The 56975-nt window shown below is 59.8% G+C and carries 52 protein-coding genes (1 of these 52 only partly in view); 25 read left to right on the top strand and 27 right to left on the bottom strand.

What is annotated here, in order from left to right:
- From BXA01_RS13410 to rpsU, 4 genes are all read right to left on the bottom strand, one after another.
- A protein-coding gene (locus tag BXA01_RS13410; RefSeq protein ID WP_076564353.1) for a bifunctional diguanylate cyclase/phosphodiesterase crosses the window boundary here: on the bottom strand, positions 1–484 show its beginning. The gene continues 3263 nt to the left of window position 1, outside the view; 484 of the gene's 3747 nt are visible here — the first part of the coding sequence; it begins with the start codon at positions 482–484; its stop codon lies beyond the left edge, outside the window.
- Positions 485–609: 125 nt separating this feature from the next.
- Positions 610–2457: an RNA polymerase sigma factor RpoD gene (rpoD, locus tag BXA01_RS13405; RefSeq protein WP_024014550.1), complete on the bottom strand. Its 1848-nt coding sequence runs from the start codon at positions 2455–2457 to the stop codon at positions 610–612.
- Between the two features lie 67 nt (positions 2458–2524).
- Complete coding sequence (dnaG, locus tag BXA01_RS13400; protein WP_076564352.1) at positions 2525–4489, bottom strand: DNA primase; 1965 nt, start codon at positions 4487–4489, stop codon at positions 2525–2527.
- 486 nt (positions 4490–4975) lie between these two features.
- A complete protein-coding gene (gene rpsU, locus BXA01_RS13395; RefSeq protein WP_002551877.1) occupies positions 4976–5191 on the bottom strand; it encodes a 30S ribosomal protein S21 in 216 nt (71 codons plus the stop codon).
- 199 nt (positions 5192–5390) lie between these two features.
- Between rpsU and tsaD the strand changes: the two genes are divergently transcribed.
- Positions 5391–6416 carry a tRNA (adenosine(37)-N6)-threonylcarbamoyltransferase complex transferase subunit TsaD gene (tsaD, locus tag BXA01_RS13390; protein WP_039757706.1) on the top strand — a complete coding sequence of 342 codons (1026 nt, stop codon included), beginning with the start codon at positions 5391–5393 and terminating at the stop codon, positions 6414–6416.
- A gap of 23 nt (positions 6417–6439) precedes the next feature.
- Here tsaD and plsY read toward each other — a convergent pair whose 3' ends face one another.
- A complete protein-coding gene (plsY, locus tag BXA01_RS13385) occupies positions 6440–7009 on the bottom strand; it encodes a glycerol-3-phosphate 1-O-acyltransferase PlsY (RefSeq protein ID WP_024014548.1) in 570 nt (189 codons plus the stop codon).
- A 74-nt stretch (positions 7010–7083) separates the two neighbouring features.
- Here plsY and folB point away from each other — a divergent pair, with 74 nt between their 5' ends.
- Positions 7084–7440 (top strand): dihydroneopterin aldolase, encoded by a 357-nt coding sequence (gene folB, locus BXA01_RS13380; RefSeq protein ID WP_016772885.1) that lies wholly within the window; start codon positions 7084–7086, stop codon positions 7438–7440.
- Positions 7431–7949: a 2-amino-4-hydroxy-6-hydroxymethyldihydropteridine diphosphokinase gene (folK, locus tag BXA01_RS13375; protein ID WP_076564351.1), complete on the top strand. Its 519-nt coding sequence runs from the start codon at positions 7431–7433 to the stop codon at positions 7947–7949. Before folB ends, folK begins: the two co-directional genes overlap by 10 nt.
- A gap of 85 nt (positions 7950–8034) precedes the next feature.
- On the opposite strand, the gene BXA01_RS13370 is transcribed toward folK, so the two are convergent.
- The 11 genes from BXA01_RS13370 to BXA01_RS13320 all read right to left on the bottom strand — a co-directional run bounded on the left by BXA01_RS13370 (position 8035) and on the right by BXA01_RS13320 (position 22135).
- Positions 8035–9264 (bottom strand): multifunctional CCA addition/repair protein, encoded by a 1230-nt coding sequence (locus BXA01_RS13370; RefSeq protein ID WP_076564350.1) that lies wholly within the window; start codon positions 9262–9264, stop codon positions 8035–8037.
- 63 nt (positions 9265–9327) lie between these two features.
- Positions 9328–10890 carry a SpoVR family protein gene (locus BXA01_RS13365; protein ID WP_024014545.1) on the bottom strand — a complete coding sequence of 521 codons (1563 nt, stop codon included), beginning with the start codon at positions 10888–10890 and terminating at the stop codon, positions 9328–9330.
- Positions 10887–12158: a YeaH/YhbH family protein gene (locus tag BXA01_RS13360; RefSeq protein WP_056786661.1), complete on the bottom strand. Its 1272-nt coding sequence runs from the start codon at positions 12156–12158 to the stop codon at positions 10887–10889. Before BXA01_RS13360 ends, BXA01_RS13365 begins: the two co-directional genes overlap by 4 nt.
- A gap of 119 nt (positions 12159–12277) precedes the next feature.
- Positions 12278–14200, bottom strand: coding sequence for a PrkA family serine protein kinase (locus BXA01_RS13355; RefSeq protein WP_016772892.1), 1923 nt, complete (start codon positions 14198–14200; stop codon positions 12278–12280).
- Positions 14201–14496: 296 nt separating this feature from the next.
- A complete protein-coding gene (gene glpE, locus BXA01_RS13350; protein WP_076564349.1) occupies positions 14497–14826 on the bottom strand; it encodes a thiosulfate sulfurtransferase GlpE in 330 nt (109 codons plus the stop codon).
- Positions 14827–14860: 34 nt separating this feature from the next.
- Positions 14861–15742 carry a symmetrical bis(5'-nucleosyl)-tetraphosphatase gene (locus BXA01_RS13345; RefSeq protein WP_056786666.1) on the bottom strand — a complete coding sequence of 294 codons (882 nt, stop codon included), beginning with the start codon at positions 15740–15742 and terminating at the stop codon, positions 14861–14863.
- Positions 15742–16122: a Co2+/Mg2+ efflux protein ApaG gene (gene apaG, locus BXA01_RS13340; RefSeq protein ID WP_041476700.1), complete on the bottom strand. Its 381-nt coding sequence runs from the start codon at positions 16120–16122 to the stop codon at positions 15742–15744. Before apaG ends, BXA01_RS13345 begins: the two co-directional genes overlap by 1 nt.
- Before the next feature lie 113 nt (positions 16123–16235).
- On the bottom strand, positions 16236–17054 hold the full coding sequence (gene rsmA / locus BXA01_RS13335; protein WP_076564348.1) for a 16S rRNA (adenine(1518)-N(6)/adenine(1519)-N(6))-dimethyltransferase RsmA: 819 nt from the start codon (positions 17052–17054) through the stop codon (positions 16236–16238).
- The gene (gene pdxA, locus BXA01_RS13330) at positions 17051–18040 is read right to left on the bottom strand and encodes a 4-hydroxythreonine-4-phosphate dehydrogenase PdxA (protein ID WP_076564347.1); all 990 of its coding nucleotides are present in this window, start codon (positions 18038–18040) and stop codon (positions 17051–17053) included. The genes rsmA and pdxA overlap by 4 nt, the downstream gene beginning before the upstream one ends.
- Entirely contained in the window at positions 18037–19359 is a 1323-nt protein-coding gene (surA, locus tag BXA01_RS13325) for a peptidylprolyl isomerase SurA (protein WP_172834007.1), read from the bottom strand. Before surA ends, pdxA begins: the two co-directional genes overlap by 4 nt.
- Positions 19334–22135, bottom strand: a complete 2802-nt coding sequence (locus tag BXA01_RS13320; RefSeq protein ID WP_076564345.1) for an LPS-assembly protein LptD — start codon at positions 22133–22135, stop codon at positions 19334–19336. Before BXA01_RS13320 ends, surA begins: the two co-directional genes overlap by 26 nt.
- Positions 22136–22265: 130 nt before the next feature.
- Between BXA01_RS13320 and BXA01_RS13315 the strand changes: the two genes are divergently transcribed.
- The 3 genes from BXA01_RS13315 to BXA01_RS13305 are packed head-to-tail and all read left to right on the top strand — an operon-like array spanning position 22266 to position 24722.
- Positions 22266–23285, top strand: a complete 1020-nt coding sequence (locus BXA01_RS13315) for an aminoglycoside phosphotransferase family protein (RefSeq protein WP_076564344.1) — start codon at positions 22266–22268, stop codon at positions 23283–23285.
- Positions 23282–23953 (top strand): N-acetylmuramate alpha-1-phosphate uridylyltransferase MurU, encoded by a 672-nt coding sequence (murU, locus tag BXA01_RS13310; RefSeq protein WP_076564343.1) that lies wholly within the window; start codon positions 23282–23284, stop codon positions 23951–23953. Before BXA01_RS13315 ends, murU begins: the two co-directional genes overlap by 4 nt.
- A 1-nt stretch (position 23954) precedes the next feature.
- Positions 23955–24722: a TerB family tellurite resistance protein gene (locus tag BXA01_RS13305; RefSeq protein WP_076564342.1), complete on the top strand. Its 768-nt coding sequence runs from the start codon at positions 23955–23957 to the stop codon at positions 24720–24722.
- A 122-nt stretch (positions 24723–24844) separates the two neighbouring features.
- Here BXA01_RS13305 and BXA01_RS13300 read toward each other — a convergent pair whose 3' ends face one another.
- A complete protein-coding gene (locus BXA01_RS13300; protein WP_076564341.1) occupies positions 24845–25831 on the bottom strand; it encodes an alpha/beta hydrolase family protein in 987 nt (328 codons plus the stop codon).
- Positions 25832–25905: 74 nt separating this feature from the next.
- Here BXA01_RS13300 and BXA01_RS13295 point away from each other — a divergent pair, with 74 nt between their 5' ends.
- The 10 genes from BXA01_RS13295 to trpE all read left to right on the top strand — a co-directional run bounded on the left by BXA01_RS13295 (position 25906) and on the right by trpE (position 38305).
- Positions 25906–28302, top strand: a complete 2397-nt coding sequence (locus BXA01_RS13295; protein WP_076564340.1) for a PAS domain-containing sensor histidine kinase — start codon at positions 25906–25908, stop codon at positions 28300–28302.
- 84 nt (positions 28303–28386) lie between these two features.
- Positions 28387–29004, top strand: a complete 618-nt coding sequence (locus BXA01_RS13290; protein ID WP_076564339.1) for a response regulator — start codon at positions 28387–28389, stop codon at positions 29002–29004.
- Between the two features lie 203 nt (positions 29005–29207).
- Positions 29208–30332 carry an ABC transporter ATP-binding protein gene (locus BXA01_RS13285; RefSeq protein WP_041476689.1) on the top strand — a complete coding sequence of 375 codons (1125 nt, stop codon included), beginning with the start codon at positions 29208–29210 and terminating at the stop codon, positions 30330–30332.
- 48 nt (positions 30333–30380) lie between these two features.
- A complete protein-coding gene (locus tag BXA01_RS13280) occupies positions 30381–31424 on the top strand; it encodes an ABC transporter substrate-binding protein (protein WP_076564338.1) in 1044 nt (347 codons plus the stop codon).
- A gap of 275 nt (positions 31425–31699) precedes the next feature.
- Positions 31700–32947: an ABC transporter permease gene (locus BXA01_RS13275; protein ID WP_076564337.1), complete on the top strand. Its 1248-nt coding sequence runs from the start codon at positions 31700–31702 to the stop codon at positions 32945–32947.
- A 12-nt stretch (positions 32948–32959) separates the two neighbouring features.
- Positions 32960–33784 carry an ABC transporter permease gene (locus BXA01_RS13270; protein WP_016772909.1) on the top strand — a complete coding sequence of 275 codons (825 nt, stop codon included), beginning with the start codon at positions 32960–32962 and terminating at the stop codon, positions 33782–33784.
- 216 nt (positions 33785–34000) lie between these two features.
- On the top strand, positions 34001–35149 hold the full coding sequence (locus tag BXA01_RS13265; RefSeq protein WP_076564336.1) for an iron-containing alcohol dehydrogenase: 1149 nt from the start codon (positions 34001–34003) through the stop codon (positions 35147–35149).
- Between the two features lie 114 nt (positions 35150–35263).
- Positions 35264–35938: a ribulose-phosphate 3-epimerase gene (rpe, locus tag BXA01_RS13260; protein ID WP_007918813.1), complete on the top strand. Its 675-nt coding sequence runs from the start codon at positions 35264–35266 to the stop codon at positions 35936–35938.
- Positions 35935–36753: a phosphoglycolate phosphatase gene (locus BXA01_RS13255; protein WP_024014534.1), complete on the top strand. Its 819-nt coding sequence runs from the start codon at positions 35935–35937 to the stop codon at positions 36751–36753. The genes rpe and BXA01_RS13255 overlap by 4 nt, the downstream gene beginning before the upstream one ends.
- 70 nt (positions 36754–36823) lie before the next feature.
- Positions 36824–38305, top strand: a complete 1482-nt coding sequence (trpE, locus tag BXA01_RS13250) for an anthranilate synthase component I (protein ID WP_076564335.1) — start codon at positions 36824–36826, stop codon at positions 38303–38305.
- A 173-nt stretch (positions 38306–38478) separates the two neighbouring features.
- Here trpE and estP read toward each other — a convergent pair whose 3' ends face one another.
- A complete protein-coding gene (gene estP, locus BXA01_RS13245) occupies positions 38479–40386 on the bottom strand; it encodes an esterase EstP (protein WP_076564334.1) in 1908 nt (635 codons plus the stop codon).
- 407 nt (positions 40387–40793) lie between these two features.
- On the opposite strand from estP, the gene BXA01_RS13240 reads away from it, so the two are divergent.
- The 4 genes from BXA01_RS13240 to BXA01_RS13225 all read left to right on the top strand — a co-directional run bounded on the left by BXA01_RS13240 (position 40794) and on the right by BXA01_RS13225 (position 44108).
- Entirely contained in the window at positions 40794–41387 is a 594-nt protein-coding gene (locus BXA01_RS13240; protein WP_041476683.1) for an aminodeoxychorismate/anthranilate synthase component II, read from the top strand.
- Positions 41388–41396: 9 nt separating this feature from the next.
- Positions 41397–42446 (top strand): anthranilate phosphoribosyltransferase, encoded by a 1050-nt coding sequence (gene trpD, locus BXA01_RS13235; RefSeq protein ID WP_041476682.1) that lies wholly within the window; start codon positions 41397–41399, stop codon positions 42444–42446.
- Positions 42443–43282 carry an indole-3-glycerol phosphate synthase TrpC gene (trpC, locus tag BXA01_RS13230; RefSeq protein WP_073476588.1) on the top strand — a complete coding sequence of 280 codons (840 nt, stop codon included), beginning with the start codon at positions 42443–42445 and terminating at the stop codon, positions 43280–43282. Before trpD ends, trpC begins: the two co-directional genes overlap by 4 nt.
- A gap of 127 nt (positions 43283–43409) precedes the next feature.
- A complete protein-coding gene (locus BXA01_RS13225; RefSeq protein WP_076564333.1) occupies positions 43410–44108 on the top strand; it encodes a lipoate--protein ligase family protein in 699 nt (232 codons plus the stop codon).
- On the opposite strand, the gene crp is transcribed toward BXA01_RS13225, so the two are convergent.
- Entirely contained in the window at positions 44105–44749 is a 645-nt protein-coding gene (gene crp, locus BXA01_RS13220) for a cAMP-activated global transcriptional regulator CRP (RefSeq protein WP_041476679.1), read from the bottom strand. The two genes, BXA01_RS13225 and crp, sit on opposite strands and share 4 nt — an antisense overlap.
- A 235-nt stretch (positions 44750–44984) precedes the next feature.
- Here crp and BXA01_RS13215 point away from each other — a divergent pair, with 235 nt between their 5' ends.
- Positions 44985–45407, top strand: coding sequence for an OsmC family protein (locus tag BXA01_RS13215; RefSeq protein WP_016772921.1), 423 nt, complete (start codon positions 44985–44987; stop codon positions 45405–45407).
- 237 nt (positions 45408–45644) lie between these two features.
- Positions 45645–46439 carry an adenosylmethionine decarboxylase gene (gene speD / locus BXA01_RS13210; RefSeq protein ID WP_024014530.1) on the top strand — a complete coding sequence of 265 codons (795 nt, stop codon included), beginning with the start codon at positions 45645–45647 and terminating at the stop codon, positions 46437–46439.
- Between the two features lie 111 nt (positions 46440–46550).
- Here speD and coq7 read toward each other — a convergent pair whose 3' ends face one another.
- The 6 genes from coq7 to hemJ all read right to left on the bottom strand — a co-directional run bounded on the left by coq7 (position 46551) and on the right by hemJ (position 51083).
- Positions 46551–47198 carry a 2-polyprenyl-3-methyl-6-methoxy-1,4-benzoquinone monooxygenase gene (gene coq7, locus BXA01_RS13205; RefSeq protein ID WP_041476678.1) on the bottom strand — a complete coding sequence of 216 codons (648 nt, stop codon included), beginning with the start codon at positions 47196–47198 and terminating at the stop codon, positions 46551–46553.
- A gap of 195 nt (positions 47199–47393) precedes the next feature.
- Complete coding sequence (locus BXA01_RS13200; protein ID WP_076564332.1) at positions 47394–47732, bottom strand: histidine triad nucleotide-binding protein; 339 nt, start codon at positions 47730–47732, stop codon at positions 47394–47396.
- Between the two features lie 56 nt (positions 47733–47788).
- Positions 47789–48577: an SDR family NAD(P)-dependent oxidoreductase gene (locus tag BXA01_RS13195; protein WP_076564331.1), complete on the bottom strand. Its 789-nt coding sequence runs from the start codon at positions 48575–48577 to the stop codon at positions 47789–47791.
- A gap of 61 nt (positions 48578–48638) precedes the next feature.
- Complete coding sequence (locus BXA01_RS13190; RefSeq protein ID WP_076567726.1) at positions 48639–49586, bottom strand: DUF805 domain-containing protein; 948 nt, start codon at positions 49584–49586, stop codon at positions 48639–48641.
- A gap of 66 nt (positions 49587–49652) precedes the next feature.
- On the bottom strand, positions 49653–50621 hold the full coding sequence (locus tag BXA01_RS13185; protein ID WP_076564330.1) for an NAD(P)H-dependent flavin oxidoreductase: 969 nt from the start codon (positions 50619–50621) through the stop codon (positions 49653–49655).
- Positions 50622–50654: 33 nt separating this feature from the next.
- Positions 50655–51083 carry a protoporphyrinogen oxidase HemJ gene (gene hemJ / locus BXA01_RS13180; protein ID WP_071173754.1) on the bottom strand — a complete coding sequence of 143 codons (429 nt, stop codon included), beginning with the start codon at positions 51081–51083 and terminating at the stop codon, positions 50655–50657.
- 134 nt (positions 51084–51217) lie between these two features.
- Here hemJ and argC point away from each other — a divergent pair, with 134 nt between their 5' ends.
- Positions 51218–52252: an N-acetyl-gamma-glutamyl-phosphate reductase gene (gene argC / locus BXA01_RS13175; RefSeq protein WP_042610443.1), complete on the top strand. Its 1035-nt coding sequence runs from the start codon at positions 51218–51220 to the stop codon at positions 52250–52252.
- 168 nt (positions 52253–52420) lie between these two features.
- Complete coding sequence (erpA, locus tag BXA01_RS13170) at positions 52421–52771, top strand: iron-sulfur cluster insertion protein ErpA (protein WP_007918905.1); 351 nt, start codon at positions 52421–52423, stop codon at positions 52769–52771.
- Between the two features lie 69 nt (positions 52772–52840).
- Here the strand turns inward: erpA and BXA01_RS13165 are convergent, their stop codons facing one another.
- Both BXA01_RS13165 and BXA01_RS13160 read right to left on the bottom strand, forming a co-directional pair.
- Entirely contained in the window at positions 52841–53932 is a 1092-nt protein-coding gene (locus BXA01_RS13165; protein WP_076564329.1) for an anhydro-N-acetylmuramic acid kinase, read from the bottom strand.
- A gap of 3 nt (positions 53933–53935) precedes the next feature.
- Positions 53936–55360, bottom strand: a complete 1425-nt coding sequence (locus BXA01_RS13160) for a peptidoglycan DD-metalloendopeptidase family protein (RefSeq protein ID WP_076564328.1) — start codon at positions 55358–55360, stop codon at positions 53936–53938.
- Between the two features lie 212 nt (positions 55361–55572).
- Between BXA01_RS13160 and tyrS the strand changes: the two genes are divergently transcribed.
- Positions 55573–56772 (top strand): tyrosine--tRNA ligase, encoded by a 1200-nt coding sequence (tyrS, locus tag BXA01_RS13155; protein ID WP_076564327.1) that lies wholly within the window; start codon positions 55573–55575, stop codon positions 56770–56772.
- Positions 56773–56975 lie beyond the last annotated feature (203 nt).

Raw genomic sequence — 56975 nt, 5'->3', positions numbered from 1 at the left:
GAGTGCGCAGCAGTTCGTGGGGGGCATAGTTTTCCACTACGGCGATTTTCAGACCGTACAGGTCGTCAAGTTTGCGCGGCTGGGCGCCGCCGACATGGGCGAGGATGACGATCGGGAAGTCCAGGTACGGCCGGGTAAACGACAGATAGTTCTGGCGCTCCGGCGTGGACATGATTCCCGGCAGCAAATCGATTTTGCCTTTTTTGACCTGCTCCAGCACCACTGTCCAGCTTGCGGGCTCGATGGGCGTCAGCTTGATTGCCAGACGTTCACGGATCACCTCGATATAGTCGGCAGCCAGGCCCTGATAGCGGTTCTGATCGTCACGGAACTCGAAGGGCGGCCACGATGCATCAACACCCAGGCGCAAGTCAGGGTGAGCCGCCAGCCAGCTGCGTTCTTCATCGGTGAGAGTCAGCGCGTCAGCCGTGGCGGTGCAGATCATCAATGACAGCAGAAAAAGCACGGGCGCCAGTCTGGGCATAACGCTCTCGTCAGGGCTTGGGATGATTGTTTCGAGTGTAGACGGGGTACGAGGCGGGGAGGGCGGAGCGGGGAATTTAATCTGCCATAAAACAAAACCCCCGGCCTGGGCCGGGGGTTCTGGTATCACTCGTCGAGGAAGGAGCGCAGATGCTCGCTTCGCGTCGGGTGGCGCAGCTTGCGCAGCGCCTTGGCTTCGATCTGACGGATCCGCTCACGCGTTACGTCAAACTGTTTGCCCACCTCTTCGAGCGTGTGGTCGGTGTTCATGTCGATACCGAAACGCATGCGTAGTACCTTGGCTTCACGGGCAGTGAGGCCGGACAGCACTTCGCGAGTCGCTTCCTTCAGGCTTTCCACTGTGGCGACATCGATTGGCGACTGCATGGTCGAGTCTTCGATGAAGTCGCCCAGATGGGAGTCTTCGTCATCACCGATCGGGGTTTCCATGGAGATCGGCTCTTTGGCGATCTTCAGTACCTTGCGGATCTTGTCCTCAGGCATTTCCATGCGTTCGCCCAGCTCTTCCGGAGTCGGTTCGCGACCCATTTCCTGCAACATCTGCCGGGAAATACGGTTGAGCTTGTTGATCGTCTCGATCATGTGCACCGGAATACGGATGGTGCGCGCCTGGTCGGCGATCGAGCGAGTGATCGCCTGACGGATCCACCAGGTGGCATAAGTCGAGAACTTGTAGCCACGACGGTATTCGAACTTGTCCACCGCCTTCATCAGACCGATGTTGCCTTCCTGGATCAGATCGAGGAATTGCAGGCCGCGGTTGGTGTACTTCTTGGCGATCGAGATCACCAGACGCAGGTTGGCTTCAACCATCTCTTTCTTCGCGCGGCGGGCCTTGGCCTCACCGATCGACATGCGACGGTTGATGTCCTTGATTTCAGCAATGGTCAGGCCGGTCTCGGTTTCCAGCGCAATCAGCTTCTGCTGGCAACGGATGATGTCCGGCTGCACGCGACCGATGGCTTCGGCGTACTTGCTCTTGCCTTTGGCCAGGGCGTCGGACCAGCTTTCGTCGACTTCGTTGCCCGGGAACTGACGCAGGAAATCGGCGCGTGGCATACGTGCATCACGTACGCACAGCTGCATGATCGCGCGCTCTTGCTGACGCAGACGATCCAGGGCACTGCGAACACGCTCGACCAGGGCTTCGAATTGCTTCGGCACCAGTTTGATCGGCATGAACAGCTCGGCCAGGGCCAGCAACTCGGCAACCGCTGCCTTGTTGTGACGACCGTGCTTTTTCAGGGCCTTGCGGGTGATCTCCATCTGGTCCGCCACGGCGCCGAAGCGCTGTGCAGCGATGACCGGGTCCGGACCGCTTTCGGCTTCTTCTTCGTCATCGGAAGATTCGGCATCATCGTCATCGGTATCGTCGTCGGCCTTGACGGCTTTCGGGTCAACCGGCGGCGGCACTTCTGCCGCAGGCGGCGCAATGCCATCGTCCGGGTCGATATAACCGCTCAGGACGTCGGACAGGCGACCACCTTCGGTGGTGACGCGGGTGTACTCGGAGAGAATGTGGTCAACCGTGCCAGGGAAGTGCGCAATTGCGCTCATCACTTCACGAATGCCCTCTTCGATCCGCTTGGCGATTTCGATTTCGCCTTCACGGGTCAGAAGCTCGACCGTACCCATTTCACGCATGTACATGCGCACCGGGTCAGTGGTGCGACCGATATCGGTCTCCACCGCCGCCAACGCAGCGGCTGCTTCTTCCGCAGCGGCCTCGTCGGTATCGGCGTCGGCCAACATAAGGGCGTCCGCATCCGGAGCACTCTCGTGTACGGGGATCCCCATGTCGTTAATCATGCGGATGATGTCTTCCACCTGCTCCGGATCTGAAATATCCTCGGGCAGGTGGTCGTTGACCTCGGCGTAAGTCAGATACTTCTGCTCACGACCCAGTTTGATCAACTCAATAATACGAGACTGCTGTTGCGCTTTTCCGGACATAACACCCTATCCACTGAAGGTCTTGGCGGGCAAAAAACAAGCCGAGGATTATACCTGAGCTATGACCTCACGCGCCAGTTGAGGTCGGGTTTGATGCGGAAACATTGCGACTTAAAAGGTCGCGCAGTTGATTTTTCTCTTCGACGCTCAGTTCGCTTTGCCGCGCTTTCCTGAGTAACTGTTCGAGATTTCGCTCGCGTTGGCGGGCGGACAAGCTAGTAATGGTGTCGAAAAACTGTTGTTCAAGGTTATCTCCGTCAATCAGCCATTCCTTTTCTGCCAGCGCCTTGAGCAAGCGACCCTGTTCAGTGCCGTGCCATCGCGCGATCAGCTGAAATGAGTTTAGCTTGGGATTCTTCTGTACGGCTTCGAGCAGCGCCACAAGCAGCTGGGCGTTGGTCTGATTTTCATCGGCAATGTGCCCGGCGTCTTCGACGCGCTTGGCCAGTTGCGGATGATGGAGCAATGTTCGCAGTGCCGTCAGGGTTGGCGATTCAACGCCAATCGGCGTACGCGGGCGCTGCTGTTCGCGATCGCCACCACGCTTGCCGTTCTTGTCCCATGGTTTCTTGTCCCACTTCTTGCCGCCGGCGCCGGGTTTCTTCGGCGTCCATTCCTGCTGCGGCGCGTACATGTCCTGTGCCTGCGGCTGATGGTAGTCGCTGTAGTCCGGCATGGCGTCATAATCGAAGCCCGGATCGTAGGCGGGCGGTGCTTCCTGCGGTGCGCTCTGAACCAATTGGCTGACGGTCTCGCTGCTCAGGCCGGTAATCTCGGTCAGGCGCTGACGCATGAGGATGCGCAGGTTCGCGCCCGGCACCTTGTCGATCAATGGTGCGGCGAGGGTGGCCATGTGCGCCTTGCCCTCAAGAGAGCGCGGGTCGGCTTCTTCGGTCAGTTGCTGGAAAAAATAATCGGCCAGCGGCTGCGCGTGCTGATTGATGCGCGCCTTGAAAGCATCGGTGCCTTCGGCGCGAACCAGGGTGTCCGGATCTTCGCCTTCGGGCAAAAACAGGAACCGCGCGCGACGACCGTCTTGCAGACACGGCAGGGTCGCTTCCAGTGCGCGCCACGCGGCGTTGCGGCCCGCCTGGTCGCCGTCGAAGCAGAACAAAACGTTCGGCACGACCCGAAACAGGCGTTTCAAATGTTCTTCGCTGGTCGCGGTACCCAGCGTGGCGACGGCATTGCGCAAGCCTTGCTGGGCGAGGGCGATGACGTCCATATAACCCTCGACGACGATGATTTCGTCGAGGTTGCGATTGTTCTTGCGTGCTTCATAAAGGCCGTAGAGTTCCTGGCCTTTATGGAATACCGGGGTTTCCGGTGAGTTCAGGTACTTGGGCTTGTCATCGCCCAGTACGCGACCGCCGAAGGCGATGATCCGTCCGCGGGTGTCGCGGATCGGGAACATCACGCGATCGCGGAAGCGATCATAGCGCTTGCCGGTTTCGGCGTTCTCGATCAGCAGGCCGGCTTCGATCATGGCTTTCTGTTGCAGGGTGTCGCTGCTCAGATGCTTGAGCAGGTTGTCCCAGCCCGGCGGCGCAAAACCGAGGCCGAAATCCCGAGCGATCTCGCCCGTCAGACCCCGCCCCTTGAGGTAATCCACCGCAGCCTTGCGCGACGGATGACTCTTGAGTGCCTGCCGGTAGAAATCAGCAGCGGCGGTCAGCAGCGGGTACAGCGGCGAATCGGTCGGCTGGCGCGGCTTGCGCTCGCGGCCGCTTTCTTCGCGGGGGATTTCCATGCCGGCGGCTTTGGCCAGATCTTCGACAGCCTGGGGGAAATCCAGATTGTCGTGATCCATGAGAAAGCCGAGGGCGTTGCCGCCGGCGCCGCAACCGAAGCAGTAATAGAACTGTTTGTCGGGGCTGACGCTGAATGACGGGGTTTTCTCTTTATGGAACGGGCAGCAGGCGGTGTAGTTCTTGCCGGCCTTCTTCAATTGCACGCGCGAGCTGACCACGTCGACGATGTCGGTGCGGTTCAGCAGGTCGTCAATGAAGCTCTGGGGAATCAGCCCGGCCATGGCGTTCTCGTCGTCTGCGCTGCAATAAATCCGTTGCGACAGGCCGTCGGACGCGGGCCATTGCTGGAAACGCACAAAAAGTGCGGCTCGACCGGTGTCGTCTGCGTAATCGCTGTCGGGAAGTGTATCTGCCGAAAATCCACTGACGTTAGTACCTATCAGTCTTCGACTATGTGAAAGTGTTGCGCTGAATCCGCTGACGGCCGGTTGTCGACCTCGGATAGCTCAATAAAGCGGGCACGCATGCAGGTGCCTTGGGCTGATCGTCGTAAGAGGAATCAGTGGGTGTGCTCGTCAGTAGCCTTGAAAGGCTCGTCAGAAAAGACGTGCACCGCTGGCAAAAGAGCCAGGCCTGACGCGGTGAAGCAGATTTGTCTCGGTCGCATCGGCGGCGTCGACGGTGAAGCATCAAGCGTTTTACGCAAATGCCATTAGCCCGGCTGAGGGCCGGGCTTAGGCAAGAAGCTTGCTACGAACGTCTGTGGATTAGTACAGACGAACGGCGCGGCGCTGTTCGCGCTGAACTTTCTTGGCGTGACGCTTAACAGCGGCTGCTGCTTTGCGCTTACGCTCAGAAGTTGGCTTCTCGTAAAATTCGCGGCTACGAACTTCAGCCAGTACACCGGCTTTTTCGCAGGAGCGCTTGAAACGACGCAGAGCTACGTCGAAGGGTTCGTTCTCTTTTACTTTGACGGCTGGCATCCAGAGCTACCTTCATTCATTACCGGGGTCAACATCCTCGCGGCAAAAGAGCACTTGAAGACGTCGGTTTTTAAGGGTTGCGGATGTTAACCCCTCATCGCTCGGAATGCAAAGCCTCTGATCGAAAACCGCTGGTCGGGGCATCACGTGGCGACTATTATGCGCGCCTTCGAATTCAGCCTAAACAAGGCGCAAACCCATGCTAGTACTGGGATTAGAAACCTCCTGCGACGAAACCGGCGTCGCATTGTATGACAGTGAACGCGGTCTGCTGGCCGACGCGCTGTTCAGTCAGATCGACCTGCACCGCGTCTATGGCGGTGTGGTGCCGGAGCTGGCCTCGCGTGACCACGTCAAACGCATGCTGCCCTTGATCCGTCAGGTGTTGGCCGAGGCCGACTGCGTGCCGACCGAGATCGACGCAATCGCCTACACCGCAGGTCCTGGCCTGGTCGGCGCGCTGCTGGTCGGTGCTTCCTGCGCACAGGCGCTGGCGTTTGCCTGGGGCATTCCGGCGCTTGGCGTGCACCACATGGAAGGCCACTTGCTGGCGCCGATGCTGGAGCCGAAACCGCCGGAATTCCCGTTCGTCGCTTTGTTGGTGTCCGGTGGTCATACACAGCTGGTTCAGGTCGATGGCATTGGCCAGTACAGCCTGCTCGGCGAGACGCTCGACGATGCGGCCGGTGAAGCCTTCGACAAAACCGCAAAAATGATGGGCCTCAATTACCCCGGCGGGCCGGAAATCGCCAAGCTGGCCGAGAAGGGCGTCGCAGGACGCTTCACCTTTCCGCGTCCGATGTGCGATCGCCCGGGTCTGGACTTCAGCTTCAGCGGCCTGAAAACCTTCGCCCTCAATACCTGGCAGCAATGCGTCAGCGCCGGGGACGACGGCGAGCAAGCCCGTTGCGACATCGCGCTGGCGTTCCAGCAGGCCGTGGTGGAGACTTTGACCATCAAGTGCAAGCGCGCCCTCAAACAGGCAGGCATGAAGCGACTGGTGATTGCCGGCGGCGTCAGCGCCAACAAGGCGTTGCGGGTTTCGCTGGAAAAGATGCTCGGCGATATGAAGGGTGATGTGTTCTATGCGCGCCCGGAGTTCTGCACCGACAATGGCGCGATGATCGCGTTTGCCGGTTGCCAGCGCCTGAAGGCCGGTCAGCAGGAAAGTCTGGCAATCACCGTGCAGGCACGCTGGCCGATGGAGCAGTTGTCGGCGCTGTAATGAGCGACGCTCATGGACGGCAGTCAGAAATGCCGTTCGCGCCCGGCGAACAGGTCGCGTAGATTGCCGCGATGGCGCCAGACAATCAGCAAGGTCAGCGCGCTCATTGGCAGTAAGGCTTCCGGCTCCTGCCAGGCCAGCAATGGCAGGGTCAGTGGCGTGGCAATCAGCGCCGCCAGCGAGCTGGTGCGGGTCAGGTAGAACGTCAGTAGCCAGGCACATACGGCCAGCAGCGCGGCGGGTGGATACAGGCCGAGCAGCATGCCGGCGGCAGTGGCAACGCCTTTGCCGCCGCGAAAGCGAAAGTACAAAGGGAACAGGTGACCGATCACGGCGCACACGCCAATCCAGGCCTGATCCTGCAGTGAGAGGCCCGCGCTCGAGGCGATCAGCACCGGCAGCAGGCCTTTGCACAGATCACCGAGCAGGGTCAGGATCGCCAGTTTGCGACCGGCCAGGCGCAGCATGTTGGTGGCGCCGGCATTACCCGAGCCACTCATTCGCGGATCCGGATTTCCGGTCAGGCGGCTGAGCAAAATGGCGAAGGACAGCGAGCCGAGCAGGTAGGCGAGAATCGCCAGTAACCAAAACATGCTAACTATTCCGGGCGAGGACGCCCTGATTCTAACGGCGCATCGCGCCCTTGTCGTGCAGCGGAGAGAAGTGCTTGGACAGAGTGTTTATCGAGGGCCTGGAAGTCGACACCGTGATCGGTGCCTACGACTGGGAGCGCGGCATCCGTCAGTGCCTGCGTCTTGATCTGAGCTTCGCCTGGGACAATCGCCCGGCTGCCGCCGGTGACGACCTGACCCTGGCGCTCGATTACGCCAGTGTTTCCACGCGCATTCAGGCCTTTGCCGAGCAGGCGCAGTTCCAACTGGTCGAAACCTTTGCCGAGCGTCTGGTTGAAGTGCTGATGGCCGAATTCAAGATCACCTGGGTGCGACTGAAACTGACCAAGCCGGGCGCCGTTCCGGCCGCCAAGGGTGGTGTGGGTGTGGAGATCGAGCGCGGATGTCGCTGACTCAGGTCTACCTCGGGCTCGGTAGCAATATCGAGCGCGAAACCCATTTGCGCGCCGGTCTCGATGCGCTGGCCACGTTCCTGGTGGATATCCGTTGTTCGGCGGTGTTCGAGAGCCAGCCGGTGGGCATCAAGAGCGGGCCGTTCTTCAATTTCGTGGTCTCGGCCTACACCGATCTGCCGTTGATGGAGCTTGATCGCCGCTTGAAATTCATTGAGGCGGATAACGGTCGCTATGCCCCGGATCGCAAGGGCTTGCCGCTGGATATCGACGTGCTGCTGTATGGCGATCTGGTGGGTAATTTTGATGGATTGATGCTGCCGCGTGCGGAAATCCTGAAAAATGCCTTTGTGCTGTGGCCACTGTCGTTGATTGCGCCGGATCGGGTGCATCCGGGGGTGGGCCAAAGCTTTGCGACGTTGTGGGCTGAGGCGCAAATTGATCAGGTGTTGGCGCCGGTTGCGTTCGAATGGCGGGGGGAGCAGCTCACGCCTTCGGAGTTGCGGTGATATCAAATGCGCTTTCGCGAGCAGGCTCGCTCCCACATTGGATCGAGGTCTCCTGTGGGAGCGAGCCTGCTCGCGAAGTTTTTTATCAGGCCGTCGCCGCCTCTTTGTAGGCTTTCAACGCCTTCAGTCGTTCCCGCTTCAGCGCTTCGCCCAGTTCAGGCCCCTTGAATCCCTGCTCCAGCAACGGCTGCACGGCCACTTCTCGTGCAGCTTTCGCCGCTCCGCGCAAATAATCCGCCTGTGGATAACTGCGCTGCTCCAGGCCCTTGCGGCCACGGGCATCCATCTCGCATGCGGCGATAAACTCTTCGAATCGCTGCGGCCGGCGATAGATATCGAAACTCTGCAGCAACTCCAGCAGCGTCGAGGCTTTCAGCTCCAGCGCCCGGTGCCCATGGGTGTGGTATTGCCCGACCAGCAGCGCCAGTTCCTGACAGTCCTTGGGGACTTTGAAGCGCTCGTTGACCGCTTTGATCAGCTTCAGCCCGGTGTGCTCATGGGCGATATGCCGAGGCCATTCGTCTTCCGGGGTCAGGCCTTTGCCCAAGTCGTGCAGCAGGCAGGCCCAGCGCACCGTCAGCGGCTGCCTGTGCAGGGCTGATTGCTCCAGCACGCTCAGGGTGTGCAAGCCGGTATCGATTTCCGGGTGATGAGTTTCCGGCTGGGGTACGCCGAACAGGGCATCGACTTCCGGTATCAGCTCTTTGAGCGCGCCGCAGTCGCGCAATACCTGGATGAAGACCTGTGGATGGTCTTCCAGCAACGCCCGGGAAATTTCCTTCCAACTGCGTTCGGCAGTCAGAGCCTGCAGTTCGCCGGACTCACTGAGCTGACGCATCAGGTCCATGGTCTCGTCGGCGACCGTAAAGCCCAATCCTGCGTAGCGTGCAGCAAAACGGGCAACGCGCAGCACTCGCAGCGGATCTTCGGCGAACGCCGGGGAAACATGGCGAAGGATTCGTGCTTCGAGATCGCGCTGGCCATGGTACGGATCGGTCAGGTTGAGCTGATCGTCCTCGGCCATGGCATTGATCGTCAGGTCGCGTCGAATCAGGTCTTCTTCGAGCGTGACTTCCGGACTTGCGTAGAAAGTGAAACCGCCGTAACCGCGACCGCTTTTGCGCTCCGTGCGGGCGAGGGCATATTCCTCACCGGTTTTCGGGTGCAGAAACACCGGGAAATCTGCGCCGACCGGGCGGAATCCCTTGGCGATCATTTCTTCAGTGGTCGCACCGACCACGACCCGGTCGACATCAGTGACCGGCAACCCCAACAGGCGATCACGTACAGCGCCGCCAACCTTGTAAACCTGCATAAAAAACCTCCGTCAGTCCGACAGGATAACCCTTGCGTCAGACTTTCGGAGGCCGGAACCAGATCAAAGATGAATCACGGCCAGATCGAGCCGGCCGTAATCGCCCTCGCTGTGTTCACTGCGTGGCGGCACGTGATGGGTTTTCATGATCTGGTCGCCTTGCAGGGTTTCCAGATGAATGTCGAAGCCCCAGAGCCGGTGCAGGTGCTTGAGGACTTCTTCGGTGGAGTCGCCCAAGGGTTTACGGTCGTGCTGCTGATGGCGCAGGGTCAACGAGCGATCACCGCGCCGGTCGATGCTGTAGATCTGCACGTTCGGCTCACGATTGCCGAGGTTGTATTGCGCTGCCAGGGTTTCCCGGATGATCCGGTAGCCGCCCTCATCATGAATGGCCGGCACCAGCAGGTCGTCTTTCTGGTCGTCATCGAGAATGCTGAACAGCTTCAGATCGCGGATCACCTTGGGCGACAGGTACTGCAGGATGAAGCTCTCATCCTTGAAACTGCTCATGGCGAACTTGATGGTCGACAGCCAGTCGGAACCGGCGATGTCCGGGAACCAGCGGCGATCTTCTTCGGTAGGCTCTTCGCACATGCGCCGAATGTCGCGGTACATGGCGAAACCCAATGCATAGGGGTTGATGCCGCTGTAGTACGGACTGTCGAAACCCGGCTGGAATACCACGCTGGTGTGCGAGGTGAGGAATTCCATCATGAAACCGTCGGTCACCAGGCCCTCGTCGTACAGATCATTCATCAGCGTGTAATGCCAGAACGTTGCCCAGCCTTCGTTCATGACCTGAGTCTGGCGCTGCGGATAGAAATACTGGGCGATCTTGCGCACGATGCGTACGATCTCGCGCTGCCAGGGTTCCAGCAGCGGCGCATGCTTCTCGATGAAATAGAGGATGTTTTCCTGCGGCTCGGCCGGGAAGCGGGCGTTGTCCTTGTCGCTGTATTTGTCCGCGCCTTTGGGAATGGTGCGCCACAGATCATTGATCTGCTTCTGCATGTGCTCTTCGCGATCCTTTTGCCGCCGGCGCTCTTCCTCGGCGGAAATCGGATACGGGCGCTTGTAGCGGTCGACACCGTAATTCATCAGGGCATGGCAGGAGTCGAGCAGATCTTCCACGGCATCGATGCCGTGGCGCTCTTCGCACTGCATGATGTACTGCTTGGCGAACACCAGGTAATCAATGATCGAACTGGCGTCGGTCCAGGTACGGAACAGGTAGTTGCCCTTGAAGAAGCTGTTGTGGCCGTAGCAGGCATGGGCCACCACCAGCGCCTGCATGCAGATGGTGTTTTCTTCCATCAGATAGGCGATGCACGGATCGGAGTTGATCACGATCTCGTAGGCCAGGCCCATCTGTCCGCGACTGTATGATTTCTCGGTACTGAGGAAGTGCTTGCCATAGGACCAGTGGTGATAGCCCAGCGGCATGCCCACTGAGGCATAGGCGTCCATCATCTGCTCGGCGGTGATCACTTCGATCTGGTTGGGGTATGTGTCCAGAGCATAACGGGCCGCGATCCGGGCGATTTCGCGGTCGTAGGTCTGGATCAGCTCGAATGTCCATTCGGAGCCGGTGGAAATGGGTTGGCGTTTCTGCTCTTTGGCGGTCATGTCACTAACCTGCGCTGGAAGAGTTCACGGAAGACCGGATAGATATCTCCGGCCGAGACCAGTTGCTGCTGGGCAAACGTGTCAGAGAAGGCTTCGGCGATGCGTTCGTACTCGTACCACAGGGCCTGATGTTCGCGCGGGGTGATCTCTACGTAAGTGTAGTACTGCACAAACGGCATGATCTGATTGATCAGGATGTCGCGGCAGATCGGCGAATCGTCGTTCCAGTTGTCGCCGTCGGAGGCCTGAGCGGCGTAGATGTTCCACTCGTTGCTCGGATAGCGCTCGGCCATGATTTCCTGCATCAGCTTCAGGGCGCTGGAAACAATGGTGCCGCCGGTCTCACGAGAATAGAAAAACTCCTCTTCGTCCACTTCCCGGGCGCTGGTGTGGTGACGGATGAACACCACGTCGATCTTGTCGTAGTTACGCTTGAGAAAAAGGTACAGCAGGATGAAAAAGCGCTTGGCGATGTCCTTGGTGGCCTGCGTCATGGAACCGGACACGTCCATCAGGCAGAACATCACTGCTTTGGAGCTGGGGTTGGGTTGCTTGACCAACAGGTTGTATTTCAAGTCGAAGGTGTCGAGGAACGGCACGCGATGGATGCGTGCGCTGAGTTTCTCGATTTCAGCTTCGAGATCCTGGATATCGCCGAAGTTGTCCGGTTCTTCGCGCTTGAGCCGTGCCAGCTCTTCCTTGGCTTCACGAAGCTTTGCGCGGCTGCTGCCGGACAGAGCAATACGACGTGCATGTGCTGAGCGCAGGGTGCGGATGATATTGATGCGTGAAGGGTTACCTTCGTTGCTGATCCCGGCGCGTACGGTTTTGAACGTGTCGGTGCCGGTCAGGTTGCGTTTGACCAGATTCGGCAATTCAAGGTCTTCGAACATGAATTCGAGAAACTCTTCCTGCGTGATCTGGAAGACGAACTCGTCCATGCCTTCGCCGGAATTGCCCGCCTTGCCCGGACCGCGTCCACCGCCGCCTCCTGGTGGGCGAGCGATATGTTCACCGGCCGTGAACTCTTTGTTGCCGGGATGCACCACGGTCTGTTTGCCGCCGCGTCCGTGATGAAGCACCGGTTCGTCGATGTCGCGACCGGGAATGCTGATCTGTTCACCGTGCTCCATATCGGTGATGGAACGGCGACTGACTGCCTCTTCGACAGCCTTCTTGATGTGGTCACGGTAACGCCGCAGAAAACGCTGACGGTTTACCGTGCTCTTGTTCTTGCCATTGAGGCGTCGGTCGATCACATAGCTCATAAGGCCCCTCCGGGGAGCTTCAAGTTTTGAGCTGCAAGCTGCAAGTGGAAGCGAATGCCCGTGTTTCAGGGTTCACACGCTTTGTTCTTGCAGCTTGTGGCTTATAGCTTGCAGCTGCCTCACTGCGACTTGCGGACCCGCAGGTACCATTCGGACAGCAGGCGTACCTGTTTATCGGTGTAGCCACGTTCAACCATTCGCGTAACGAAGTCGTTGTGTTTCTGCTGATCCTCCTTGCTGGCCTTGGCGTTGAAGCTGATGACGGGCAGCAGGTCTTCGGTGTTGGAGAACATTTTCTTCTCGATGACCACCCGCAGTTTTTCGTAGCTGAGCCAGGTCGGGTTCTTGCCGTTATTGTTGGCTCGGGCGCGCAGGACGAAGTTGACGATTTCGTTGCGGAAATCCTTCGGATTGCTGATGCCGGCCGGTTTCTCGATTTTTTCCAGCTCTTCGTTCAGGGCCACGCGGTTGAGGATCTCGCCGGTTTCCGGGTCGCGATACTCCTGATCCTGAATCCAGAAATCCGCGTACAGCACGTAGCGATCGAAGATGTTCTGACCGTATTCGCTGTAAGACTCCAGATAAGCGGTCTGGATTTCCTTGCCGATGAACTCGATGTAGCGCGGCGCCAGGTACTCCTTCAGATAGCGCAGGTAGCGTTCGCGGGTTTCCGCCTGGAACTGTTCCTGTTCGATCTGTTGCTCCAGCACATAGAGCAGGTGCACCGGGTTGGCGGCGATTTCATGCGGGTCGAAGTTGAACACCTTGGAGAGGATCTTGAAGGCGAAGCGGGTCGACAGGCCGTTCATGCCTTCGTCGACGCCGGCCGAATCGCGGTACTCCTGAATTGACTTGGCCTTCGGATCGGTGTCCTTGAGGTTTTCGCCGTCGTAGACGCGCATCTTCGAATAGATGTTGGAGTTTTCCGGCTCCTTGAGGCGCGACAACACGGTGAACTGCGCGAGCATTTTCAGGGTGTCCGGTGCGCAGTGCGCCTTGGACAGGGAACTGTTGAAAAGCAGTTTGTCGTAGATCTTCACTTCGTCGCTGACGCGCAGGCAGTACGGCACTTTGACGATGTAGATCCGGTCGATGAACGCCTCGTTGTTCTTGTTGTTGCGGAAGGTGTGCCACTCCGATTCGTTGGAGTGAGCCAGCAGGATGCCGGTAAACGGAATCGCGCCGAGGCCTTCGGTACTGTTGTAGTTGCCCTCCTGGGTAGCAGTCAGCAATGGGTGCAGCACCTTGATCGGCGCCTTGAACATTTCGACGAATTCCATCAAGCCCTGGTTGGCCCGGCACAACGCGCCGGAGTAGCTGTAGGCATCGGCGTCGTTCTGTGGAAATTCTTCGAGTTTGCGGATATCGACCTTGCCGACGAGCGCCGAGATGTCCTGGTTGTTCTCGTCACCGGGTTCGGTCTTGGCCACGGCAATCTGATTGAGGATCGATGGGTACAGCTTGACCACGCGGAACTGGCTGATGTCGCCGCCGAATTCGGCCAGGCGCTTGGTCGCCCAGGGCGACATGATGGTGTTCAGGTAGCGCCGTGGAATGCCGAAATCTTCCTCGAGGATCGCGCCATCTTCGGTGGCGTTGAACAGACCCAGAGGCGATTCGAATACCGGCGAGCCCTTGATGGCATAAAAGGGCACTTTCTCCATCAGTTGTTTCAGCTTCTCGGCCAGGGACGATTTACCGCCACCGACGGGGCCGAGCAGATAAAGAATCTGTTTCTTTTCTTCCAAGCCTTGGGCAGCGTGGCGGAAATACGAGACGATCTGGTCGATGCATTCTTCCATCCCGTGGAAATCTTCAAAGGCCGGATAGCGGCGGATCACCTTGTTGGAGAAGATGCGCGACAGCCTCGAATTGGTCGAAGTGTCGAGCAGTTCCGGTTCGCCGATCGCCATCAACAGACGCTCGGCGGCGGAAACGTAGGCGCTGCGATCGTTTTTGCACAGCTCCAGGTACTCCTGCAGAGAGAGTTCTTCCTGGCGTGTGGATTCGAAGCGTTGTTGGAAGTGGCTAAAGATACTCATGACGTCACCTCGCTCGATACGTGGAGCCGACGCCGGATCACTCAGTCGATGCTGGCAGCAGTCGCTGTGGCAGCTGCTGTTTACCCCCCAGAATTCTCCCACGGTCGACAAACCGCGAAAGCTACTCCCGATGACCCGCGCGCCGGTGTACCGGCTCTCCCCTGTTTTGGATGGCCTGCGCTTAAGGATAGTTGGGAATTCGAGAGGTAAAGGCGAGATACGTAATTAGTTGTGGCAGACCGTTCGTCTGCCGCGCGCAGGCCCACGGCAGCCGGGGCCTGCGCTGCGCAAAAAAATTATTCGGCGGTGCCTTGCGCGGTTTCCGAAGGATAGGTCGTACGCCATAGCTCGAAACCGCCATCCATGCTGTAGACCTCGGAGAAGCCCTGGCCGACCAGATAGGCGGCTGCGCCCTGGCTGGAATTGCCGTGGTAGCAGACCACGACGGTCGGTGCATCGAGGTCGGCGCCTTGAATGAAAGCGTGCAGGGAATGGTTGTCGAGATGTTTGGAGCCGCTGATGTGCAGCGCGGCAAAGGTCGCCGGATCGCGTACGTCGACTACGACTGCGCCCTGTTCACGCAGGGCCTGCGCCTGTTCCGGGGGGATTCGTTTGAATTCGGTCATGACAAAGTACCTGTTGCTCTACTGAAGGCGTAGTCTAACGCGAGGCGTTGACGGGCGAATCGTTGGGGGTGAGTGGGGCGACTGATGGCGCAAGTCCGCCGTGCTCGTCGCATTTGCATGACAGGCGTTCGCCGCTGTCGACGTTCATCAGGGTCAGGCTGCCGCCCCATACGCATCCGGTGTCCAGCGCGGAAATGCCCGGCTCGTGGATATTGCCCTCAAGCGCGGCCCAGTGACCGAAGATGATGCGCAGGCCTTTGGTCTTGCGCTCCTTGTGCTGAAACCACGGCTTGTAGCCGGGCGGCGCGCTGTCGAGGCCTTCCTTGCTTTTGAGGTCGAGCTTGCCCTCAGCGGTGCAAAAGCGCATGCGCGTGAAGTAATTGGTGATCACCCGCAGACGATCAATGCCTTTGAGGTCGTTGTCCCATTTCGCCGGTTCATTGCCGTACATACCGTCAAGGTAAGCGGGGAATACGTTGTCGTCACGCAGGGCGGTCTCGACTTCGGCGGCGCACTTCAACGCACGGCGCAGCGACCATTGCGGCGGGATGCCAGCATGGACCATCGCAACATCGCGTGTTTCGTCGTAATGCATCAGCTTTTGCTGGCGCAGCCATTCCATCAGTTGCGGCCCATCGGGGGCCTCGATGATTTCGCGCAGTGTGTCGCTTTTCTTCAAACGCTCGATCTTCTTCGCGGCAGCCAGCAGGTGCAGGTCGTGATTGCCGAGCACGCAGACCAGCGACTCACGCATGCCAAAGAGAAAACGCAGGGTTTCCAGCGACTGCGGGCCACGGTTGACCAGATCGCCGACCAGCCACAGCCGGTCAAGCGCCGGGTCGAAGGCAACTTGTTTGAGCAGGCACTTGAGCGGTTCGAGGCAGCCTTGCAGGTCACCGACGGCATACGTCGTCATCAGTGCAGGGCTCCGGGCACGGCGAGGCGAAACGGTTCAATGATTGCATCGAAATGTTTGCCGTCGTCGGCGAGCATTTGATAAGTGCCCTGCATGGTGCCGACCTTGGTGGTCATCACTGTGCCGCTGGTGTAGACATGGCTCTTGCCTACATCGATCGACGGTTGCTGGCCGACGACGCCTTCACCGCGCACGTGTTCGACATGGCCGTCACCATCGGTGATCACCCAGTGCCGGGACAGAAGCTTGGCCGCAACCTCGCCGTTGTTCTGTACGGTGATGGTGTAGGCGAAGGCGAAACGGTCGTGTTCGGGTTGCGATTGGTCTGGCAGATAGCGGGTGACGACGCTGACATCGACCTGATAACGGGAATCGGACATGCAAGAAGGCCTTAATGAAGCGGAACGCGGGGCGTAGCTGATGGGGAATCAGTCTAGGCAAGTATCGGGCAGTAAACCAGAGTGGTGTGCTGCCCGATAGCGTTCATCGCGAGTCAGTCGGCGGCAGGAGTGGCCGGGACCTGTATCGCGAGCTGGTCGGCCAGGCGCACGAATGCAGCCAGATCCAGTTGCTCGGGACGCAGGCTGCCATCGACGCCGGCGGCTTCGATTTCGGCATTGCTGAGCAATTGCTTGAGGGTATTGCGCAGGGTTTTGCGACGCTGATTGAAGGCTTCGCGTACCACGCGCTCCAGCAACTTGTGATCCTTGGCCGGGTGCGGCAGAACCGCGTGGGGCACCAGACGAACGATTGCCGAGTCGACTTTCGGCGGTGGATTGAATGCGCCCGGGCCGACGTTGAACAGATGTTCTACACGGCAGTGATACTGAACCATGATCGACAGACGACCCCAATCACCGCCACCCGGGCCTGCGGCCAGGCGCTCGACCACTTCTTTCTGCAACATGAAGTGCATGTCGCGAATGATGCCGGCGTTGTTCAGCAGGTGAAAAATCAGCGGCGTGGAGATGTTGTACGGCAGGTTGCCAACCACCCGCAGGCTGTTCGGCGCGGCGTTCAGCGTATTGAAGTCGAACTTCAGCGCATCGCCCTGATGCAGGTTGAAATTACTCATGCCGGCAAACTGCTGGTTGAGGATCGGGATCAGATCCTTGTCCAGCTCCACTACGTCGAGTTGCGCGCCGGAGCCGAGCAGGCCCTGGGTCAGGGCACCCTGACCGGGGCCGATTTCCAGCAGGCGATCGTCAGCCTTGGCGTGGACGGAGCGCAGAATGCGGTCGATAACGCCGGCATCGTGGAGGAAGTTCTGACCAAAGCGTTTGCGCGCCTTGTGTTGGTATTGCTCGTTCATAAACGGGTCTCGGCCATCTGGTAGGCGGTTTCCAGGGCGACTTGCAGGCTGCCGGTGTCGATCCTGCCGCTGCCGGCGAGATCCAGGGCGGTGCCATGGTCGACCGAGGTGCGGATGATCGGCAGGCCCAGCGTCACGTTGACGGCAGCGCCGAAGCCTTTGTACTTGAGCACGGGCAAGCCCTGGTCGTGGTACATCGCCAGCACTGCGTCGCAGTGCTCCAGATATTTGGGGGTAAACAGAGTGTCGGCAGGCAGCGGGCCACGAAGGTCCATGCCCTCGCCGCGCAGGCGCTCTAATGTCGGTTCGATGATGTCGATTTCTTCATGGCCCAGGTGGCCGCCTTCACCGGCATGCGGGTTGAGACCGCAGACCAGGATGCGTGGCCGGGCGATGCCGAATTTGTCTTGCAGGTCGGCGTGCAGGATTCGCGTGACTCTTTCCAGCCGTTCCGGGGTGATCGCGTCGGCAATCTCGCGCAGAGGCAGATGCGTGGTGACCAGCGCCACGCGCAAACCGCGAGTGGCCAGCATCATCACTACTTGCGCGGTGTGCGTCAGGTCGGCGAGAAATTCAGTGTGTCCAGAGAACGCGATGCCCGACTCGTTGATCACACCTTTGTGCACCGGCGCGGTGATCATCCCTGCGAAATCGCCGTTCAGGCAGCCGTTGCCGGCGCGGGTCAGGGTTTCGAGGACGAATGCAGCGTTGGCCTTGTCCAGTTGCCCGGCGATTACCGGTGCGCTGAGCGGCGTGTCCCAGACGTACAGGCTGTTGGCCGGTGCTGGAACATCTGGCCACTGCCCCGGCGCGACATCCAGCAGACTGACGGCCAGCCCCAGCAGCGCGGCCCGCTCAAGGAGCAGGTCGCGGCTGGTGATGGCAATCAGGGGATGTGGCTGGGCTTGCGAGGCGAGCAGCAGGCACAGGTCGGGACCGATGCCGGCTGGTTCGCCGGGTGTCAGCGCGAAACGCTTGGGTTTCACTGCGCTGCCTGGTCTGCATCAGGAAGTTTGATCTCTACGTACGCTTCGTCACGGATCTGACGCAGCCAGGTTTGCAGCTCTTCATCGTATTTGCGGTTACGCAGTACGGTCATGGCTTGCTGCTCACGGGCCTGTTCGGTGCCGTCAGTGGCGCGACGGCCAAGGACTTCCAGCACGTGCCAGCCGTATTGGGTCTGGAATGGCTTGGACAGTTGACCTTGTGGGGTCGAAGCCATCACTTCGCGGAATTCCGGGACCAGCACATTCGGGTCGATCCAGTTCAGGTCGCCGCCGTTAAGGGCGGAACCCGGATCTTCCGAATAGTTTTTCGCCAGTTCGGCAAAGTCTTCGCCGGCGCTGATGCGGTCATACAACGATTGCACCAGAGCCTTGGTCTTGGCTTCGTCGCGGATCGGGCTCGGCTTGACCAGGATGTGACGCACATGCACTTCGTCGCGCATCTGCGCTTCGCCGCCACGTTTGCCCAGCAGCTTCAGAATAATGAAGCCGCCCGGCGTGCGCGCAGGCTGAGTGATGTCGCCAACCGCCATGCTGCTCAGCTCACGATCGAACGGAGGTGGCAGTTGTGCGGCTTTACGCCAGCCCATCTCGCCGCCCTCCAGCGCGTTGTCGCTGCCGGATTTGGCCACGGCCATCTGACCGAAGTCAGCGCCTTGCTTGAGCTGCTGGTAAACCTCCATGGCCTGACGATAAGCGCTCTGAATCGCTTCGGAGTTGGCGCTTTCCGGGGTCGGAATCAGGATGTTGGCCAGGTGCAGCTCTTCGGACAGCTGCATCTTACCGAGGTCGGAGGCGAGGAAGTTCTTCACTTCCTGCTCGGAAACCTGAATGCGCTCGGCCACACGACGCTGACGCACACGGCTGATGATCATTTCGCGTTTGATCTGATCACGGGCGTCGTCATAGTTCAGGCCATCGCGAGCCAGCGCAGCACGGAACTGATCAATAGTCATGTTGTTGCGTTGGGCGATGGTGCCGACAGCCTGGTTCAACTCTTCGTCAGTGATGCGGATGCCGGAACGTTCGCCGATCTGCAGTTGCAGGTTTTCGACGATCAGACGCTCGAGCACTTGTTGATCCAGCACGCCTGGAGGCGGCAGACCGCCCCCGCGCTTGGCGATGGTCTGCTGAACTTCATGAACCCGCTGGTCCAGTTGGCTCTGCATGACCACGTCGTTGTCGACGATCGCCACCACTTTGTCGATGGACTGTACGGCGGCGTTGGCCGCCGTACCCAGGAACAACGCGCCCAGCAGCACCGGGCGCAGACAATCAGAAAGCTTGGTCTTCACGTTCACGATAACCTTGAATGCCTTTGTCGAGGAAGCTCTCTACCTTGGCGCCAGTCAGGCCGCCGAGTCCCTTCAGAACAATTTGGAGGAAGACGCCATGGTCGCCTTTTTCGTTTTGCGGAGCTTCCTGGCTGAACTCGTCATAGGAAACCCAGTAACGGTTGATCAGACGCAGTTTCCAGCAGCAGTTGTCGTACTCGAAACCACCGAAAGCTTCCAGCGTGCGGTTGCGGTTGTAGTCGTACTGCCAGCGGCTGATGGCGTTCCACTGCGGAACGATCGGCCAGATGACCGAGAAGTCATGCTGCTGGATCTTGTAGTAGTCCTTCACGTAGCCAGGTTGGCCCGGGGTGCCATAGTCACCGCCGCCCACAGACCATTTACCAGTGTTCTGGTCAAAACGGACCTGGTCATTACGGTAGCGATAACCAACGTTGATGACTTTGTTCGGGTTGTCTTCCGGCTGATAGTGGAACATCGCACTGCCGGATCGTGGGCTGCGGCTGTCCGGGTCCCAGTTGTAGTCGGCAGTGGTGCGCCAATCGCGGTTCCAGCGGTATTCGTATTCCAGCGCGTATGGCGAAACGTCGGATTTCGCGTCGTCACGATCGTTGAAAGCGATACCCGGCAGTTGAACCTTGCGATCCTTGAAGTACAGAGCCTGGCCGACGCTGATGCGCTGACGCTCGAAACCATTGTCTTCAATCCAGCGACTGGTTACGCCCAGCGACAGTTTGTTCTCGTCGCCGACACGGTCGGCGCCGGAGAAGCGGTTGTCGCGGAACAGCGAGGCGTAGTTGAAGGTGTATTCGCTGGTGTCGAAAACCGGAATGTCTTCCTGATCAACCTCAGGTACATAGAGGTAGAACAGGCGTGGTTCCAGGGTCTGACGGTAGTTCTTGCCGAAATACGAGGTGTTGCGGTCGAAGTACAGGCCACCATCGATGCTGGCGATCGGTACGCCACGGTTCTGGTTGCTGTCGAACTCGCCGTTGAGCTTTCTCTGTTCTGCGGTCATCGCATCGATCTGCGATTTACCGGTGTTGTCAAGATCAAGCTGATACTGCGTGTACTGGTACTTCAGCGATGGCTTGAGGAAGCCATACGTCCAGTTCATCGGCAGGCTGACGCCCGGCTTCAGATTCAAACGATCGCCGTTGGCGCGAGCCAGGCCAGTGATGTTGTTGTCCAGGCGCGACTCGGTAGTGATGCCGTCTTCCTGTACAAACGTGCCGCTACGCAGGTCGCGATCAAAGCGAACCAACTCGGTCTCGTAATCGAAATTCAGACCTTCCGGGTGATACGGCAGCTGACCATTGAAGGTGATCTGCGGCAGACGGCCATACGGTGTGATGTTCGAAACGGTCGCCAGTTGATACTGCTGAGCGTTGAGGCGTGCGGTGTAGCTGTCGCCACGATAAGTGACCGAGCCCTGCTGGTTGACGAAGTCGTCGCTCTTGACGCCGATCTGGTCGGTTTGCAGGTCCTGGAAGTAATACGGATCGCTGATCTTGGTGTAGTCAACCTGGGTCAGCACGCGGGAGTCGAGGCCGCCCTTGTGCTGCCAGTTGTACATGTAGCGAGTCTCGTTGTAGTCGGACTGACGCTTGCGATCATCGTTCTCGTCGTTGAGGTACGAGGCACCGAACTGACCTTCACTCGACTTGGTCAGGTAGCGGAACTCGCCTTCCACCAGCATGCCGCGCTTGCTCATGTAGCGCGGGTACAACGTGGCGTCGTAGTTCGGCGCCAGGTTGAAGTAGTACGGCGTGACCAGCATGAAGCCGGTGTCGCTGCCCGAACCGATGGTCGGCGGCAGGAAGCCCGATTGGCGACGATCGTCGATCGGGAAATAGATGTAAGGCGTGTACAGGATCGGAATGTCTTTGACGCGCAACGTCACGTTGGTCGCGGTACCGAAACCGGTGGCCGGGTTCAAGGTGATGTTGTTGCCCTTGAGCTGCCAGGCGTTGCTGTTCGGTTCGCACGTGGTGTACGTGCCGTCCTTCAAGCGGATGATCGCGTTTTCGGCACGCTTGGCGTACAGCGCGTTACCGCGGATGCGCGATTTGTGCATCACGTATTCGGCGTTGTCGACCTTGGCTTCACCGGTGTCGAGCTGCACATCGGCATGGTCGCCGACGATCAGCGCGCCGTTGTCGCGGATACGCACGTTGCCGGCCAGTTCGCCGCGGCTCTCGGCCTGATACAGATTGGCCTCGTCGGCTTCGACCTGCATGCTGCCCTGACGCATGATCACGTCTCCGGCGAGGCTGGCGACTTGTGTGTCCTGCTCGTAACGCGACGCTTTGGCACCGATGAAGGTCGGCGCGTCACTTTTATTCGTCTTGTCATTCATGCCAGGACGAATCGGTTCGATATAGGAACCAGAGCAGTAAGGACCAGTCTCGGCCAATTGCGCGGCGGTGAGCTTCTCGCGCGGAACCCAGTCGAGGTGACTGTAGTCTTCGCTACGGGATTTCAGGCCGCGGCCCTTGGACTCGGTGACCAGTGCGGTTTTCGCGCCAGTGTCGGCGTCGGAACCCTTGTCGGCCGCAGGCTCGCCGGCAGCGCTGACGGCACTGCCGTCATGCACCGGACGCGGCGGCAATGCCGCAGCGGTCGACTTGGGCGCACAGTCCCAGCCACCCGTAGCCGAGACGGAGCAGTCATACTGCTCGGCGGCAACAACGAATTGACTGGCCAGAGGTTGCATAGCCAGCAGACTGCCGGTTACCAACAACGGAAATTTTTTACGAAACGCGGGGGATTTCAATGCCATCTTATTAGTCCGGGCTTCCTGCGTGCCATCTGCCCGCGGTGTGGGCCGCACGCCTCTCGATGGTCTGAAAAAGATGCTGGATAATAAAGCATGACCCGCTTGACGGCTAGCGCCGTCGGAGACCCTTGCAATGCCTGACCAAGATGTACGCTTGCAACACCTGAAAGTTTGGCTCGATGAGCAGTTGGCAAAGTTGTTTGCCGAGCAGGGCTGGGGCACCGTGCCCCCGGCCACGTTGACCGCGGCCAGCAGCGACGCGAGTTTCCGCCGCTACTTCCGCTGGGAGGGCGATGGTCGCAGCTTCGTGGTGATGGACGCGCCGCCACCCCAGGAAAACTGCAAACCGTTCGTGGATATCGCTTTTTTGCTGGCGAAATCCGGAATTAATGTGCCGAAAATTTACGCCGAAGACCTCGAGCGCGGTTTTCTTTTGCTCAATGACCTGGGCAACAAGACCTATCTCGACGTCATCGATGGCGAAAATGCCGACGCGTTATTCCACGATGCCCTGCAAGCGCTGTTGGCTTTTCAACAGTTGCCGATGGTGGCGCCGTTGCCCAGTTACGACGTCGCCTTGTTGCGCCGTGAGCTTGAGTTGTTCCCCGAGTGGTACGTCAAGCATGAGCTGGGCGCCGAGTTCGATGCAGCCCAGCAGCAACAATGGCAGCACATCAGCGAGTTGCTGATCGACAGCGCGCTGGCGCAGCCGAAAGTGCTGGTGCACCGCGACTACATGCCGCGCAACCTGATGCTCAGCGAGCCCAACCCCGGCGTGCTGGATTTCCAGGACGCGGTGTACGGCCCGGTGACCTATGACGTGACTTGCCTGTTCAAGGACGCCTTTCTCAGCTGGCCGGAAGAACGCGTGCGCGGCTGGCTGGAAAGTTATTGGCAGCAAGCCTCGGCGCTGGATATTCCGGTGCAGGCGGACTTCGAAGACTTCCTGCGCGCCAGCGACCTGATGGGCGTGCAGCGTCACCTGAAAGTCATCGGCATTTTCGCGCGTATCTGCCATCGCGATGGCAAGCCGCGTTATCTGGCCGATGTGCCGCGCTTCTTCTCTTATATAGAAGCAGTGATCGCCCGCCGTCCTGAACTGGCGGAACTGCAAGCGCTGTTCAACAGCTTGCGTGCTGGAGCGACGGCATGAAGGCAATGATTCTGGCGGCGGGCAAAGGCGAGCGCATGCGCCCGCTGACCCTGACCACGCCGAAACCGCTGGTGCGTGCCGCTGGCGTGCCGCTGATCGAGTATCACCTGCGCGCCCTCGCGGCCGCAGGCTTCAACGAAATCGTCATCAACCACGCCTGGCTCGGTCAGCAGATCGAGGATCATTTGGGCGACGGTTCGCGTTTCGGCCTGAGCATCCAGTACTCGCCGGAAGGCGAGCCGCTGGAAACCGGTGGCGGGATCTTCCGAGCGCTGTCGTTACTTGGTGACGATGCGTTTCTGGTGGTCAACGGCGACATCTGGACCGATTACGACCTCAGCGTGCTGCACCAGCCGATCAATGGCCTGGCGCATCTGGTGCTGGCGGACAATCCACCGCATCACCCGAATGGCGACTTCACTCTCATCGACGGCAAAGTGCAGGACGGCGAGCCTGATGCGCAGACGCTGACTTACAGCGGCATCGCCGTGCTGCATCCGCAGTTGTTCGATGGTTGCAGCGATGGCGCGTTCAAGCTCGCGCCGCTGCTACGCAACGCCATGGCCAAAGGTGAAGTGACGGGCGAGCGGTTGAAGGGGCATTGGGTAGATGTTGGTACCTACGAGCGTCTGGCCGAAGCCGAAGCCTTGATAGAAGCGAGTCGCTGAGATGCTGTGGCCAGGGACTCTGATTGGAGCCGGAGTGGGGTACGCGATTGCCAGCATTCCGGGGGCCATGCTTGGGGCGTTGTTGGGGCAGGCGCTGGATCGGCGCCTGCACTTGCAGAGCTGGGGACACTTACGCGAAAAGCTCGGTGGCCGGCCGATGCTGCGCAACGATGAACTGCTGTTCGTGTTGCTCGGGCGTCTGGCCAAGAGCGACGGGCGCGTCACTGACGGGCATATCCAGCAGGCGCGCAATGAAATGCGCGCGCTGGAAATGAGCGAGCCAGCGACACGGCGGGCGATTGCCGCGTTCAATCGCGGCAAGTCCGGCAGCGACAATCTGCGCGGATATCTGCGTCGTCTGAGTTCTCAACCGCACGCGGCCGAAGGTGTGTTGCGCGCCTGTTGGCGAATGGTCTGGGCTGATGGTCGCGCCGGGCTCAGCGAACGCGAGTTGCTGGCGCAGTGGGGCAAGTGGCTCGGCTGGACGTCGCAGCAGGTGCAAGCATTGGCCAGCGATTACGAACCGGGCAAGCGGCCGATCGTCAGTGCGGCGGTGAGTTACCAGGAGGCAATGAAGTTGCTTGGGGTGTCGGCGAGCAGCGAGCCGGCACAGATCAAGCGCGCTTACCGGCGATTGCTCAGTCGCCATCACCCGGACAAGATCGCCGGCAGCGGCGCGACCCCGGCGCAGGTGCGTGACGCGACCGAGCGTACGCGGGAATTGCATAACGCCTATACGCTGATTCGGGAGCGGCGGGATTTTCGCTAGAAGTTAGATGGGTGTTGCTTGTGCTTGCCCCTTCGCGAGCAGGCTCGCTCCCACATTGAATTGTGCATAGATCCAATGTGGGAGCGAGCCTGCTCGCGAAGAGGGGGGACTCGGTCTGACTGTCAGTCAACAGCCTGAGGGTTCAACCAGCCCCGCACCCGCCGAAACAATTGTTCCTGCTCAGCCTTCTTGTCCGGCAACACCTTCAGCGCCACCTGGCTGAACGCCGAGGTCTTCAGGCGCTTGCTAGCTTGCATGCGCTCCAGCGCCGCGTTGCGATCCAGCGCTTTGTCCATGTAGAAAATATCCACCGTCGGCAGCTTCAGTGTCGGCGTCAGTTCGGCGAGTGGCGGCAGGGCTTTGGTCGGGACTTGCGCATCGACCATCACCAGCTTTTCCACCTGCGGCGTCTGCCGCTCGCTGAGAAAACGCGCCGCCCAATAAGCGCCGGTGCCGTGGCCGAGCACGACAATGCTGCGCGCGCTCTGCTGTTCGGCGTAGGCAATCGCCGCGTCGATGCGTCCGAAGATGCGATCGGCATCGGCCTTGGCTTGTTCTTCGCTGGTCTCGGCGACCACCTGTTCGGCAACTTCCGCTTCACCGCCAGCGGCTTGTTCGATCGGTTGTGCGGTGGTGGCGTCTTTGCTTGCGGTTTCCGGGGCTTTCGGCGCGGCGGTCGGTTCGATTACGCGCGGAGCAATGGCGTCGCCTTGCAGATCCGGCAGGGTGATACTCAGGCTGCTCCACTCGGCATCCGGCAATTTGCGTCGCAACGGGCCGATTGCCTGCGGCCAGTCAGCGGTTTCGCCGGCACCGGGAACGATGATCACCGCGCCTTTGGGCTCGGCGCTGTTGGCCGGTTTCCACAGGGCGAGGAAAGTGTCGCTGCCAGCCTGCAGTTGTTGCTGCTCTTGCGCCGGCAGTTTACGTTGCAGTGCGGCGGCCTCTTCCTGACTATGCTCAAGCAGTGGCTGGCGCTCGGCCGGTTTTTCTTCGGCGGGTTTATCCGTGGCGGCAGGCGCCGGGTCGGCGGCTTCGACGGAAAACGCACAAGGCAGGATCAGCGACAGGCACAATGCTGGCAGTGCCAGGCGGTAGACAGAGGGCATTGGTTATTCCAGGCCAGAAAAGTATCCCGGCAGCCTAATGGGTTGGTCGGAATTTGTCAGTGTATGAGACTTCAATGAAGCGATTTTGCTGCCTGTGGGTTATCGGCTGTTTGTGGTTTCCCTTGATGGGCTGGGCGGCGCCTGCGCCACCGGCTCATGCCGCGCAATTGTCGCCAGAGCAGCAGCAATGGCTGGCGCAGCACAACGAATTGCGCGTCGGCCTGGTCTTGCAGGCGCCCTACGCGACCTACGATCGGCGCCTGCAGCGATTGTCCGGGGCCAATGTCGAGTTGATGAAGCTGCTGGCCAAAACCCTCGGCGTGGAACTGAGTTGGCGCAACTTTCAGGATCTGGGGGCATTGGAAAACGCTTTGCGCGAGGGCGAGATCGACATCGCCCCGGGCCTCAGCCAGACCCCAAGCGCGCTGCGCCTCTGGCAGTTTTCCGACCCGTACATGCGCGTGCCGCAACTGGTGGTCAGCGATCAGAAAAGCAGCGGCGCGGTCGATCTGGAAAAGCTCGACAGCGCGACCCGCGTCGCCGTGCGCATGCCGAGCAGCACCGCCGATTATCTGCGCAGCAATTATCCGCACTTGAATTTGCAAGGTGTGCCGTTGGAGCGTCAGGCCTTGCAGCTGCTGTTGAGTCAGCAAGCCTCCTACGCGGTGGTCGACGAAGCGCAGTTGGGGCGTCTGTCGGTGGAACCGGAGTTTGCCGAACTGGTGGTGGTTGGCGATATCGGCCTGCCGCAGCTGCTGCGCGTGGCCTCGCGGCGCGATTGGCCGCAACTGGCCGGCATTGTCCAGAGCGCCTTGCGCGCAATACCGGCCAAGGACCTGGAACAATTGCACAACCAATGGCTGCAGCCGAAATACCCACGGCTGACCGAGTCTCCGGGGTTCTGGCAGAACCTCAGCCTGTTGTTCGCGGTGATGCTGCTCAGTTGCGCGGCGATCGTGGCGTGGCAGCGGCGCCAACAGCACAGCCTCGAACAACGCCTGCTCAGCGCCCGCGAAGACATCGCGTTGCGCGCGGCCAGTGAAGAGGCGCTGCGGCTGACCCAGTTTTCCATCGACCAAAGCACCGTCGGCATCCTCTGGGTCAATTGGGACAGCCATGTGCGCTACGCCAACCGCGCAGCGGAAAACATGCTCGGCTATCCCTCGGGCGGGCTGATCGAACGGCCACTGATCGATTTCGAGCCCGGCCTGCACATGGATCGCTGGCTCAATCTGTGGAAGCGTGCGCGGGCCAGTGAAGAAGGGCCGCTGAGCTTCGAAACCAGCTGCCTGCGCGCCGATGGCAGCGTGCTGCCGGCGGACGTTTCCCTGAGTTTTCTGCGTTTTCGCGACAGTGAATATCTGGTGGTCTACCTCACCGATGTCACCGACCGCCGCCGCGCGCTCGCCGCTTTGCAGGAAAGCGAGGCGCGCCTGCAAGGCATCGCCGCCAACGTTCCGGGTCTGGTGTTCAGGCTGGAGCGGGCACCGGTCACCGGGCAGATCGACTTTGCCTACATCAGCGAGGGCAGCGAAAGTCTGGTCGGTTATGCGCCGGCAGCCATCGCCCATCGCGACATGGGCTTGCGCAGCCTCGTGCACCCCGACGACAAGGCCAGTTATCACCGCACCCAGGATCAGGCGCTGGACACTGACAGCGACTGTTCGTGGCAAGGCCGCATCGTCACGCGCCAGGGTGAGCAGCGCTGGGCCGAGATCAAGGCGATCACCCGCCAGCTGGAGGACGGCGCCTATGTGTGGGACGGCATCGTCTGGGACATCAGCGAAAGCAAACGCATCGAGCTGGAACTGGCGGCCTCGCGCGAGCAACTGCGCGAACTGTCGGCGCACCTGGAAAGCGTGCGTGAAGAAGAGAAGGCGCGCATCGCCCGGGAAGTCCATGATGAGTTGGGACAGATGCTCACCGTGCTGAAACTGGAGACATCGATGTGCGAATTGGCCTACGCGCAACTCGATCCGGGACTCAACGAGCGGCTCAACAGCATGAAACGCCTGATCGCGCAGTTGTTTCAGCTGGTACGTGATGTAGCGACGGCGTTGCGCCCGCCGATCCTTGATGCCGGGATTGCCTCGGCCATCGAGTGGCAGGCTCGGCGTTTCGAGGCGCGCACACAGATACCGTGTCTGGTGCAGGTGCCGGACAACCTGCCGGCACTCAGCGATGCCAAAGCGGTGGGGCTGTTCCGGATTTTGCAGGAGGCGCTGACCAATGTGATGCGCCATGCTCAGGCGCACACGGTGGAGCTGACGCTGGAGCTTGCGGGCGATGAATTGTGTCTGACCGTCAGCGATGATGGCGTAGGATTTGTCGCGGCCGAGGGTAGGCCGACGTCGTTTGGCCTGGTCGGCATGCGTGAGCGGGTGCTGATCATGGGCGGGCGGCTGGAGCTGGTGAGTGAGCCGGGGGAGGGCACCAGTCTGGTGGTGCGAGTGCCGGTGAGTGAAGTCTGAGGATTTGTGTCGTGAGCGCTGACGCCTTCGCGAGCAGGCTCGCTCCCACAGGGATTGGTGTGTACCTGAAATCTGGAGAAGAACGTGATCCGTGTACTGGTAGCCGAAGACCACACCATAGTCCGCGAAGGCATCAAGCAATTGATCGGCCTGGCCAAAGATCTGCAAGTGGTGGGGGAGGCGAGCAATGGTGAGCAACTGCTCGAAACCCTGCGCAGCGTGCCGTGCGAGGTGGTGTTGCTGGACATCTCCATGCCCGGGGTCAATGGTCTGGAAGCGATCCCGCGCATTCGGGCGCTGAACAATCCGCCGGCGATTCTGGTGCTGTCGATGCACGACGAAGCGCAAATGGCCGCGCGCGCCTTGAAGGTCGGCGCGGCGGGGTATGCGACCAAGGACAGCGATCCGGCGCTGCTGCTCACGGCGATCCGCAAAGTTGCGGCGGGCGGGCGTTACATTGACCCGGAACTGGCCGACCGCATGGTTTTCGAAGTCGGCCTGACCGATACCCGGCCACTGCATTCGCTGTTGTCAGAACGCGAATTCTCGGTGTTCGAACGCCTGGCCCAGGGCGCCAACGTCAACGACATCGCCCAGCAACTGGCCTTGAGCAGCAAGACCATCAGCACCCACAAGGCGCGGCTGATGCAGAAGCTCAACATCACCTCGCTCCCACAGGTTCGGAGTTGGCATATCCATTAGCGACAGACGCTTTCGCCTTTACTAGCGGCTTGCAGCTTGCCCCTTGCCGCTGCGTTTGCCCAAACGCGCCATCCTTGTAGGGCAATCCCTACCCCCAACCTTCCATCCGGCTGAGGCGATTCTCTCCTGCGCCCCGATTTGCGCGCCTGTCAGCAACCACTAGGCTTAATCCACAAGCAGTCATCAACAACAAAGGTGTGGGTATGAGCCAGGTCGATACAAGCGCAGGGACCAGTGATGTGCTGGTCAGCTTTCGTGGTGTGCAGAAGAGCTACGACGGCGAGAACCTGATCGTCAAAGACCTCAACCTGGACATTCGCAAGGGCGAATTTCTTACCCTGCTCGGGCCGTCCGGTTCCGGCAAGACCACCAGCCTGATGATGCTCGCCGGGTTCGAAACGCCGACCGCCGGTGAAATCCTCCTGTCCGGGCGTTCGATCAACAACGTGCCGCCGCACAAGCGCGATATCGGCATGGTGTTCCAGAACTACGCGCTGTTCCCGCACATGACTGTCGCGGAGAATCTTGCTTTCCCGTTGACCGTGCGCGGCTTGAACAAAAGCGACGTCAGCGAGCGGGTGAAGAAAGTCCTCAGCATGGTTCAGCTCGATGCCTTCGCCTCGCGTTACCCGGCGCAGTTGTCCGGTGGTCAGCAGCAACGTGTGGCACTGGCCCGCGCGCTGGTGTTCGAACCGCAACTGGTGCTGATGGACGAGCCGCTGGGCGCCCTCGACAAGCAACTGCGTGAACACATGCAGATGGAGATCAAGCACCTGCATCAGCGCCTTGGCGTGACCGTGGTCTACGTGACCCACGATCAGGGTGAAGCACTGACCATGTCTGACCGCGTTGCCGTATTCCATCAAGGCGAGATTCAGCAGATCGCGCCACCGCGCACGCTTTACGAAGAACCGAAAAACACCTTCGTCGCCAACTTCATTGGCGAGAACAACCGCCTCAACGGCCGCCTGCTCAGCCAGAGTGGCGAGCGCTGCGTGGTCGAGTTGGGGCGTGGCGAAAAAGTCGAGGCACTGGCAGTCAACGTTGGCCAGACGGGCGAGCCGGTGACCCTGTCGATCCGTCCGGAGCGCGTCAGCCTCAACGGTTCGAGCGATCAATGCGTCAACCGCTTCTCAGGGAGGGTGGCGGAATTCATCTATCTGGGCGACCACGTCCGGGTGCGCCTGGAAGTCTGCGGCAAGACCGACTTCTTCGTGAAACAACCGATTGCCGAGCTCGATCCTGCGCTCAGCGTCGGCGACGTGGTACCGCTTGGCTGGCAGGTCGAGCACGTTCGTGCGCTCGATCCGCTTCTAGAGGCGCACTAAGCGCCCCGGCAATACCAACACCAACCCTGCACGTGGAGAGAACAATAAATGTTGAGATCCCTGAAGTTCACCGCCCTGACTCTGGGCCTGATGGGTGCGACCGGCGCGATGGCTGCCGGCCCGGACTTGACCGTGGTGTCGTTTGGCGGGGCGAACAAGGCGGCGCAAGTCAAAGCCTTCTATGCACCGTGGGAAGCGGCGGGTAACGGCAAGATCGTTGCCGGCGAATACAACGGCGAGATGGCCAAGGTCAAAGCCATGGTCGACACCAAGAGCGTGTCGTGGGATCTGGTCGAAGTTGAATCGCCAGAGCTGTCCCGTGGTTGTGACGAAGACATGTTCGAACAACTCGACCCGGCCCTGTTCGGCAAGACCGAAGACTACGTCAAAGGCGCCATTCAGCCGTGCGGCGTAGGTTTCTTCGTCTGGTCGACCGTACTGGCGTACAACGCTGACAAGCTGAAAACCGCACCGACCAGTTGGGCGGATTTCTGGGACACCAAGACATTCCCGGGCAAGCGCGGCCTGCGCAAAGGCGCCAAATACACGCTCGAATTCGCGCTGATGGCCGATGGTGTGGCACCGAAAGACGTCTACAAAGTGCTGGCAGGCAAGGACGGTCAGGATCGTGCCTTCAAGAAACTCGATGAGCTCAAGCCAAGCATTCAGTGGTGGGAAGCCGGCGCACAACCGCCGCAATACCTCGCTTCCGGTGATGTGGTGATGAGCTCGGCGTACAACGGTCGCATTGCGGCGGTGCAGAAAGAATCCAACCTGAAAGTGGTATGGAACGGCGGCATCTACGACTTCGACGCCTGGGCCATCCCGAAAGGTCTGGACGCCAAACGCGCGGAAGCGGCGAAGAAATTCATCGCCTTCTCGGTGCAGCCGCAGCAGCAGAAGACCTACTCGGAAAACATCGCCTACGGCCCGGCCAACACCCAAGCCGTACCGCTGCTGGCCAAGGATGTCCTGAAAGACATGCCGACCACCCCGGAAAACATCGCCAACCAGGTGCAGATCGACGTCAGCTTCTGGGCTGACAACGGCGAGCAACTGGAACAGCGCTTCAATTCCTGGGCGGCGAAATAACCACTGTTTTACCTGTATGGAGATGGCAAGGGCGCTTTGTGGCGAGGGGATTTATCCCCGTTGGGTTGCGAAGCAGCCCCGAAGCCATACCCGCTCGGTGGGTCAGGTAAACCGCATTCTCAGGTTTTACGACTGCTGCGCAGCCGAACGGGGATAAATCCCCTCGCCACAAAGGTTCGCTGCCACAAGAGGGCTCGCTCCACAGGTAGCAGTGTTTCAACGCAACAGAGGTGGTTCGCCACCTCTGTAACGATCAAAGATTTGCGGAGTACGTCATGGCCATCGCCGTTCCCCTGAACGAAGGCAACAGCCCCACCTTGAAGCAGAAGCTCAAGCACGCCGAGCGGGTCAACCGCTGGAAGGCCCAGGCACTGATTGCGCCGCTGGTGCTGTTTCTGCTGCTGGTGTTTCTGGTGCCGATCGTGGCGCTGCTCTATAAAAGCGTCGGCAACCCGGAAGTGGTTGGCGGCATGCCGCGCACTGTCACTGCCATCGCCAGTTGGGACGGCCGTGGTCTGCCCGCCGAACCGGTGTACAAGGCGGCCAGCGAAGACCTCGCCGAAGCCCGCAAAAACCAGACGCTGGGCGATCTGTCCAAGCGCTTGAACATGGAGTTGGCCGGCTACCGCAGCCTGCTGACCAAAACCGCCCGGGCGCTGCCGTTCGCCAGCGAACCGGCTTCTTATAAAGAAGCGCTGGAAGCGCTCGACGAACGCTGGGGCGACCCGGCCTACTGGCAAGCGGTGAAACGCAACACCAGCAGCATCACTCCGTATTACCTGCTGGCGGCGGTCGATCACCGTATCGATGATCTCGGCGAACTGGCCCCGGCCACCCCGGATCAGGCGATCTACCTCGACATCTTCGCCCGCACCTTCTGGATGGGCCTGGTCATCACCGTGATCTGCCTGCTGCTCGCCTATCCACTGGCTTATCTACTGGCGAACCTGCCTTCGCGGCAGAGCAATCTGCTGATGATTCTGGTGCTGCTGCCGTTCTGGACTTCGATTCTGGTGCGGGTCGCAGCGTGGATCGTGCTGCTGCAATCCGGCGGCCTGATCAACAGTGCGCTGCTGGCCATGGGCATCATCGATAAACCGCTGGAACTGGTGTTCAACCGCACCGGCGTATACATCTCGATGGTGCACATTCTGCTGCCGTTCATGATTCTGCCGATCTACAGCGTGATGAAAGGCATCTCGCCCACCTACATGCGCGCGGCGATTTCCCTCGGCTGTCATCCGTTCGCCAGCTTTTGGCGGGTGTACTTCCCGCAGACCTACGCTGGTGTCGGCGCCGGCTGCCTGTTGGTGTTCATCCTCGCCATCGGCTACTACATCACCCCGGCGCTGCTCGGCAGCCCGAACGACCAAATGGTCAGTTACTTCGTCGCTTTCTACACCAACACCAGCATCAACTGGGGCATGGCCACTGCGCTCGGCGGCTTGCTGTTGCTGGCGACCGTGGTGCTTTATCTGATCTACAGCTGGCTGGTCGGCGCCAGTCGCCTGCGCCTGAGCTAAGGGGAATTTGCGATGCTGAGTCCTTACATGTCGCCCATCGAACGGGTGTGGTTCTACAGCCTGCGGATTCTCTGCGGCCTGATTCTATTGTTTCTGATCCTGCCGGTGCTGGTGATCATTCCGCTGTCGTTCAACTCGGGGAGTTTTCTGGTCTATCCACTGCAGGGCTTCTCGCTGCAGTGGTACCACGACTTCTTCGCCTCGGCGGAATGGATGCGTGCACTGAAGAACAGCATCATCGTCGCCCCGGCGGCGACGGTGCTGGCGATGATCTTCGGCACCCTGGCGGCGATCGGTCTGACCCGTGGCGACTTCCCCGGCAAGTCGCTGGTGATGGCGCTGGTGATTTCGCCGATGGTGGTGCCGGTGGTGATCATTGGCGTGGCGAGTTATCTGTTCTTCGCGCCGCTGGGGCTGGGTAACAGCTTCTTCTCGCTGATCGTCGTGCATGCGGTATTGGGTGTGCCGTTTGTGATCATCACCGTTTCGGCAACGTTGCAGGGTTTCAATCACAATCTGGTGCGTGCTGCTGCGAGTCTCGGTGCTTCACCCCTGACGGCGTTCCGCCGGGTGACCTTGCCGCTGATTGCGCCGGGAGTGATTTCCGGGGCGCTGTTTGCCTTTGCCACTTCTTTCGATGAAGTGGTGGTGACGCTGTTTCTCGCCGGGCCTGAGCAGGCGACATTGCCTCGGCAGATGTTCAGTGGGATTCGCGAAAACCTCAGCCCGACGATTGCCGCTGCGGCGACGTTACTGATTGCTTTCTCGGTGATCTTGCTGCTGACGCTGGAATGGCTGCGCGGACGCAGCGAGAAACTGCGTACTGCGCAAGTCTGACTTCGAAAGCGGTCAAAAATGTGGGAGCGAGCCTGCTCGCGAAGGCGGTGTGTCTGCTCATTTCAGTTGAAAGGGCTGCCGTATTCGCGAGCAGGCTCGCTCCCACAGTTGATCGTGGTCTTCTCGATCTGGTCATTCATAGGGTGAATAGCAGACAACCCCAAATCCCCAGCTAATCTTGTGCCCAGCTCCCACATTTATAAGAGGCTGCGCACCATGAGTCTGTCCCAGTTCAAAATCGCTCACAAACTGATCACCGGCGCCGCAGCCATCGAGCAACTGGCCGCCGAACTCACCCGCCTCGACATCGACAACCCGTTGATCGTCACCGACGCCGCGCTGGTCAAGTCCGGTACTGTCGAGCTGGCGCTGGTGCAACTCGGCGGACGCGAATACGAGATTTTCGACCGTGTACTGCCCGATCCGGAAATCGCCATCGTCGAAGACTGCATGCGTGCCTACCGTGAGGGCGGGCATGACGGTTTGATCGGCCTCGGGGGCGGCAGCGCCATCGATATTGCCAAAAGTGTCGCCGCCTACGCCGGATATCACGGCGCGCTGGCAGATCTGTTCGGCGTCGATCAGGTGCCGCGCAAGGGCCCGCCGCTGATCGCCATTCCGACCACCGCCGGCACCGGCTCTGAAGTTACCAACGTAGCGATCCTCTCGGACAAGGTCGCGCAGTTGAAGAAAGGCATCGTCAGCGACTATCTGTTGCCGGACGTGGCGCTGGTCAGTCCGCAAATGACCCTGACCTGCCCGCGCAGTGTCACCGCCGCCAGTGGTGTCGATGCACTGGTGCACGCCATCGAATCCTACCTGTCGGTGAATGCCTCGCCGATCACCGACTCCCTCGCCATTGGCGCAATCAAGCTGATCGCCAGCGCCTTGCCCAAGGCCTACGCCAACGGTGCCAACCTGCAAGCGCGCGAAGACATGGCCACCGCCAGCCTCATGGCCGGTATGGCGTTCGGTAACGCCGGGGTCGGTGCGGTGCATGCGTTGGCGTATCCGCTGGGCGGGCGCTTCAACATTGCCCACGGTGTCAGCAACGCCTTGCTGCTGCCCTATGTGATGACCTGGAACAAAATGGCCTGTGTCGAACGCATGCAGGATATTGCCGAAGCCATGGGCGTGAAGACTGCGCATCTGAGCGCCAGCGAAGCCGCAGACAAAGCCGTACAGGCCATGACCGACCTGTGCGCAGCGGTGGAAATCCCTGCCGGGCTGCGCAGTTTCGGCGTGCCGGAGGAAGCGATCCCAGCGATGGCCGTCGAGGCCGCCGGCATCGAGCGGCTGATGCGCAACAACCCGCGCAAACTCAGCGCCGGCGACATCGAGAAGATCTACCGCGCGGCTTACTGAGGCGCGATCGCTGAAGGCTCATGGCACAACCCAATCATCGCGGTCCCGGTGCGCGCGTGGAAACTTGAGGTATACAATGCGCGCCATCGTGATTTAGCTCAGCACAGGTGCGTCATGCAGCCCTTCGTAATTGCTCCGTCGATCCTCTCCGCCGACTTCGCCCGCCTCGGCGAAGAAGTGGACAACGTTCTCGCCGCCGGCGCCGACTTCGTCCACTTCGATGTCATGGACAACCACTACGTGCCCAACCTGACGATCGGCCCGATGGTCTGCGCGGCGCTGCGCAAGTACGGCGTCACCGCGCCGATCGACGCGCACCTGATGGTCAGCCCGGTGGACCGCATCGTCGGCGACTTCATCGAAGCCGGCGCGACCTACATCACCTTCCACCCGGAAGCCACGCTGCACGTCGATCGCTCGCTGCAACTGATCCGCGAAGGCGGCTGCAAGTCCGGTCTGGTGTTCAACCCGGCGACTCCGCTGGACGTGCTCAAGTACGTGATCGACAAGGTCGACATGGTCCTGCTGATGAGCGTCAACCCGGGCTTCGGCGGGCAGAAGTTCATTCCCGGCACCCTCGACAAACTGCGTGAAGCGCGGGCGATCATCGACGCCTCGGGCCGCGACATCCGCCTGGAAATCGACGGCGGCGTCAACGTCAACAATATCCGCGAAATTGCCGCTGCTGGTGCTGACACCTTCGTCGCCGGCTCGGCCATTTTCAACGCGCCGAACTATCAGGAAGTCATCGACAAGATGCGTTCCGAACTGGCACTGGCGCGCCCATGAGCGGTTTTGAGCAGTTGTTCCCGGGGCAACTGCCACGGTTGGTGATGTTCGATCTGGATGGCACGCTGATCGATTCGGTTCCCGACCTGGCAGCGGCGGTGGACACCATGCTGCTCTCCCTCGGCCGTCCGCCGGCGGGCATAGAAGCGGTGCGCGAATGGGTCGGCAATGGCGCGCCGGTGCTGGTGCGTCGGGCCTTGGCCGGTAGCATCGATCATTCGGCGGTGGATGACGCCGACGCCGAGCGCGCACTGGAGATTTTCATGGAGGCGTACGGCGCCAGCCATGAGCTGACCGTGGTCTATCCCGGTGTGCGCGACACGCTCAAGTGGCTGCACAAGCAAGGCGTGGCCATGGCGCTGATCACCAACAAGCCCGAGCGCTTCGTCGCGCCGCTGCTCGATCAGATGAAGATCGGCCGCTACTTCAAGTGGATCATCGGCGGCGATACCCTGCCGCAGAAGAAGCCTGACCCGGCGGCGCTGTTTTTCGTGATGAAAATGGCCAATATCCCGGCCTCGCAATCGTTGTTCGTCGGCGACTCGCGCAGCGATGTGCAGGCGGCGAAAGCGGCGGGGGTAAAGTGTGTGGCGCTGAGTTATGGCTACAACCATGGCCGGCCGATTGCCGAGGAATCGCCGGCACTGGTGATCGACGATTTGCGCAAACTAATTCCCGGTTGCCTGGATCTGGCCGGTGGGATAACGTTGCCCGACGCTGTTCAACCCCCTTCTGGAAACGCCATCGTGGTGGTCACCCGCAAACTCTGGATGAAAGTCATCAAGGCCCTGGCCCGCTGGCGTTGGCGCGCCTGACTGATTCTGGCCGGCCGTGCCGGCGCGTTTGCATACCTGACTGATTGCACCTCACACCACGAGGCACCTTATGAATCGCGAAGAATTCCTGCGTCTGGCCGCTGACGGCTATAACCGCATCCCGCTGGCCTGCGAAACCCTGGCCGACTTCGACACGCCGCTGTCGATCTACCTGAAACTGGCCGACCAGCCCAACTCCTACCTGCTCGAATCGGTGCAGGGCGGCGAGAAATGGGGCCGTTATTCGATCATCGGCTTGCCGTGCCGCACCGTGCTGCGCGTACATGACCATCACGTCAGCATCACCGTTGATGGCGTCGAGACCGAAAGCCATGACGTCGAAGACCCGCTGGCCTTCGTTGAAACCTTCAAGGCCCGTTACAACGTGCCGACCATCGCCGGCCTGCCGCGCTTCAACGGTGGACTGGTCGGTTACTTCGGTTACGACTGTGTGCGCTATGTCGAGAAGCGTCTGGGCAAATGCCCGAACCCGGATCCGCTGGGCGTGCCGGACATTCTGCTGATGGTTTCCGACGCCGTTGTGGTGTTCGACAACTTGGCCGGCAAGATGCATGCGATCGTCCTCGCCAACCCTGCCCAGGCCGATGCCTTCGAGCAAGGTCAGGCGCGTTTGCAGGAACTGCTCGAGCAACTGCGTCAGCCGATCACCCCGCGTCGTGGCCTGGATTTCAGCAAACAGCAATCGGCCGATCCGGTGTTTCGTTCCAGTTTCACTCAGGACGATTACGAAAAAGCCGTCGACACCATCAAGGAATACATCCTCGCCGGCGACTGCATGCAGGTGGTGCCGTCGCAGCGCATGTCGATCGACTTCAAGGCTGCGCCGATCGATCTGTACCGCGCACTGCGTTGCTTCAACCCGACGCCGTACATGTACTTCTTCAACTTTGGCGATTTCCACGTCGTCGGCAGTTCGCCGGAAGTGCTGGTGCGCGTCGAAGACAACCTGATCACCGTGCGCCCGATCGCCGGCACGCGCCCACGCGGTGCCACCGAAGAAGCCGATGTGGCGCTGGAGCAGGATCTGCTCTCGGATGACAAGGAGATCGCCGAGCACTTGATGCTGATCGATCTGGGTCGCAACGATACCGGGCGAGTCTCGGAAATCGGCTCGGTGAAACTCACCGAGAAAATGGTCATCGAGCGTTATTCCAATGTGATGCACATCGTCTCCAACGTCACCGGCCAGTTGAAGTCGGGCCTGACCGCGATGGACGCACTACGAGCGATTTTGCCGGCGGGTACGTTGTCGGGCGCGCCGAAGATTCGCGCGATGGAAATCATCGACGAGCTGGAGCCGGTCAAGCGTGGCGTGTACGGCGGTGCGGTCGGTTACTTCGCCTGGAACGGCAACATGGACACCGCCATCGCCATTCGCACGGCGGTGATCAAGAACGGCGAGCTGCACGTGCAGGCCGGCGGCGGCATCGTCGCCGACTCGGTGCCGGCGCTGGAATGGGAAGAAACTCTGAACAAACGCCGCGCGATGTTCCGCGCCGTTGCCCTGGCTGAGCAAACCCCGGACGCCTGAGCCACGCAATTTCCCGTGTGGGAGCGAGCCTGCTCGCGAAGAGGGTGTGTCAGTCACCTTTGATATTGACTGACCCAGCGCTTTCGCGAGCAGGCTCGCTCCCACATTGGGTTTTGTGTTGAGGCATAAAAAAAGCGGCGCCCTATCAGGCGCCGCTTTTTTGCATCTACGACTCAGAAATCCAGCACAACCCCGACATTCACTCCCTGCTGCTTGAAGTCATCATCCTTGCGGAAGGTATAACCGCCACGCAGCGCCAGATCCGCCGTCAGCTTGTGACTGACACCCAGGCTCAGGCGGTTCAGGTGACTTGCCGGTGTGTAGCCTTCAAGGGTGAAGTCATTGGCCGGCAGGGTGTTAAGCGCGATGTTGACCTTCTGCACGTCATCTTCGTACTCACGCTCGTGGGCGTACTCGCCATACACCTGGGTTTGCGCGGTGAAGTTGTACTTGCCCTGGATGCCCAGGCCCAGGCGTTTCGAATCGCGGCTCTGGTCATCGAAGGTCAGCGCGGTGGCGCGGTTGCTCTTTTCCGAGTAACCGTCGACATCGACACTGGCGTAATCAGCGCTGACAAACGGCGACAGATGCCATTGGCTGCCCGGTTGCGCAATGTCATAGCCCAGGCGCGTGCTGAACGCCCACAGGCTGCCGTCGGTATCGCCTTTCTCCGCGCCCTCGCTGGCGCCGAGGTCGAACTTGCGCTTGAGGTTGTCGTAGTCGAGTTTGCCACCGGTCAGCGCCGCGTCGGCCCACCAGCGATTCTGCTGGAACTGGGCGAACGCGGTGGCCATGTAGCTGTTGAGTTTGTAGTCGGAGTCGTTGTGCCCGGCCTCGAGATTCTGCCGGTACAAACCGGCCGCCACGCCCACGCGCCAGGCCTCGTTCAGGCGATAGCTGCCGCCGACGTTGAGGTTGTAACCGCTGCCATCGGCGCTGGCGCCGCTGCTTTGGCTGTCGACATCCAGACGCTGTCCGCCGGCCGAGACAATCGCACGCCATTGGCCGACCGCTTGCCAGTTCTCCCAGTCTGCCTGCCATTGGTTGCGTAATTCATCCTGATGCGCGCGCACGGTGCCGTGGGCCATTTCAGGTAGCAGGCTCAATTCCCATGGCGCAGCCAACAGCGAATAGGCGTAATCGGCGATCAGTTTCTGCCCGGATTCGGTCGGGTGTACGCCATCGTTGTAGATCAGTTTGGTCGGATCCGGCGTGGCGCTGTTGATCCCGTAGCGGGCGTTTTCCGTGCAGCTATTGCCACTGAAGCAGGTCGCGGTGAGGTTCTGATCGGTAGCCAGACCAAAGCGCCCCGGGTCGGCGAAGACTTCCGAGAGCAGCACCGGAATGTTCAGCGGAATGACTTCGGCGTTGATGCCTTGCAGGCGCGTCACCAGCTGACTGTTGAATTGATTGGCAAGGGTGCTGCTGAACGCTTGCAGCGGCGTGCCGTTCAGAGCGGGTGTCAGGCCCACGTCGGGCAGGAGCCAGACCATCACGTATTTGGCGCCGGCGGTCTGCAGGGTCTGCACGCTGTCGGCCAGTCGATCGGCTGCGGCGTTGGCCTGGGGCAGGCTGAGAATGCGGCCCTGGAGGAAGTCGTTGCCGCCACCGGAAATGTAATACAGCGCATTCGGGTCGGCGCGGAAGCCGTTCGACGGCAGGTACCCGGCGCGGGTGCGTTCACCGGTGGCCGATTGTGTAGTGATCGAATCGAGAATCTGGTCGGTGCGATAGCCACCGACTGCCCAGTTGTTGCCGTCGGGCTGGCCGTTTTCCGCGCGCACTGCGGAGATGGAAGAGGCTGTCTGGTCGGGCGAAAAGCCCAGGCGGCCGCCAAGCAGCTGGGTGGAATTCAATGAAAAAACTTCGCCGCTGCCATCCTGATACACCGGCCCGGTACGGTTGGTGTAACGCTCGGTGGAGCCCGCCGGGCCGCCCGTGTCGGCGAAGGTGCCGGCATCGTTGAGGCTGTCACCGAAGACGATGAAACTGGAATAAGGATTGGGCGCTGCATTGGCCTGGGCGCAGGCGAGTGCGAGCAAGCAGCTGGCCAGCGGTACAAACAACGTCTGTCTGATCATGAGCAAGTCCGTTTATTTATTGTTGTAGGTGAACGAAACGACAGTACCAAAAACGTTCGGCATTTTGCCATCGGTCGCGAATCCCTCTGCCGTTTTATAACCCGCAGGCCCCGCCATATTGCACGCTCCGCCCAGCTAAGTTACTGTGCCGGAACGTATGAACGAGACCTTCCCCGTGTTGATCACCAGCAAACTTCTGGATCAAGTCATCAAGGCACACGCCCGCTGGCGTTGGCGCGCCTGAATCTTCTCTGCCGGCTCCGCCGGATCTGTATCGCTTTGCCTTCCTTGTCTGTTTGAAATGCCGCTGTGCTGGCGCCCTGTGCGCGTCCGACATCGCGCAGCGCCCTGCGGGCAAGTCATCTGAAGGCTGTCATCAAGTCAGAATTCAAGAGGTTCGAAACGCCATGTTGCTGATGATCGACAACTACGACTCCTTTACCTACAACGTTGTGCAATACCTCGGCGAGCTGGGTGCCGAGGTCAAAGTGGTGCGCAACGACGAACTGACCATCGCCGAAATCGAAGCGCTGAATCCCGAGCGCATCGTGGTTTCCCCCGGGCCGTGCACGCCCACCGAGGCGGGCGTCTCTATCGATGCGATCAAGCACTTCGCCGGCAAATTGCCGATCCTCGGCGTCTGCCTCGGCCACCAGTCTATCGGCCAGGCCTTCGGCGGTGATGTGGTCCGCGCCCGCCAAGTCATGCACGGTAAGACTAGCCCGGTATTCCACGAGGACAAGGGTGTGTTTGCTGGCCTCAATCATCCGCTCACCGTTACCCGTTATCACTCGCTGATCGTCAAGCACGACAGCCTGCCCGATTGCCTCGAGCTGACCGCATGGACCCAGCACGATGACGGCTCGGTCGACGAGATCATGGGCCTGCGTCACAAGACCCTGAACATCGAGGGCGTACAGTTCCACCCCGAATCGATCCTCACCGAGCAGGGTCATGAACTGTTTGCCAATTTCCTCAAACAAACCGGCGGCACGCGCTAAGGACTTCCCATGAATATCAAGACAGCCCTCAGCCGTATCGTCGAACACCTCGACCTCAGCACCGATGAAATGCGCGATGTGATGCGCGAGATCATGACCGGCCAGTGCACCGAAGCGCAGATCGGCGCGTTCATGATGGCCATGCGCATGAAAAGCGAGAGCATCGACGAAATCGTCGGCGCCGTGTCGGTGATGCGCGAGCTGGCCGATCAGGTCGAGCTGAAAACCCTCGACGGCGTCGTCGATGTGGTTGGCACCGGCGGTGACGGTGCGAATATCTTCAACGTATCGACCGCGTCTTCCTTTGTTGTCGCAGCCGCCGGTTGCACCGTCGCCAAGCACGGCAACCGCGCGGTGTCCGGCAAGAGCGGCAGTGCCGATCTGCTGGAAGCTGCCGGCATTTATCTGAACCTGACCCCGGTACAGGTCGCGCGCTGCATCGACAACGTCGGCATCGGTTTCATGTTCGCCCAGACTCACCACAAAGCGATGAAGTACGCCGCCGGCCCGCGCCGCGAACTCGGCCTGCGCACGCTGTTCAACATGCTCGGCCCGCTTACGAATCCGGCCGGTGTGAAGCATCAGGTGGTCGGCGTGTTCACTCAGGCGCTGTGCCGGCCATTGGCCGAAGTCTTGCAGCGACTGGGCAGCAAACACGTGCTGGTCGTCCATTCGAAGGACGGTCTGGATGAATTCAGCCTCGCCGCGCCGACCTTTGTCGCTGAATTGAAAAACAACGAAATCACTGAGTATTGGGTCGAACCGGAAGACCTCGGCATGAAGAGCCAGAGCCTGCACGGCCTGTCGGTTGAAGGCCCGGAAGCGTCGCTGGCGCTGATCCGTGACGCCCTCGGCAAGCGCAAAACCGAAAACGGCCAGAAAGCTGCCGAGATGATTGTGCTCAATGCCGGTGCGGCGCTGTATGCCGCCGACCTGGCAAGCAGTCTGAAACAAGGTGTGGAGCTGGCGCACGACGCGCTGCACACCGGCCTCGCTCGGGAAAAGCTCGAGGAGCTGGGTGCCTTTACCGCGGTATTCAAAGTGGAGAATGAAGGATGAGTGTACCGACGGTTCTGGAAAACATTCTGGCGCGCAAGGTTGAGGAAGTCGCCGAGCGCAGCGCCCGGGTCAGCCTGAGCGAGCTGGAAAGTCTGGCCAAGGCGGCCGATGCACCCCGTGGTTTTGCCCAGGCATTGCTGGCGCAAGCAAAGAAAAAACAACCGGCGGTGATTGCCGAAATCAAGAAGGCTTCGCCGAGCAAAGGCGTGATCCGCGAAGACTTCGTGCCGGCCGACATCGCCAAGAGCTACGAGAAGGGCGGGGCGACCTGTCTGTCGGTGCTGACCGACATCGATTATTTCCAGGGCGCCGATGCGTATCTGCAACAGGCGCGCGCTGCCTGCAAGCTGCCGGTGATCCGCAAGGATTTCATGATCGATCCGTACCAGATCGTTGAAGCTCGCGCGCTTGGCGCCGATTGCGTGCTGTTGATCGTCTCCGCACTGGACGACGTGAAAATGGCCGAGCTGGCCGCCGTGGCCAAAGGCGTCGGTCTCGACGTGTTGGTGGAAGTGCACGACGGTGACGAACTGGAGCGCGCGTTGAAAACCCTCGACACGCCGCTGGTCGGGGTCAACAACCGCAACCTGCACACATTCGACGTCAGCCTGGAAACCACCCTCGACCTGCTGCCGCGCATCCCGCGCGATCGCCTGGTGATCACCGAGAGCGGCATCCTCAATCGGGCCGACGTCGAGCTGATGGAAATCAGCGATGTGTACTCGTTCCTGGTCGGCGAAGCGTTCATGCGCGCGGAAAATCCGGGCATTGAATTGCAGCGCCTGTTCTTCCCGGAACGCGGCGGTCCAGTAGTAAGCGGTTCGACCCTCGACTGACCGAGTCGACCTCATTCGCGAGCAGGCTCGCTCCCACATTTGGAATGCATTTCCCCCTGTGGGAGCGAGCCTGCTCGCGAAGGGGCCATCGAAACCGCAAAAGATTTCCATGTTGCCGGAGCCTGTTATGTCGCTGCCAACCCCCTTGACCATCGAATCCGGCCTGCAAGCCGAACAGGACTTGCTGGCCTCGGTCTGCGCTGGCGACGCCGAAATCGGCCTGCTGTTCTGGCAACCCACCGATCGCGCGCTTGTCATGCCGCGCCGCCTCAACCGTCTCCCGCAATTCGACCATGCCTGCGAAGTCTCCGCTGCCGCTGGCTGGCCGGTGCTGTTGCGTGAAACGGGCGGTGAGCCCGTCCCGCAATCCGCTGCGACCATCAACATTGCCTTGGTGTATGCCCCGCCTCGCAGCGAAGGCGATCTGAACCGCATCGAAACCGGCTACCGCCGCCTGTGCGATCCGATCTGTCAGTTGCTGGATGAATTGGGTGGCACCTCGTCGGTCGGGGAAATCGACGGCGCATTCTGTGATGGACGTTTCAACGTCAATCTCGACGGTCGCAAGATGGTCGGCACGGCCCAGCGCTGGCGCCAGAGTCAGGGCGGCCAGCGTCCTGTGGGCCTGGTGCACGGTGCGATGCTGATGGATGACGAGCGCGAAGCGATGGTTGCTGCGGTCAATCGCTTCAATGAAGCCTGCGGCCTGGAGCAGCGGGTGAGGGCGCAAAGCCACATCGCCCTGCATGAGAAATTCAAAGCGCCACAGGCGTTGGCGCGTCTCGATGAATTGTTTCGTTTGATGCTGGCGCAGATTTACGTCTAGCGCGTGCCGAAGACCACCATGGTCTTGCCCTTCACGTCGACCAGATTGCGTTCTTCCAGATCCTTGAGCACGCGGCCGACCATTTCTCGCGAACAACCGACAATCCGACCGATTTCCTGACGGGTGACTTTGATCTGCATGCCGTCCGGGTGGGTCATGGCGTCCGGCTGTTTGCACAGCTCCAGCAGGCAGCGGGCGACGCGGCCGGTGACGTCAAAAAATGCCAGGTCGCCGACTTTGCGCGTGGTGTTGCGCAGGCGTTGTGCGATTTGTCCGCTGAGGGCGTAAAGAATGTCTGGATCCTGCTGCGATAACTCGCGGAACTTGGCGTAACTGATTTCTGCGGTTTCACATTCAACCTTGGCACGCACCCAGGCGCTGCGTTCCTGCTCCTGACCAGCCTGCTCGAACAGACCCAGTTCGCCGAAGAAATCCCCGGCGTTGAGGTAAGCGATGATCATCTCGCGACCATCGTCGTCTTCGATGAGGATGGTGACCGAGCCTTTGATGATGAAAAACAGCGTGTCCGAGCGATCCCCGGCGCAGATTATATTGCTCTTGGCCGCATGACGCCGGCGCTGGCAATGCATCAACAGCTTGTCGATGTTCTTGATTTTGGGTGTGGGGGTAATAGCAACCATGGTTGTATCCCGAAAAGACTGCACGGTGATGTTTGAGTTTTTATGAGGCGCTGAAGGCGGTCGCTACAGAGCTGACGAATTGGCGCCAGCGAATTGGCGCCAGCTTACCAGACACTTCGTCGAGAATTCGAGAAATTACCTACAGCCAGAAAGCATCCGTCCTAGGACGTCGTTCCTGTCGGAACAAAGTGCTGTGCTAAGCTGGCGACCCTTTTTTTACAGTGGAGTCTGGGCGATGAAGGCACGCATCCAATGGGCTGGCGAAGCCATGTTCCTCGGCGAATCCGGCAGCGGTCATGTCGTGGTAATGGACGGCCCGCCAGATGCCGGTGGCCGTAACCTCGGGGTTCGCCCGATGGAAATGCTCTTGCTGGGTGTCGGCGGTTGCAGCAACTTCGACGTGGTCAGCATCCTGAAGAAGTCGCGCCAGGCCGTTGAAAGCTGCGAAGCCTTCCTCGACGCCGAGCGTGCGACTGAAGATCCCAAGGTCTTTACCAAGATCCACATGCACTTCGTGGTCAAGGGCCGGGGCCTGAAGGAAGCTCAGGTCAAGCGCGCCATCGAGCTGTCGGCCGAGAAGTATTGCTCGGCGTCGATCATGCTCGGCGCGGCTGGCGTGGCGATTACCCACGACTATGAAATCGTTGAACTCGGCTGAACCGACATTCAACTATCATAAAAGCAGTGCAGACTCTGGCGATCCCCCGCTGACGTCTGCATAATGCGCCACTTTTTTCAGGGCAGTGATCGGTCAGCCGACAGGTCATCCGCCTGAACAGATAACCAAAATCGCCATCGCGAAGAGGTGTTAACCGTCCTACGCAGGTGCGTTGTTCGCACTTGACGGGCATGCTTGATCACGCGGCCGCGCCGCATACATAGAGAGTTTTTAACGGTGAAAAGCAAACTCAAGCTCCACGGGTTCAATAACCTGACAAAGACCTTGAGCTTCAACATCTATGACATCTGCTACGCGGAAACCCCGCAAGACCAGCAGGCTTACGTTGAGTACATCAATCAAGAGTACAACGCGAAACGCCTGACGCAGATTCTCACAGAAGTTGTCGAGATCATTGGTGCCAACATCCTGAACATCGCCAGTCAGGACTATGAACCCCAGGGCGCCAGCGTCACGATTCTGATTTCGGAAGAGCCGGTGACCCCGACTGACAGCCAGATCGAAGAATCGCCGGGCCCGTTGCCCGAAATCATTCTGGCCCACCTCGACAAGAGCCACATCACGGTGCACACCTATCCGGAAATCCATCCGGACGATGGTATTGCGACCTTCCGTGTGGATATCGACGTGTCGACCTGTGGTGTCATTTCACCGCTCAAAGCGCTCAACTTCCTCATTCACCAGTTCGATTCGGACATCGTGACCGTGGATTACCGTGTGCGCGGCTTCACCCGTGACGTTGAAGGCAACAAGCACTTCATCGACCACGAGATCAACTCGATCCAGAACTACCTCTCCGAAGACACCCGCGACGCGTACCAGATGACCGACGTGAACGTGTACCAGGAAAACCTGTTCCACACCAAAATGCTGCTGAAGAACTTCGAACTGGACAACTACCTGTTCGGCGACGCCACCAGCAACCTCTCGCCCGAGCAGCGTGCCCAGGTGACCGACCGTGTGAAACACGAAATGCTGGAAATCTTCTACGCGCGCAATATGCCGACCTAAGATTCCCGGAAACAAAAAAGGCGACCTCCTGGTCGCCTTTTTCATGCCTCACATAAAACCCCTGTGGGAGCGAGCCTGCTCGCGAAGAGGTCATCAGCACCGACACAGATCTCAGATCCGATACGTACTCTTGGTCATCACCTTCGCCAACAAACTCATGCCGAACTTGACCGGCGCCGGAAAACGAAACCCGCCCGCATCCAGGGCACTTTCCGCATGGTGTTCTTCATCGATGCGCATCTGCTCAAGAATCGCCCGGGACTTCTCGTCCTCGGCCGGCAATTGCTCCAGATGTTCGTTCAAGTGTTTGCACACCTGATGCTCGGTCGCCGCAACGAAACCAAGGCTGACCTTGTCGCTGATCAGTCCTGCGACCGCGCCGATACCGAACGACATGCCGTAGAACAGTGGATTCAGCACGCTGGTGTGGCTGCCCAGCTGATGGATGCGCTGTTCACACCAGACCAGATGATCGATCTCTTCTTCAGCCGCGTGCTCCATGGCTGCGCGTACCTGCGGCAACTTTGCGGTCAGCGCTTGTCCCTGATACAGCGCCTGGGCGCAGACTTCGCCGGTATGGTTGATGCGCATCAGACCGGCGACATGGCGAGTGTCTTCATCGCTCATCTGCGTATCCGGCTGCAGAATTGCTGGCGACGGGCGGTACGGCTGGCCACTGAAGGGCAACAGAGTGCGCATCGCGGCATCGGCTTGCAGCAGCAGACGGTCTATGGGCGAGTAGTGACGTTGGGTAGTCATGCTGACCTCCGGGAAGAATCTCGGCGGCCAGTTTAACTGAATCGGCCGGCGAGGGTTTGCGCTGGGTCACTTGCTGCGCGGTCAGGCTTTTTGTGGGAGCGAGCCTGCTCGCGAAAGCGGATTATCGGATACTGAAGTGTTGAATGTATCGGCGCCTTCGCGAGCAGGCTCGCTCCCACAGTTGGTTGTCGCCAATCAGCCCGGTGGCCAGTTCATCTGGCGCTGACCCAGCACGTGCATATGAATGTGATAGACAGTCTGCCCACCAAGTTCATTGCAGTTCATCACTACGCGGAAGCCCTCTTCGCAACCCAGTTCCAGCGCCAGACGCTGCGCGGTGAACAGGATGTGCCCGGCCAGCGCCTTGTCGTCTTCGGTCAGGTCGTTGAGCGTGCGCACCGGTTTTTTCGGGATTACCAGAAAGTGCAGCGGAGCCTGGGGGGCGATGTCATGGAAGGCCAGAACCTGGTCGTCCTCGTAAATGATCTTCGCCGGGATTTCCCGGTTGATGATCTTGGTGAACAGAGTATCCACTGCTGTTTCTCCGTTGAGTTGGGCTGAATCGAGTGTACCGCTTCGAAGTCGTCTTCCTAGCGGGGGCAGTAAGCTTTGTTGATCATGCCGACGATGGTGCGATTGAGCCAGCGCGAACCCAGCCGCGGCAGGAACGCCAGCCAGCGATTGCGTCGTCCCGGAATGATAATGGCGCGGTTTTTATCCAGTGCACGTACGGCATGCAGTGCCACTTCTTCCGGACTCATCAGCGAGTGGCTGCTTTCGATCTTTTCGCTACTCATCTGTGCGGTTCGGAAGAACGGTGTGCGCGTCGGGCCGGGGCACAGCACGGAGACTTTCACGCCGCTTTGTTTGAGCTCCACGCGCAGGGCTTCGGAAAAATGCAGCACATAGGCTTTGCTGGCGTAGTACGTGCTCATCCATGGGCCGGGGCTGTACGCAGCCACCGAGGCGACATTGAGGATCTGCCCGCCACCCAGCAGCGCCATGCTGTTACCCACCGCATGGCAGAGGCGGGTGAGGGCGAGAATGTTGACCTCGATGAGGTCCTGCTCAGTCATCCAGTCCTGCGCGAGGAATGGCCCGCAGGTGCCGATGCCTGCGCAATTGACCAGCAGATCGATCTGCCGGTCGCCTTCTTCCAGCTCCAGCAAAAAGCCTGACAGGCGCAACGGTTCGCCGAGGTCGCAGGCGCGAAACAATACTTCGACATCGAAACGCTGGGTCAGCTCGAAGGCAATACTTTCCAACTGATCACGCTGTCGTGCCACCAGAATCAGGCTGCGGCCGCGCCGGGCCAGTGCTTCGGCCATGGCCAGGCCGATGCCGCTGGAAGCGCCGGTGATCAGAGCGTAACGGGTCATGCAGTTCTCCATCGCAACAGCTCCGCGCCAGCGACGCGGTTGTCGCGGCAGGGAGCGCTGTTCATTCTTGCGCAGAGTCTACAGGGGCCTGCGCCGGTTCGGCTGCCTCGTCGGCGGAAATCACTGGCGGTTCGACGACCTCAACTTCGTCGGTGGTCACCGAGCCGCTGTCATAGCTGCTCTCCAGATTGCTTTCATATTCTTCCTGCACAGCCGAGAAGCCGCCAAGAAGGCCTCCGGCAAAAATCAGTGCGAAGAATACGATCCATAACGAGCACAGCACTTTGACCGCCGTGCTGTTGGGCGGTGGTGGCGGCCCATAGCGGTTGGCGCCGGTATTGCCGGGCACAACCATCATCACCAGCGGAAAAAAACTGCCCACGAACGGCACCAGATTCAACAACCACAGCCAGCCCGACCAGCCGATATCGTGCAGGCGCTGAACGCTGAACAGAATGCTGACGATCATGAAGCCGAGGAACAGGAAGACCGCCAGAATGCCGCCGAGGATCAGGCCGGTAGTCGAGTCGCCGCTGACCAGTCCCAACGCAATTAGAGCAAACACGCCGACGATGGGCAGGGTCACCAGGCTCAAGACCATGGTCCAGGCCAGAAAGCGCAGGCGACCGATCCGGCCTTCGACGCTGAATGGCTTGAGCGTTGCGAATGGCGGCAGAGCTTCACCGACATTGGCGCGCGGAGGGGCGTAAGGCGAGTCCGGTTCCATCACCGCTGCAGGGTTATCGTGGACGTCCGCGAGATTCAGCTCGATGGCGGTTTCCGCTTCGATCCGCGCATCGATCCCGGTTTTGTTCAACGCCTGCAGATACGTCTGCGCATCGCTGTGAGACAAATCACGTTTGAGAGCGACGGTGCGGCCATTGAACAGGCGCTCGATGGCGGCCACATCGCTTTTGAACAGATCCGCCAGATTCAGTTTGGCGGTGGTGAGGTCGACGCCGGGCTGCAGCGCGCCGTCGAAGACGATCTTGTAACGGGTGTCGCTCATGGCCGAGGCATCCTTGTCGCGATTCATTTGGCAGCCAGTCTGATCAGGACTGGCCAGATATGTTTTTCAGCGCGGCCAGCGTTGCGGCAGCTGTGCAGCGCACGTTTGGGCTTGACGATATTCAGCGTCGAGCCGCGCGATCAACTGATCCACGCTTGGCAGATCACCAATCTGGCCAACACCCTGACCCGCCGACCACACGGTCTTCCAGGCTTTGGCTTCATCGTTGATCGGCTTGAGCTTGTCGCCGAAATTGACCTCGCCCTTGCCTTGCAGTGCCGCCATGTCGAAACCGGCCGCCTCCAGGCTCTGGCGCATGAAACTGGCCGGCACTCCCGACACCGCTGGAGTATGAATGATGTCGGCAGCTTTGGCTGTCAGCAGCATTTCTTTATAAGCGTCAGGCGCGTGACTTTCGGTGGTGCCGATAAATCGCGTACCGAAGTAGGCCAAATCCGCGCCGAGCAGTTGCGCGGCGAGAATCTCATGGCCGTGGTTCAAACATCCTGCAAGCAACAGCGTCTTGTCGAAAAATTCACGGATCTCGGCAATCAGCGCAAACGGGCTCCAGGTGCCGGCATGCCCGCCAGCACCGGCCGCAACGGCAATGAGCCCGTCGACACCGGCTTCAGCGGCTTTCTCGGCATGGCGCCGCGTGGTCACGTCGTGAAACACCAGACCGCCATAGCTGTGCACTGCGTCGACCAGTTCCTTCACCGCGCCGAGGCTGGTGATAACGATCGGCACCTTATGCTCCACGCAGATGTCCAGATCCGCCTGCAGGCGCGGGTTGCTGTGGTGAACAATCAGGTTCACCGCATAAGGGGCCGGATTATCCAGCGCCGCCAGGCCCGCTTCGATCTGTTCCAGCCAGGCCTTGAACCCACTGCTTTCGCGTTGGTTCAGCGCCGGAAAGCTGCCGACCACGCCGTTGCGGCAGCAGGCGAGCACCAGTTCCGGATTGGAGATCAGGAACATCGGCGCTGCTACTACGGGCAGACGCAGACGTTGTTCGAGCAGAGCGGGCAGCGACATTGAGAACACCCCGAGGATCTGTATTGGTTGAAGTTAGAACGGCTTGACCACGACCAGAATTACGATAGCCAGCAATATCAGAACCGGCACTTCATTGAACCAGCGATAAAAGACATGGCTGCGGGTGTTTTCGCCACGGGCAAAGCGTTTTACCTGCGCGCCGCACATGTGGTGGTAGCCGATCAGCAATACGACCAGAGTCAGTTTTGCGTGAATCCAGCCGCCCTGGCTGAAGATTGATGGATTAAGGTAGATCAGCCAGCCACCGAAGATCAGCGTGGCGATCATCGCAGGGCCCATGATGCCGCGATACAGCTTGCGCTCCATGACGCTGAAGCGTTCCTGGCTGATCGTGTCGGTGCTTTGCGCGTGGTAAACGAACAGGCGCGGCAAGTAAAACAGCCCGGCAAACCAGCAGACGACGCTGACAATGTGAAACGCTTTGAGCCATAGATAGAGCATTTTTGGTTATTCCCTCATTCACGGTAGCCAGATAGTAGAGGCTTGAGCGTCCGCGCGTCACCTTGGCGGTTGTCGCAGGCGCGCGCGGCCCCTATTATCGACGGCTTTCCAGTGGGTTCGTTGAGGGCAGGTTTATGGTCAAGGTCGGTATCGTCGGCGGCACGGGTTACACCGGTGTCGAACTGCTGCGTCTGTTGGCACAGCATCCGCAGGCAGAAGTGGTGGTCATCACTTCCCGATCCGAGGCCGGTCTGGCCGTGGCTGACATGTACCCGAACCTGCGCGGTCACTATGACGGGCTGGCGTTCAGCGTGCCGGACGTGAAAACCCTTGGCGCCTGCGATGTGGTGTTTTTCGCCACGCCGCACGGTGTGGCTCACGCCTTGGCAGGCGAGCTGCTGGCGGCGGGCACCAAGGTCATCGACCTGTCCGCCGACTTCCGTCTGCAAGACGCTGATGAATGGGCCAAGTGGTATGGCCAGCCACACGGCGCACCGGAATTGCTGGACGAAGCGGTCTATGGTCTGCCGGAAGTCAATCGCGAGCAGATCAAGAAAGCGCGCCTGATCGCGGTGCCGGGTTGCTATCCGACCGCAACGCAATTGGGTTTCCTGCCGTTGCTGGAAGCAGGTCTGGCCGACGCATCGCGTTTGATCGCCGACTGCAAATCCGGTGTCAGTGGTGCCGGGCGTGGTGCGGCTGTTGGTTCTTTGTACTCCGAGACGTCGGAAAGCATGAAGGCCTATGCGGTAAAAGGTCATCGTCATCTGCCGGAAATTCGCCAGGGCCTGCGTCGCGCGGCGGGCAAGGATGTCGGCCTGACCTTCGTCCCGCACCTGACGCCGATGATTCGCGGTATCCATTCGACGCTCTACGCGACTGTGGTCGATCGCTCGGTGGATCTGCAGGCACTGTTCGAAAAGCGCTATGCCAACGAACCGTTCGTCGATGTGATGCCAGCCGGCAGCCATCCGGAAACCCGTAGCGTGCGTGGCGCCAACGTGTGCCGCATCGCCGTGCATCGTCCACAGGATGGCGATCTGGTGGTCGTACTCTCGGTGATCGACAATCTGGTCAAGGGCGCCTCGGGCCAGGCGGTGCAGAACATGAACATTCTGTTCGGACTGGACGAGCGCTTCGGCCTGTCACACGCCGGCATGCTGCCTTAAAAGCAGCTACGAGCTTCAAGCCACAAGCTACAAGAGATCAGAGGCAGGCTTGAAGCTCACCGCTTGAAGCTTGCCGCTGCTCCTCTAATAGTTGACCAATTTTCTAGGACAAGCGGATAATGCGCGTCATCACGCATTATGGCGGCGTAACGCCGGGAGATAGTCAGCATGAGCGTCGAATCCTTCACCCCCACGGCTTTGCAATTCACTCAAGGTGCTGCGCACAAGGTGAAGAGCCTGGTCGATGAAGAGGGGAATGATCGCTTGAAGCTGCGCGTATTTGTTACGGGCGGCGGTTGTTCAGGGTTTCAATACGGTTTCACCTTCGATGAAGACGTGGCCGATGACGACACCATCGTCGAGCGCGAAGGCGTGAGCCTGGTGGTCGATCCGATGAGCTTCCAGTACCTGGCCGGTGCCGAGGTGGATTATCAGGAAGGTCTGGAAGGTTCGCGCTTCGTGATCAAGAACCCGAACGCGACAACGACTTGTGGTTGCGGGTCGTCGTTCTCGATCTGATCGCGCTTTACAGCACACAACAAAACGCCGCAGAGCCTTTCGGTTCTGCGGCGTTTTTGTTTCTGAAGGTTATGCCGGGTAGATGGCGCCGAGTACGCGCAGGCCGCGAGCGCCGGTGACGCTTGGCCGATTGGCGGCGATGCCTTCCAGGCAGCAATGGGCGAGCCAGGCGAAGGCCATGGCTTCCACCCAATCCGGATCAACCCCGTGAGTTGCGGTGCTGGCCACTTGGGTATTTGGCAGCAGGTCCGCCAGACGTTTCATCAGCGTGGCGTTGTGCGCGCCGCCGCCACAGACCAGCAGTTCCTGAGTACCCGATTGAGCGTTTTGTAGCGACTCGACGATGGTCAGCGCCGTAAGTTCGAGCAGGGTGGCCTGAACGTCTTCGGCAGCGAAAGTCGGCAGACGCGATAGATGCTGTTCCAGCCATGGCAGATTGAAGACTTCCCGGCCCGTACTTTTCGGGCCTTTGGTCACGAAGAACGGGTCGCTGAGCAGCGCCTTGAGCAGGGCTGGTTCAACCTTGCCGGTCGCAGCCCATTTGCCGTCCCGGTCATAGTTTTCGCCACGTTGCCGGTGAATCCAGGCGTCCATCAGAACATTCCCCGGGCCGCAGTCGAAACCGGCTACAGGTTTGTTCGGCTCAATCAGGCTGAGATTGCTGAATCCGCCGACATTCAAGACGGCCTGGTTACCGCTACGCTCTTCAAACAACGCTTCATGAAAGGCTGGTACCAGAGGCGCACCTTGGCCACCCGCTGCGACATCGCGACTGCGGAAATCGCTGACGACGGTAATACCGGTCAACTCAGTCAGCAGGGCTGGATTACCGATCTGCACGGTAAACCCGCGCGCCGGCTCATGGCGAATGGTCTGACCGTGGCTACCGATGGCACGGATGGCATCGGGCTTGAGTTGTTGTTGCGCGAGGAGGCTGTGAATGCCCGACGCGGCAAGTTCGACCCAGTGTTGCTGGGCAATCGCCGAGCGGGCGATCTCGTCGGGGCCGCTGGCGCACAAGCCAAGCAGCTCGGCGCGCAGGGAGTCAGGCATTGGCAGGTAGTGGGTGGCGATCAGTTTGATCGCCGAGGTCTGCTCGATCAGGGCGATGTCCAGCCCGTCGAGACTGGTTCCGGACATCACACCGATATACAGGGCCATGGCTTAGCGCTTGCTCGAAGCCAGCATGGTGGCCTTCTCTTGATCCATGCGCGCCATCAACGGCTGGCTCTGCGCGAGGAAGCGCGCGCGTTCGGACTTGGCGATCGGATCGGCCATCGGCAGCTTCTGGCCTAGCGGATCGACGTGAACGCCGTTGACCTGGAACTCATAGTGCAAATGCGGGCCGGTGGAAAGGCCAGTTGTACCGATATAGCCAATGACTTGACCTTGCTTGACGCTGCCACCGGTTTTCACGCCTTTGGCAAAGCCCTGCATATGGCCATAGAGCGTACGGTAAGTGTTGCCATGCTGAATGATCACAGTGTTGCCGTAGCCACCGCGACGGCCGGCCAGCAGGACTTTGCCGTCACCGGCAGCCTTGATCGGCGTGCCTCGCGGCGCTGCGTAGTCGACACCTTTGTGGGCGCGGATCTTGTTGAGGATCGGGTGCTTGCGGCCCATGGAGAACTTCGAGCTGATGCGGGCGAAGTCAACCGGCGTACGGATGAAGGCCTTGCGCATGCTGTTGCCATCGGCTGTGTAATAGCTGCTGTTGCCTTGTTTGTTGGTGTAGCGAACAGCGGTGTAAGTCTTCCCGCGGTTGGTGAAGCGCGCCGACAGGATCGGGCCGGTGCCGACAGCCTTGCCGTTGATGACTTTCTGCTCGTAAATCACATCGAATTCATCACCCTGACGAATGTCCTGCGCGAAATCGATGTCGTAGCCAAAGACACTGGCCATATCCATGGTCATGCTGTGAGAAAGGCCGGCGCGGGCTGCGGACTGCGACAGTGAGCTGTTGATGACACCGTGGACGTAGGCAGTGCGAACAGTTGGTTTGGCAGTCACTCGGTTGAACGAATAACCCTTGTCATTCTTGGTCAGGGTGATGGTTTCAACGTCGCTGACCTTGCTGTGCAGGCTGGTCAGTTGGCCTTCCGGGCTGAGTTCGAATTCGAGTTTCTGACCGCGCTTGAGTTGGCTGAACTGCTTGGCTTGCTTGTCGCTTGCCAGTACTTCGTGCACGGAGGCTGCAGGCAGACCAACCTTTTCAAACAGGGTAGACAGCGTATCGCCTTTGGAAACCACGACCTCACGGTGCCCAGGCTCTTTTGGTTTCTCAGCAGGGGCTACAGGTGCCGGCGCGGTCTCAGCGGTTTGCGCGGCGTTTTCGTCGCTGCTTTCGATTTGTGCGAACGGCGAAGCTACGGGCTCGTTTGTGGCTTGAGCCGCATCAGCAGCGTCTTGATCTTGTGTCAGTTGTTCAGCAGGACTTTCCAGTTCAAGACTCAGAGTCGTCTTTTTGGCTTCAACATCGCTGGAGGGAAATACCAGCAGCGCCAGGCTGAGAAGGGCGGCGATTCCACTTGCGGCGAGCAGGTGGGTCTTCGGGTAAAGCGGGGGCGCTTTAGACGGTTCTGTGGTCATAGGTAATTTTTGACTTTGAAATAGATGAATTGGAAAAGATGAATGACATGATGAAGATGAAATAACTGTATAAAATATAACCAAATCATCGCTGAAGCAAGTCTACAGACCTCGGGTCTGTGGATTGGTGTCCGTGCGCCGGGCAAAACTTGTAATTGGTGCGCGTTCTTGTATGGTTGGTTCCCTTTGAATCTGAGCCTTGCGGGTCTGTTATGAAGTCGGTTGAAGAGCAGCTAGCGCTGATTAAACGTGGTGCGGAAGAACTGTTGGTCGAGTCCGAGCTGGTCGAGAAGCTCAAGCGCGGCCAACCGCTGCGTATCAAGGCTGGTTTCGATCCAACCGCTCCGGATCTGCATCTGGGTCATACGGTGCTTATTAATAAGCTGCGCCAGTTCCAGGAGCTGGGGCACCAGGTCATCTTCCTTATAGGTGACTTCACCGGGATGATCGGTGATCCGAGTGGCAAGAGCGCCACGCGTCCGCCACTGACGCGTGAGCAGGTTCTAGAAAATGCTGAGACCTACAAGACTCAGGTTTTCAAAATCCTTGATCCGGCGAAAACCGAAGTTGCCTTCAACTCCACCTGGATGGACAAGATGGGGCCGGCGGATTTCATTCGTCTGACCTCGCAATACACCGTCGCTCGCATGCTCGAGCGCGATGACTTCGACAAGCGCTACACCACCAACCAGCCAATCGCTATTCACGAATTCCTCTATCCGCTGGTTCAGGGTTATGACTCGGTCGCGCTGCGCGCCGATGTCGAGCTGGGCGGCACCGATCAGAAGTTCAACCTGCTGATGGGTCGCGAGTTGCAGCGTGGTTATGGCCAGGAAGCCCAGTGCATTCTGACCATGCCATTGCTGGAAGGTCTGGATGGCGTGAAGAAGATGTCCAAGTCGCTGGGCAACTATGTCGGTATCCAGGAAGCGCCAGGCGTCATGTACAGCAAGCTGGTTTCCATCCCGGATGCGCTGATGTGGCGTTACTTCGAGTTGCTCAGCTTCCGTTCTATGGATGAAATCAACGCATTCCGGGCTGACGTCGAAGCTGGGGCGAATCCGCGTGACATCAAAATCAAACTCGCTGAAGAGATCGTTGCGCGTTTCCATGGTGAAGATGCTGCAGCGAACGCTCACCGAGGCGCTGGCAACCGCATGAAGGATGGCGAGCTTCCTGATGACTTGCCTGAGATCGAACTGTCTTCGGTTGAGGATATGCCAATCGCTGCCGTCCTTAATAAGGCAGGCTTGGTGAAGAACTCGGCAGCGGCGCGTGATCTGTTGGCGGCGGGCGGAGTCCGGGTCGATGGTGAAGTGGTTGATCGCTCCTTTATATATGCACTGGGCGCGACTCATGTTTGCCAGGCCGGCAAGAAGGCTTTTGCACGAATTACGCTGGAATCTGAATAAAGTTGAAATTGGGGGTTGACGGCGAATTCTAGAGGTCTATAATTCGCCCCACTTCCGGCGCAGTCGAAACGGAAAACTCCTTGAGATTCAAAGAGTTACGCAGTTTTCGACGGCGGCTTGCTTCAGATCATCGAGGCCTGGAAGGAGTTGAAAGAGCAGTGATGTTTGGCTCTTTTAACGGTTCGATCTTCTCGGTCGAAAGC

Origin of the sequence: Pseudomonas sp. B10 (genome assembly GCF_900156235.1) — a bacterium.
Taxonomy (GTDB): domain Bacteria; phylum Pseudomonadota; class Gammaproteobacteria; order Pseudomonadales; family Pseudomonadaceae; genus Aquipseudomonas; species Aquipseudomonas siliginis.
This window is presented reverse-complemented; position numbering and strand designations above follow the sequence as displayed.

Excerpts from the sequence above, each read along its gene's own strand:
- dnaG (WP_076564352.1), bottom strand. The coding sequence starts at position 4,489 with ATGGCCGGGCTGATTCCCCAGAGCTTCATTGACGACCTGCTGAACCGC.
- rpsU (WP_002551877.1), bottom strand. The coding sequence starts at position 5,191 with ATGCCAGCCGTCAAAGTAAAAGAGAACGAACCCTTCGACGTAGCTCTG.
- BXA01_RS13370 (WP_076564350.1), bottom strand. The coding sequence starts at position 9,264 with ATGCAGGTTTACAAGGTTGGCGGCGCTGTACGTGATCGCCTGTTGGGG.
- tyrS (WP_076564327.1), top strand. The coding sequence starts at position 55,573 with ATGAAGTCGGTTGAAGAGCAGCTAGCGCTGATTAAACGTGGTGCGGAA.
- BXA01_RS13190 (WP_076567726.1), bottom strand. The coding sequence starts at position 49,586 with ATGAGCGACACCCGTTACAAGATCGTCTTCGACGGCGCGCTGCAGCCC.
- BXA01_RS13165 (WP_076564329.1), bottom strand. The coding sequence starts at position 53,932 with ATGGCCCTGTATATCGGTGTGATGTCCGGAACCAGTCTCGACGGGCTG.
- BXA01_RS13255 (WP_024014534.1), top strand. The coding sequence starts at position 35,935 with ATGAGCGGTTTTGAGCAGTTGTTCCCGGGGCAACTGCCACGGTTGGTG.
- tsaD (WP_039757706.1), top strand. The coding sequence starts at position 5,391 with ATGCTAGTACTGGGATTAGAAACCTCCTGCGACGAAACCGGCGTCGCA.
- BXA01_RS13295 (WP_076564340.1), top strand. The coding sequence starts at position 25,906 with ATGAAGCGATTTTGCTGCCTGTGGGTTATCGGCTGTTTGTGGTTTCCC.
- coq7 (WP_041476678.1), bottom strand. The coding sequence starts at position 47,198 with ATGACTACCCAACGTCACTACTCGCCCATAGACCGTCTGCTGCTGCAA.
- estP (WP_076564334.1), bottom strand. The coding sequence starts at position 40,386 with ATGATCAGACAGACGTTGTTTGTACCGCTGGCCAGCTGCTTGCTCGCA.
- BXA01_RS13215 (WP_016772921.1), top strand. The coding sequence starts at position 44,985 with ATGAAGGCACGCATCCAATGGGCTGGCGAAGCCATGTTCCTCGGCGAA.
- erpA (WP_007918905.1), top strand. The coding sequence starts at position 52,421 with ATGAGCGTCGAATCCTTCACCCCCACGGCTTTGCAATTCACTCAAGGT.
- BXA01_RS13365 (WP_024014545.1), bottom strand. The coding sequence starts at position 10,890 with ATGACCGCCAAAGAGCAGAAACGCCAACCCATTTCCACCGGCTCCGAA.
- glpE (WP_076564349.1), bottom strand. The coding sequence starts at position 14,826 with ATGACCGAATTCAAACGAATCCCCCCGGAACAGGCGCAGGCCCTGCGT.
- rpoD (WP_024014550.1), bottom strand. The coding sequence starts at position 2,457 with ATGTCCGGAAAAGCGCAACAGCAGTCTCGTATTATTGAGTTGATCAAA.
- murU (WP_076564343.1), top strand. The coding sequence starts at position 23,282 with ATGAAGGCAATGATTCTGGCGGCGGGCAAAGGCGAGCGCATGCGCCCG.
- plsY (WP_024014548.1), bottom strand. The coding sequence starts at position 7,009 with ATGTTTTGGTTACTGGCGATTCTCGCCTACCTGCTCGGCTCGCTGTCC.
- hemJ (WP_071173754.1), bottom strand. The coding sequence starts at position 51,083 with ATGCTCTATCTATGGCTCAAAGCGTTTCACATTGTCAGCGTCGTCTGC.
- trpC (WP_073476588.1), top strand. The coding sequence starts at position 42,443 with ATGAGTGTACCGACGGTTCTGGAAAACATTCTGGCGCGCAAGGTTGAG.
- BXA01_RS13305 (WP_076564342.1), top strand. The coding sequence starts at position 23,955 with ATGCTGTGGCCAGGGACTCTGATTGGAGCCGGAGTGGGGTACGCGATT.
- BXA01_RS13275 (WP_076564337.1), top strand. The coding sequence starts at position 31,700 with ATGGCCATCGCCGTTCCCCTGAACGAAGGCAACAGCCCCACCTTGAAG.
- BXA01_RS13345 (WP_056786666.1), bottom strand. The coding sequence starts at position 15,742 with ATGACGACGTATGCCGTCGGTGACCTGCAAGGCTGCCTCGAACCGCTC.
- BXA01_RS13360 (WP_056786661.1), bottom strand. The coding sequence starts at position 12,158 with ATGAGCTATGTGATCGACCGACGCCTCAATGGCAAGAACAAGAGCACG.
- BXA01_RS13225 (WP_076564333.1), top strand. The coding sequence starts at position 43,410 with ATGTCGCTGCCAACCCCCTTGACCATCGAATCCGGCCTGCAAGCCGAA.
- BXA01_RS13355 (WP_016772892.1), bottom strand. The coding sequence starts at position 14,200 with ATGAGTATCTTTAGCCACTTCCAACAACGCTTCGAATCCACACGCCAG.
- BXA01_RS13160 (WP_076564328.1), bottom strand. The coding sequence starts at position 55,360 with ATGACCACAGAACCGTCTAAAGCGCCCCCGCTTTACCCGAAGACCCAC.
- trpE (WP_076564335.1), top strand. The coding sequence starts at position 36,824 with ATGAATCGCGAAGAATTCCTGCGTCTGGCCGCTGACGGCTATAACCGC.
- rpe (WP_007918813.1), top strand. The coding sequence starts at position 35,264 with ATGCAGCCCTTCGTAATTGCTCCGTCGATCCTCTCCGCCGACTTCGCC.
- BXA01_RS13195 (WP_076564331.1), bottom strand. The coding sequence starts at position 48,577 with ATGACCCGTTACGCTCTGATCACCGGCGCTTCCAGCGGCATCGGCCTG.
- trpD (WP_041476682.1), top strand. The coding sequence starts at position 41,397 with ATGAATATCAAGACAGCCCTCAGCCGTATCGTCGAACACCTCGACCTC.
- BXA01_RS13285 (WP_041476689.1), top strand. The coding sequence starts at position 29,208 with ATGAGCCAGGTCGATACAAGCGCAGGGACCAGTGATGTGCTGGTCAGC.
- folK (WP_076564351.1), top strand. The coding sequence starts at position 7,431 with ATGTCGCTGACTCAGGTCTACCTCGGGCTCGGTAGCAATATCGAGCGC.
- BXA01_RS13270 (WP_016772909.1), top strand. The coding sequence starts at position 32,960 with ATGCTGAGTCCTTACATGTCGCCCATCGAACGGGTGTGGTTCTACAGC.
- BXA01_RS13300 (WP_076564341.1), bottom strand. The coding sequence starts at position 25,831 with ATGCCCTCTGTCTACCGCCTGGCACTGCCAGCATTGTGCCTGTCGCTG.
- BXA01_RS13265 (WP_076564336.1), top strand. The coding sequence starts at position 34,001 with ATGAGTCTGTCCCAGTTCAAAATCGCTCACAAACTGATCACCGGCGCC.
- rsmA (WP_076564348.1), bottom strand. The coding sequence starts at position 17,054 with ATGAACGAGCAATACCAACACAAGGCGCGCAAACGCTTTGGTCAGAAC.
- BXA01_RS13240 (WP_041476683.1), top strand. The coding sequence starts at position 40,794 with ATGTTGCTGATGATCGACAACTACGACTCCTTTACCTACAACGTTGTG.
- argC (WP_042610443.1), top strand. The coding sequence starts at position 51,218 with ATGGTCAAGGTCGGTATCGTCGGCGGCACGGGTTACACCGGTGTCGAA.
- BXA01_RS13320 (WP_076564345.1), bottom strand. The coding sequence starts at position 22,135 with ATGGCATTGAAATCCCCCGCGTTTCGTAAAAAATTTCCGTTGTTGGTA.
- BXA01_RS13315 (WP_076564344.1), top strand. The coding sequence starts at position 22,266 with ATGCCTGACCAAGATGTACGCTTGCAACACCTGAAAGTTTGGCTCGAT.
- crp (WP_041476679.1), bottom strand. The coding sequence starts at position 44,749 with ATGGTTGCTATTACCCCCACACCCAAAATCAAGAACATCGACAAGCTG.
- BXA01_RS13280 (WP_076564338.1), top strand. The coding sequence starts at position 30,381 with ATGTTGAGATCCCTGAAGTTCACCGCCCTGACTCTGGGCCTGATGGGT.
- apaG (WP_041476700.1), bottom strand. The coding sequence starts at position 16,122 with ATGTCCGATTCCCGTTATCAGGTCGATGTCAGCGTCGTCACCCGCTAT.
- BXA01_RS13185 (WP_076564330.1), bottom strand. The coding sequence starts at position 50,621 with ATGTCGCTGCCCGCTCTGCTCGAACAACGTCTGCGTCTGCCCGTAGTA.